Source organism: Pseudomonas sp. GP01-A4 (genome assembly GCF_058780865.1).
The window spans coordinates 168746-224165 of record NZ_JBYSWF010000001.1 but is presented as its reverse complement, the minus strand read 5'-3'; the positions used below and the strand labels follow the sequence as shown (position 1 = coordinate 224165).

Annotated in this window: 54 protein-coding genes and 1 other RNA gene (2 of these 55 cut by a window edge); 22 read left to right on the top strand and 33 right to left on the bottom strand. The window is 60.9% G+C overall.

Annotated elements, in window-relative coordinates:
- The 8 genes from AC3WKX_RS01050 to AC3WKX_RS01015 all read right to left on the bottom strand — a co-directional run.
- Window positions 1-522: the 5' portion of an ABC transporter permease subunit gene (locus tag AC3WKX_RS01050; RefSeq protein ID WP_008438909.1), read on the bottom strand. The gene continues 366 nt to the left of window position 1, outside the view; only the first 522 of its 888 coding nucleotides appear in the window; the start codon lies at window positions 520-522; its stop codon lies off the left edge, out of view.
- The gene (locus tag AC3WKX_RS01045; protein ID WP_003213882.1) at window positions 519-1439 is read right to left on the bottom strand and encodes an ABC transporter permease subunit; all 921 of its coding nucleotides are present in this window, start codon (window positions 1437-1439) and stop codon (window positions 519-521) included. Before AC3WKX_RS01045 ends, AC3WKX_RS01050 begins: the two co-directional genes overlap by 4 nt.
- Window positions 1436-2578, bottom strand: coding sequence for an ABC transporter ATP-binding protein (locus AC3WKX_RS01040; protein WP_003195240.1), 1143 nt, complete (start codon window positions 2576-2578; stop codon window positions 1436-1438). Before AC3WKX_RS01040 ends, AC3WKX_RS01045 begins: the two co-directional genes overlap by 4 nt.
- A 75-nt stretch (window positions 2579-2653) precedes the next feature.
- Entirely contained in the window at window positions 2654-3748 is a 1095-nt protein-coding gene (locus AC3WKX_RS01035; protein ID WP_102604092.1) for a polyamine ABC transporter substrate-binding protein, read from the bottom strand.
- Between the two features lie 165 nt (window positions 3749-3913).
- On the bottom strand, window positions 3914-5008 hold the full coding sequence (locus AC3WKX_RS01030; protein ID WP_003213887.1) for a polyamine ABC transporter substrate-binding protein: 1095 nt from the start codon (window positions 5006-5008) through the stop codon (window positions 3914-3916).
- A gap of 207 nt (window positions 5009-5215) precedes the next feature.
- Window positions 5216-6580, bottom strand: a complete 1365-nt coding sequence (locus AC3WKX_RS01025) for an aspartate aminotransferase family protein (protein ID WP_003213889.1) — start codon at window positions 6578-6580, stop codon at window positions 5216-5218.
- A 58-nt stretch (window positions 6581-6638) separates the two neighbouring features.
- The gene (locus tag AC3WKX_RS01020; protein WP_003213891.1) at window positions 6639-7997 is read right to left on the bottom strand and encodes a glutamine synthetase family protein; all 1359 of its coding nucleotides are present in this window, start codon (window positions 7995-7997) and stop codon (window positions 6639-6641) included.
- Between the two features lie 39 nt (window positions 7998-8036).
- On the bottom strand, window positions 8037-8816 hold the full coding sequence (locus AC3WKX_RS01015; RefSeq protein WP_003213893.1) for a gamma-glutamyl-gamma-aminobutyrate hydrolase family protein: 780 nt from the start codon (window positions 8814-8816) through the stop codon (window positions 8037-8039).
- A gap of 278 nt (window positions 8817-9094) precedes the next feature.
- Here AC3WKX_RS01015 and AC3WKX_RS01010 point away from each other — a divergent pair, with 278 nt between their 5' ends.
- Complete coding sequence (locus AC3WKX_RS01010) at window positions 9095-10471, top strand: glutamine synthetase family protein (protein ID WP_003213894.1); 1377 nt, start codon at window positions 9095-9097, stop codon at window positions 10469-10471.
- Window positions 10472-10723: 252 nt separating this feature from the next.
- Complete coding sequence (locus AC3WKX_RS01005) at window positions 10724-11362, top strand: TetR/AcrR family transcriptional regulator (RefSeq protein WP_003213896.1); 639 nt, start codon at window positions 10724-10726, stop codon at window positions 11360-11362.
- 171 nt (window positions 11363-11533) lie between these two features.
- On the opposite strand, the gene AC3WKX_RS01000 is transcribed toward AC3WKX_RS01005, so the two are convergent.
- From AC3WKX_RS01000 to argE, 10 genes are all read right to left on the bottom strand, one after another.
- The gene (locus AC3WKX_RS01000; RefSeq protein WP_003213899.1) at window positions 11534-11749 is read right to left on the bottom strand and encodes a TOBE domain-containing protein; all 216 of its coding nucleotides are present in this window, start codon (window positions 11747-11749) and stop codon (window positions 11534-11536) included.
- A 29-nt stretch (window positions 11750-11778) separates the two neighbouring features.
- Window positions 11779-12585, bottom strand: coding sequence for an aliphatic sulfonates ABC transporter ATP-binding protein (gene ssuB / locus AC3WKX_RS00995; protein WP_008438906.1), 807 nt, complete (start codon window positions 12583-12585; stop codon window positions 11779-11781).
- A complete protein-coding gene (ssuC, locus tag AC3WKX_RS00990) occupies window positions 12582-13370 on the bottom strand; it encodes an aliphatic sulfonate ABC transporter permease SsuC (RefSeq protein ID WP_008438905.1) in 789 nt (262 codons plus the stop codon). The genes ssuB and ssuC overlap by 4 nt, the downstream gene beginning before the upstream one ends.
- A 9-nt stretch (window positions 13371-13379) precedes the next feature.
- On the bottom strand, window positions 13380-14528 hold the full coding sequence (gene ssuD, locus AC3WKX_RS00985) for an FMNH2-dependent alkanesulfonate monooxygenase (protein ID WP_003213905.1): 1149 nt from the start codon (window positions 14526-14528) through the stop codon (window positions 13380-13382).
- A gap of 25 nt (window positions 14529-14553) precedes the next feature.
- Entirely contained in the window at window positions 14554-15522 is a 969-nt protein-coding gene (locus tag AC3WKX_RS00980; RefSeq protein WP_003213907.1) for a sulfonate ABC transporter substrate-binding protein, read from the bottom strand.
- Between the two features lie 108 nt (window positions 15523-15630).
- Window positions 15631-16224: an NADPH-dependent FMN reductase gene (gene ssuE, locus AC3WKX_RS00975; RefSeq protein ID WP_102604091.1), complete on the bottom strand. Its 594-nt coding sequence runs from the start codon at window positions 16222-16224 to the stop codon at window positions 15631-15633.
- A 317-nt stretch (window positions 16225-16541) separates the two neighbouring features.
- Entirely contained in the window at window positions 16542-17180 is a 639-nt protein-coding gene (locus AC3WKX_RS00970) for a peroxiredoxin (protein WP_003213910.1), read from the bottom strand.
- A gap of 273 nt (window positions 17181-17453) precedes the next feature.
- The gene (locus AC3WKX_RS00965; RefSeq protein WP_003213912.1) at window positions 17454-18812 is read right to left on the bottom strand and encodes an OprD family porin; all 1359 of its coding nucleotides are present in this window, start codon (window positions 18810-18812) and stop codon (window positions 17454-17456) included.
- 592 nt (window positions 18813-19404) lie between these two features.
- Window positions 19405-20703, bottom strand: a complete 1299-nt coding sequence (gene argA, locus AC3WKX_RS00960) for an amino-acid N-acetyltransferase (RefSeq protein ID WP_003213914.1) — start codon at window positions 20701-20703, stop codon at window positions 19405-19407.
- 136 nt (window positions 20704-20839) lie between these two features.
- A complete protein-coding gene (gene argE / locus AC3WKX_RS00955; protein ID WP_102604090.1) occupies window positions 20840-21988 on the bottom strand; it encodes an acetylornithine deacetylase in 1149 nt (382 codons plus the stop codon).
- 158 nt (window positions 21989-22146) lie between these two features.
- On the opposite strand from argE, the gene AC3WKX_RS00950 reads away from it, so the two are divergent.
- The gene (locus AC3WKX_RS00950; protein WP_102604089.1) at window positions 22147-23514 is read left to right on the top strand and encodes a CYTH domain-containing protein; all 1368 of its coding nucleotides are present in this window, start codon (window positions 22147-22149) and stop codon (window positions 23512-23514) included.
- 56 nt (window positions 23515-23570) lie between these two features.
- Here AC3WKX_RS00950 and AC3WKX_RS00945 read toward each other — a convergent pair whose 3' ends face one another.
- Window positions 23571-24041, bottom strand: a complete 471-nt coding sequence (locus tag AC3WKX_RS00945; RefSeq protein ID WP_087693276.1) for an Lrp/AsnC family transcriptional regulator — start codon at window positions 24039-24041, stop codon at window positions 23571-23573.
- A 127-nt stretch (window positions 24042-24168) separates the two neighbouring features.
- Between AC3WKX_RS00945 and AC3WKX_RS00940 the strand changes: the two genes are divergently transcribed.
- From AC3WKX_RS00940 to AC3WKX_RS00910, 7 genes are all read left to right on the top strand, one after another.
- Window positions 24169-24507, top strand: a complete 339-nt coding sequence (locus AC3WKX_RS00940) for an ACT-like domain-containing protein (protein ID WP_102604088.1) — start codon at window positions 24169-24171, stop codon at window positions 24505-24507.
- Between the two features lie 84 nt (window positions 24508-24591).
- The gene (locus tag AC3WKX_RS00935; RefSeq protein ID WP_102604087.1) at window positions 24592-26295 is read left to right on the top strand and encodes a GspE/PulE family protein; all 1704 of its coding nucleotides are present in this window, start codon (window positions 24592-24594) and stop codon (window positions 26293-26295) included.
- 56 nt (window positions 26296-26351) lie between these two features.
- Window positions 26352-27272, top strand: a complete 921-nt coding sequence (locus AC3WKX_RS00930; RefSeq protein ID WP_003213925.1) for an SPFH domain-containing protein — start codon at window positions 26352-26354, stop codon at window positions 27270-27272.
- 10 nt (window positions 27273-27282) lie between these two features.
- Window positions 27283-27729 carry an NfeD family protein gene (locus AC3WKX_RS00925; protein WP_008438897.1) on the top strand — a complete coding sequence of 149 codons (447 nt, stop codon included), beginning with the start codon at window positions 27283-27285 and terminating at the stop codon, window positions 27727-27729.
- A gap of 69 nt (window positions 27730-27798) precedes the next feature.
- Complete coding sequence (locus AC3WKX_RS00920) at window positions 27799-28116, top strand: DUF2388 domain-containing protein (protein WP_008438896.1); 318 nt, start codon at window positions 27799-27801, stop codon at window positions 28114-28116.
- A 160-nt stretch (window positions 28117-28276) separates the two neighbouring features.
- On the top strand, window positions 28277-28948 hold the full coding sequence (locus AC3WKX_RS00915; protein WP_008438895.1) for an outer membrane protein: 672 nt from the start codon (window positions 28277-28279) through the stop codon (window positions 28946-28948).
- A gap of 158 nt (window positions 28949-29106) precedes the next feature.
- Window positions 29107-30246 carry a DegT/DnrJ/EryC1/StrS family aminotransferase gene (locus AC3WKX_RS00910; protein ID WP_102604086.1) on the top strand — a complete coding sequence of 380 codons (1140 nt, stop codon included), beginning with the start codon at window positions 29107-29109 and terminating at the stop codon, window positions 30244-30246.
- A gap of 42 nt (window positions 30247-30288) precedes the next feature.
- On the opposite strand, the gene gcvH is transcribed toward AC3WKX_RS00910, so the two are convergent.
- The 9 genes from gcvH to AC3WKX_RS00865 form a co-directional block, all read right to left on the bottom strand.
- A complete protein-coding gene (gcvH, locus tag AC3WKX_RS00905) occupies window positions 30289-30672 on the bottom strand; it encodes a glycine cleavage system protein GcvH (RefSeq protein ID WP_087693282.1) in 384 nt (127 codons plus the stop codon).
- A 51-nt stretch (window positions 30673-30723) separates the two neighbouring features.
- Window positions 30724-31806, bottom strand: coding sequence for a glycine cleavage system aminomethyltransferase GcvT (gcvT, locus tag AC3WKX_RS00900; RefSeq protein WP_003213938.1), 1083 nt, complete (start codon window positions 31804-31806; stop codon window positions 30724-30726).
- A 156-nt stretch (window positions 31807-31962) separates the two neighbouring features.
- Entirely contained in the window at window positions 31963-33579 is a 1617-nt protein-coding gene (locus AC3WKX_RS00895; protein ID WP_003213940.1) for an ABC transporter permease, read from the bottom strand.
- A gap of 197 nt (window positions 33580-33776) precedes the next feature.
- Window positions 33777-34781, bottom strand: a complete 1005-nt coding sequence (locus AC3WKX_RS00890; protein ID WP_008438892.1) for an extracellular solute-binding protein — start codon at window positions 34779-34781, stop codon at window positions 33777-33779.
- Between the two features lie 95 nt (window positions 34782-34876).
- The gene (locus AC3WKX_RS00885) at window positions 34877-36094 is read right to left on the bottom strand and encodes a 2-octaprenyl-3-methyl-6-methoxy-1,4-benzoquinol hydroxylase (protein WP_162835188.1); all 1218 of its coding nucleotides are present in this window, start codon (window positions 36092-36094) and stop codon (window positions 34877-34879) included.
- A gap of 9 nt (window positions 36095-36103) precedes the next feature.
- Window positions 36104-36589: a DUF4442 domain-containing protein gene (locus AC3WKX_RS00880; protein WP_102604085.1), complete on the bottom strand. Its 486-nt coding sequence runs from the start codon at window positions 36587-36589 to the stop codon at window positions 36104-36106.
- Window positions 36582-37769 carry a 2-octaprenyl-6-methoxyphenyl hydroxylase gene (gene ubiH / locus AC3WKX_RS00875; protein WP_003213948.1) on the bottom strand — a complete coding sequence of 396 codons (1188 nt, stop codon included), beginning with the start codon at window positions 37767-37769 and terminating at the stop codon, window positions 36582-36584. The genes AC3WKX_RS00880 and ubiH overlap by 8 nt, the downstream gene beginning before the upstream one ends.
- Window positions 37766-39088: a Xaa-Pro aminopeptidase gene (gene pepP / locus AC3WKX_RS00870; RefSeq protein WP_102604084.1), complete on the bottom strand. Its 1323-nt coding sequence runs from the start codon at window positions 39086-39088 to the stop codon at window positions 37766-37768. The genes ubiH and pepP overlap by 4 nt, the downstream gene beginning before the upstream one ends.
- 20 nt (window positions 39089-39108) lie before the next feature.
- On the bottom strand, window positions 39109-39666 hold the full coding sequence (locus AC3WKX_RS00865; RefSeq protein ID WP_003213952.1) for a YecA/YgfB family protein: 558 nt from the start codon (window positions 39664-39666) through the stop codon (window positions 39109-39111).
- Window positions 39667-39805: 139 nt separating this feature from the next.
- Here AC3WKX_RS00865 and AC3WKX_RS00860 point away from each other — a divergent pair, with 139 nt between their 5' ends.
- The 4 genes from AC3WKX_RS00860 to AC3WKX_RS00845 all read left to right on the top strand — a co-directional run bounded on the left by AC3WKX_RS00860 (window position 39806) and on the right by AC3WKX_RS00845 (window position 41224).
- On the top strand, window positions 39806-40015 hold the full coding sequence (locus AC3WKX_RS00860) for a TIGR02449 family protein (protein WP_003213954.1): 210 nt from the start codon (window positions 39806-39808) through the stop codon (window positions 40013-40015).
- Window positions 40012-40329, top strand: a complete 318-nt coding sequence (locus AC3WKX_RS00855; protein WP_003213956.1) for a cell division protein ZapA — start codon at window positions 40012-40014, stop codon at window positions 40327-40329. The genes AC3WKX_RS00860 and AC3WKX_RS00855 overlap by 4 nt, the downstream gene beginning before the upstream one ends.
- A 30-nt stretch (window positions 40330-40359) precedes the next feature.
- Window positions 40360-40538: non-coding RNA, 6S RNA (gene ssrS / locus AC3WKX_RS00850), on the top strand.
- Between the two features lie 56 nt (window positions 40539-40594).
- Complete coding sequence (locus tag AC3WKX_RS00845; protein WP_102604083.1) at window positions 40595-41224, top strand: 5-formyltetrahydrofolate cyclo-ligase; 630 nt, start codon at window positions 40595-40597, stop codon at window positions 41222-41224.
- A gap of 7 nt (window positions 41225-41231) precedes the next feature.
- Here AC3WKX_RS00845 and AC3WKX_RS00840 read toward each other — a convergent pair whose 3' ends face one another.
- Window positions 41232-41381, bottom strand: a complete 150-nt coding sequence (locus AC3WKX_RS00840) for a hypothetical protein (protein ID WP_003213959.1) — start codon at window positions 41379-41381, stop codon at window positions 41232-41234.
- A gap of 196 nt (window positions 41382-41577) precedes the next feature.
- Here AC3WKX_RS00840 and AC3WKX_RS00835 point away from each other — a divergent pair, with 196 nt between their 5' ends.
- The 4 genes from AC3WKX_RS00835 (at window position 41578) to AC3WKX_RS00820 (ending at window position 46970) form a co-directional block, all read left to right on the top strand.
- Window positions 41578-42027, top strand: coding sequence for an EVE domain-containing protein (locus AC3WKX_RS00835; RefSeq protein ID WP_003213961.1), 450 nt, complete (start codon window positions 41578-41580; stop codon window positions 42025-42027).
- 140 nt (window positions 42028-42167) lie between these two features.
- Window positions 42168-43133 (top strand): HlyD family secretion protein, encoded by a 966-nt coding sequence (locus tag AC3WKX_RS00830; RefSeq protein ID WP_003213963.1) that lies wholly within the window; start codon window positions 42168-42170, stop codon window positions 43131-43133.
- Window positions 43130-45850, top strand: a complete 2721-nt coding sequence (rbbA, locus tag AC3WKX_RS00825; RefSeq protein WP_102604082.1) for a ribosome-associated ATPase/putative transporter RbbA — start codon at window positions 43130-43132, stop codon at window positions 45848-45850. The genes AC3WKX_RS00830 and rbbA overlap by 4 nt, the downstream gene beginning before the upstream one ends.
- A 1-nt stretch (window position 45851) precedes the next feature.
- Window positions 45852-46970, top strand: a complete 1119-nt coding sequence (locus AC3WKX_RS00820) for an ABC transporter permease (protein ID WP_003213965.1) — start codon at window positions 45852-45854, stop codon at window positions 46968-46970.
- 118 nt (window positions 46971-47088) lie between these two features.
- On the opposite strand, the gene AC3WKX_RS00815 is transcribed toward AC3WKX_RS00820, so the two are convergent.
- Window positions 47089-47496: a flagellar basal body-associated protein FliL gene (locus AC3WKX_RS00815; protein WP_003213967.1), complete on the bottom strand. Its 408-nt coding sequence runs from the start codon at window positions 47494-47496 to the stop codon at window positions 47089-47091.
- A 149-nt stretch (window positions 47497-47645) separates the two neighbouring features.
- On the opposite strand from AC3WKX_RS00815, the gene AC3WKX_RS00810 reads away from it, so the two are divergent.
- From AC3WKX_RS00810 to glpT, 3 genes are all read left to right on the top strand, one after another.
- Window positions 47646-48623 carry an NADPH:quinone oxidoreductase family protein gene (locus tag AC3WKX_RS00810; RefSeq protein ID WP_102604081.1) on the top strand — a complete coding sequence of 326 codons (978 nt, stop codon included), beginning with the start codon at window positions 47646-47648 and terminating at the stop codon, window positions 48621-48623.
- Between the two features lie 76 nt (window positions 48624-48699).
- A complete protein-coding gene (locus tag AC3WKX_RS00805; protein WP_102604080.1) occupies window positions 48700-49317 on the top strand; it encodes a flagellar basal body-associated protein FliL in 618 nt (205 codons plus the stop codon).
- A 220-nt stretch (window positions 49318-49537) separates the two neighbouring features.
- Entirely contained in the window at window positions 49538-50875 is a 1338-nt protein-coding gene (gene glpT / locus AC3WKX_RS00800) for a glycerol-3-phosphate transporter (RefSeq protein ID WP_003213972.1), read from the top strand.
- Here glpT and AC3WKX_RS00795 read toward each other — a convergent pair.
- Both AC3WKX_RS00795 and AC3WKX_RS00790 read right to left on the bottom strand, forming a co-directional pair.
- The gene (locus tag AC3WKX_RS00795) at window positions 50872-51525 is read right to left on the bottom strand and encodes a gamma-glutamylcyclotransferase (RefSeq protein ID WP_003213974.1); all 654 of its coding nucleotides are present in this window, start codon (window positions 51523-51525) and stop codon (window positions 50872-50874) included. The two genes, glpT and AC3WKX_RS00795, sit on opposite strands and share 4 nt — an antisense overlap.
- Before the next feature lie 40 nt (window positions 51526-51565).
- Window positions 51566-53959: a TonB-dependent receptor plug domain-containing protein gene (locus AC3WKX_RS00790; protein ID WP_003213976.1), complete on the bottom strand. Its 2394-nt coding sequence runs from the start codon at window positions 53957-53959 to the stop codon at window positions 51566-51568.
- A 329-nt stretch (window positions 53960-54288) separates the two neighbouring features.
- Here AC3WKX_RS00790 and AC3WKX_RS00785 point away from each other — a divergent pair, with 329 nt between their 5' ends.
- Window positions 54289-54765 carry a hypothetical protein gene (locus AC3WKX_RS00785; protein ID WP_003213979.1) on the top strand — a complete coding sequence of 159 codons (477 nt, stop codon included), beginning with the start codon at window positions 54289-54291 and terminating at the stop codon, window positions 54763-54765.
- 150 nt (window positions 54766-54915) lie between these two features.
- Here AC3WKX_RS00785 and AC3WKX_RS00780 read toward each other — a convergent pair whose 3' ends face one another.
- Window positions 54916-55420, bottom strand: partial view of a CDP-6-deoxy-delta-3,4-glucoseen reductase gene (locus AC3WKX_RS00780; protein ID WP_003213981.1) — the 3' portion only. Its footprint extends 464 nt past the window's final position; the window shows 505 of its 969 coding nt (coding positions 465-969); the start codon falls outside the window, past its right edge; its stop codon occupies window positions 54916-54918.

Here is a 55420-nt window from a genome sequence, read left to right as displayed (position 1 = left end):
CGCACCCAGGTCCATGGCTGCCTCTTCAATCGACAGGTCCAGCTCACGCAAGCGCGCCGACACCACCACCGCCACATACGCCGAACAGAACGTGGTGTGGGCGATCCAGATGGTCACCAGGCCACGTTCCTGCGGCCAGCCGATCATCTGCGCCATGGCCACGAACAGCAGCAACAGCGACAGGCCGGTGATCACTTCCGGCATCACCAGCGGCGCCGTCACCAGGCCGCCGAACAGCGTGCGGCCCTTGAACTGGCTGATGCGCGTCAGCACGAACGCCGCCAATGTACCGAGTGCCACCGCCGCAATCGCGGTGTAGCAGGCGATTTCCAGGGAACGACCGACCGAGCCCATCAACTGGGTGTTGTCCAACAGGCCGACGTACCACTTGATCGACCAACCGCCCCACACCGTCACCAGTTTGGATTCGTTGAACGAGTAGATCACCAGGATCAGCATCGGCAGGTAGATGAACAGCAACCCCGCCACCAGCATGAAGCTTGAGAAACTGACGCGCTTCATATCTTGCCCTCCATCTCTTTGGCTTGGCTGCGGTTGAACAGGATGATCGGCACGATCAGGATCGCCAGCATCACCACCGCCAGGGCAGACGCCACCGGCCAGTCACGGTTGTTGAAGAATTCTTGCCACAACACTTTACCGATCATCAGGGTTTCCGGACCGCCCAGCAGTTCCGGGATCACGAACTCGCCCACCACCGGGATAAACACCAGCATGCAGCCGGCGATGATGCCGTTCTTGGACAGCGGCACGGTGATTTTCCAGAAGCTGTTGAAGGTGCTCGAACCCAGGTCCGACGCGGCTTCCAGCAGGCTCTGGTCGTGCTTCACCAGGTTGGCGTACAGCGGCAGGATCATGAACGGCAGGTACGAATAGACCACGCCGATATACACCGCGATGTTGGTGTTGAGGATCTGCAGCGGTTCGTTGATCAACCCGATGGACATCAGGAAGCCGTTGAGCAAACCGTTGTTGCTGAGGATGCCCATCCACGCGTAGACCCGGATCAGGATCGCAGTCCAGGTCGGCATCATGATCAGCAGCACCAGCACGGTCTGGATTTCCTTGCGTGCGCTGGCAATGGCGTAGGCCATCGGGTAGCCGATCAGCAGGCAGAGGATGGTGCTGAAAAACGCCATCTTCAGCGAGCCCAGGTACGCCGCGATGTACAACTCGTCATCGCCCAGCATCCCGTAGTTGGCCAGGTTCAGCACCAACTGCAGTTTCTGTTCAACGAAGGTGTAGATCTCGGTGTAAGGCGGGATCGCTACGTCGGCTTCGGCAAAGCTGATCTTCAAGACGATGAAGAACGGCAGCATGAAGAACAGGAACAACCAGAGGAAAGGGATCCCGATGACCACATGCCGGCCACCGGGGGTTATTCGTTGCAGCTGGCGTTTGAACTTCTTCATGTTCATGAGCGAAGTACCACGCCGCTGTCGTCTTCCCACCACACGTACACCTGGTCGCCCCAGGTAGGGCGCTGGCCACGGCGTTCGGCGTTGGCCACGAAGGATTGCACCAGCTTGCCGCTCGGCAATTCGACGTAGAACACCGAATGGCCGCCGAGGTAGGCGATGTCGTGCACCTTGCCGCTGGACCAGTTGTGCTCGCAGGTCGGCATTTCGGTGGTCACCAGCAGCTTTTCAGGGCGGATGGCGTAGGTCACCGACTTGTCTTCCACCGAAGTGGCGATGCCGTAGCCGACGTAGATATCGCGGTCCAGGTCCGGGCACTTGAGTACCGCGTGGCCTTCGGCGTCGTCCACCACCTGGGTGTCGAAGATGTTGACGTTGCCGATGAACTCGCACACCAGGCGGCTGGTCGGCGTTTCATAGATGTCGATCGGGCTGCCGATCTGGGCGATCCAGCCCAGGTGCATGATCGCGATGCGCTCGGCCATGGTCATGGCTTCTTCCTGGTCGTGGGTCACCATCACGCAGGTCACGCCCACGCGCTCGATGATCTCCACCAGCTCCAGTTGCATCTGCGAACGCAGCTTCTTGTCGAGTGCGCCCATCGGCTCATCGAGCAGCAGCAGTTTCGGACGCTTGGCCAGGGAACGCGCCAGCGCCACCCGCTGACGCTGGCCGCCAGACAGCTGGTGCGGCTTGCGCTTGGCGTACTGGCTCATCTGCACCAGCTTGAGCATCTCGGCCACACGGGCGTCGACCTCGGCCTTGGGGATCTTGTCCTGCTGCAGGCCAAACGCGATGTTCTGGGCCACGGTCATGTGGGGGAACAAGGCGTAGGACTGGAACATCATGTTGATCGGCCGCTCGTACGGCGGCATGTCGGTGATGTCCACACCGTCGAGGTAAATGCGTCCTTCCGTTGGGCGCTCGAAGCCTGCGAGCATGCGCAGCAAGGTGGATTTGCCCGAACCCGATCCGCCGAGCAAGGCGAAGATTTCGCCTTTCTTGATTTCCAGGGACACATCGTCCACCGCAATCGTCTCGTCGAACTTCTTCGTGACCCGGTCGATTTTGACCAGCACCTTTTTCGGTGTCTGGTCGCCCTCGAGGGCTTTCTTATAGGCGCCGGAGGCAACTGCCATTTACGAAACTCCCAGAATAAAAAGAGTGCAGCTCGCCCAATACGGGCCAGCCTTGGATAGTTTGAGCGTTAAGCCTTACTTGCCCGTCTTGACCTTGGTCCAGCTACGGGTCATCAAACGTTGCACTTTCGGGGGTAGCTCGAAGTTGACAAAAGTCCGGTCGAGAACCGCCTGCGGTGGGTAAACCGCTTCGTCGGTGCGTATCGATTGCTCCATCAGTTTGTCCGCCCCTGGGTTAGGGTTGGCGTAACCGACGTAATCACTGACCTGAGCGATCACTTCAGGTTTCAGCAAATAGTTGATGAAGGCGAGGGCCTCTTTGACGTTGGTGGCATCCTTGGGGATGGCCAGCACGTCGAACCACAGGTTGCCGCCTTCTTTCGGAATCACGTAGGCGATGTTCACGCCCTTGCCCGCCTCGGCTGCACGAGCCTTGGCCTGGAACACATCACCGGAGAAGCCGGCCGCCACGCAGATGTTGCCGTTGGCCAGGTCCGAGATGTATTTGGAAGAATGGAAGTAGGTCACGTAGGGACGCACTTTCAGGAGTTTCTCTTCAGCCTTCTTGTAGTCTTCAGGGTTGGTGCTGTTGGGGTTGAGGCCCATGTAGTTGAGCACCGCCGGCAGCATTTCATCCGCCGAGTCCATGAACGACACACCGCACGTGGCCAGCTTCTTCATGTTTTCCGGCTCGAACAGCACGGCCCAGGAGTCGATCTTGTCGACGCCCAGCACTTCCTTGACCTTGTCGACGTTGTAGCCAATGCCGTTGGTGCCCCACAGATACGGCACGGCGTACTGGTTGCCCGGGTCGTTCTTTTCCAGGCGCGTGAGCAGCGCCGGGTCGAGGTTGGCGTAGTGGGTCAGTTGCGACTTGTCGAGCTTCTGGAACGCGCCGGCCTTGATCTGCTTGCCGAGGAAGTGGTTCGACGGCACGACCACGTCATACCCGGTACGCCCGGCGAGCAACTTGCCTTCCAGGGTTTCGTTGGAATCAAACACGTCGTATACCGGCTTGATGCCGGTGGCCTTTTCAAAGTTGGCCAGGGTGTCCGGGCCGATGTAGTCCGACCAGTTATAAATATGCACAGTCGGCGCGGCCTGCACGCTGACAGCCAGCGTGATACCTGCACCCACCAGCAAGGCTTTGCGAAATAAAGAAATTGGCAAGTGGAGGTCCTCTTAAATAGTTGGGCCCGAAGTTGTTGCCCGGCAACAAAACCGGCGCGCAACTTACCCTCGATAAACCGATCCGGCAAAACTTTCTGTCATTTAATTGTTTCGCTAACCGCCGCGCGCATCGCGGCAGTTAGCAAAACAGGTATCAACGCGGCTTTACTTGCCCGATTTGATTTTGGTCCAGCTGCGGGTCATTTCCCGCTGAGTAGCAGCCGGCAAGTCAGCAATGGCATACAGCTTGGCTTGCACGTCCGCTGGCGGATAAATGCCTGGGTCGCTGGTGATGTCTTTGTCGACCAACGCGGTAGCTTTCTCGTTACCGTTCGGGAAACGTACGCTGTTGGTAATGCCCGCCATGACTTCCGGCTTCAGCAGGTAGTTCATGAACTTGTAGGCAGCGTCGACGTTCTCGGCATCTTTAGGGATGGCGACCATGTCATAGAAGCTGCCGGCACCTTCTTTCGGAATGTCATAGGCAACCTTGACCTTGCCACCGGCTTCAGCCGCGCGGGACTTGGCCTGTTGCACGTCACCCGAATAACCCACGGCTACGCAGATGTTGCCGTTGGCCAGGTCGGAAATGTACTTGGACGAGTGGAAGTAGCCGATCGAAGGACGCAGCTTGAGGAACAGGGCCTCGGCTTGCTTGAGGTCTTCCTTCTTCTGGGTGTCGGTCGGCAGGCCCAGGTAATGCAGTGCCACTGGCAGCATTTCGGTTGGCGAATCGAGGAAGCTCACACCGCAGCCTTTGAGCTTGGCGAGGTTTTCCGGCTTGAGGATGGTGTCCCACGAGTCGATCTTGTCGATGCCCAGTGCGGCCTTGACCTTCTCCGGGTTGTAGCCGATGCCGATCGAGCCCCACATGTACGGGAAGGCGTGCTTGTTGTCCGGGTCGCTGATGGACACGGCTTTAAGCAGGGACTTGTTCAGGTTGTCGTAGTTCGACAGCTTGGACTTGTCCAGTTCCTGGTAAACACCGGCCTTGATCTGCTTGGCGAGGAAGTTGTTCGACGGCACGACAATGTCGTAGCCGGACTTGCCTGCCAACAACTTGGCTTCCAGGGTTTCGTTGGAGTCGAACACGTCATAGACCACCTTGATCCCGGACTCTTTTTCAAAGTTCGCGATGGTGTCCGGTGCGATGTAGTCGGACCAGTTATAAACGTGCAGCACTTTATCGTCGGCGTGCGCCGCGCCTGCCATGGCCCCCATCAGGGACAAGGCCAGGAGGGTCTTGCCAGCGTTCTTCAAACCTAATGCCTTCATTCGGTCATGCTCCAATTTTTTCTTTTTTGGGCCACGTTCGTTCTTTAATTACAACGTGTTTCGCAGCCCGTCTAAGGGCGACAAAACAGGGCGACAGTCTGGCAAGTTCAGGGGCCGGCTTTCAACCAATGCCCCGCTTTTCTAACACCCCAGAAGCAGCGCCCGACAGGCGCTGCGTTCTGAGCCTAGCATTTAGCCCTGCAATGCCGCCAAAGTCAGGTCCAGGCAGTGCCGCGCCTTGGTCACCAACTCGTCTATCTCGGCCTTGCTGATCACCAACGGTGGCGAAATGATCATGGTGTCGCCGACGGCGCGCATGATCAGGCCATTCTCGAAGCAGAACGTGCGGCAGATCATGCCAACACCACGGCCTTCATAACGCTTGCGCGTTGCCTTGTCCTGAACCAGTTCGATGGCACCGAGCATGCCCACACCGCGAACTTCACCCACCAGCGGGTGATCAGCCAGTTCCCTCAAACGCTTTTGCAAATAGGGTGCCGTTTCGTCGTGCACGTGCTTAACAATTTGTTCATCGCGCATGATGCGGATGTTTTCCAGGGCTACCGCTGCCGCCACCGGGTGACCGGAATAGGTGAAGCCGTGGTTGAAATCACCGCCTTCGTTCAGCACGGCGACCACTTCGTCGCGCACGATCAGGCCACCCATCGGGATGTAGCCGGAGGTCAGGCCCTTGGCGATGGTCATCATGTCGGGCTTGAGGCCGTAGAAATCGCTACCGAACCACTCACCGGTGCGGCCAAACCCACAGATCACTTCGTCAGCCACGAACAGAATGTCGTACTTGGCGAGGATTTCCTTGATGCGCGGCCAGTAGCTGTCTGGCGGCACGATCACCCCACCGGCACCCTGGATCGGCTCGGCAATAAAGGCACCGACGTTGTCCACGCCCAGTTCCAGGATCTTCTCTTCCAACTGGTTGGCCGCCCACACGCCGAATTCTTCCGGGCTCATGTCGCCGCCTTCGCCGAACCAGTAAGGCTGGGCGATGTGGACGATGCCCGGGATCGGCAAGTCGCCTTGTTCATGCATATAAGTCATGCCGCCGAGGCTGGCGCCGGCCACGGTTGAACCGTGGTAGCCATTCTTGCGGCTGATGATGGTTTTCTTGTTCGGCTGGCCTTTGATCGCCCAGTAGTGGCGGACCATACGCAGCATGGTGTCGTTGCCTTCGGAGCCGGAGCCGGTGAAGAACACGTGGTTCATGCCCTGCGGGGCGATATCGGAGATGGCTTTGGCCAGTTCCAGCACCGGCGGGTGGGCGGTCTGGAAGAACAGGTTGTAGTAAGGCAGTTCTTTCATCTGCTTGGCGGCCGCATCAGCCAGTTCATCGCGACCGTAACCGATCGCCACGCACCACAGGCCGGCCATGCCGTCGAGAATCTTGTTGCCTTCGCTGTCCCACAGGTAAACGCCGTGGGCTTTGGTGATGATCCGTGGGCCTTTCTCTTTCAATTGCTTGAAGTCGCTGAACGGCGCCAGGTGGTGATCGCTGCTCAAGGCTTGCCATTCACGGGTTTGCGGGTTGTTGCTGGACATACCAATCTCCTAGATGTTTCAGGTGAGGACGCGCCGTTTGAAGGGCGCGCCCGGCGCATCAGACGGCGAAGAGCAGGAATTCCCGCTCCCACGAACTGATCACGCGCTTGAAGTTTTCATGCTCGGCCCGCTTGACCGCGACGTAGCCTGTGATGAATTTGTGACCCAGGTATTTCTCGATGGTCTTGCTGTTTTCCATGCGTTCCAGGGCGTCTTCGATGGTCAGCGGCAGGCGCAGGTTGCGGCGCTCGTAACCACGGCCCACCACCGGTGCGCTTGGGCTGATGCCTTCGACCATGCCGATGTAGCCACACAGCAAGCTGGCGGCAATCGCCAGGTACGGGTTGGCGTCGGCACCGGGCAGGCGGTTTTCCACCCGACGGTTTTGTGGGCCGGCGTCCGGAACCCGCAGGCCAACGGTGCGGTTCTCTTCGCCCCACTCCACGTTGACCGGCGCCGAGGTGTCGGGCAGGAAGCGGCGGAACGAGTTGACGTTAGGGGCGAACAGCGGCAACAGCTCGGGGATGAATTTCTGCAGGCCGCCGATGTGGTGCAGGAACAGCTCGCTCTTGGTCCCGTCTTCATTGGAGAACACGTTCTTGCCGGTGGCGATATCAATGATGCTCTGGTGCAGGTGCATCGCGCTGCCGGGCTCGCCGGTCATGGGCTTGGCCATGAAGGTGGCCGCCACGTCGTGCTTGAGCGCCGCTTCGCGCATGGTGCGCTTGAACACCAGGATCTGGTCGGCCAGGGACAGTGCGTCGCCGTGACGGAAGTTGATTTCCATCTGCGCCGTGCCGTCTTCGTGGATCAACGTGTCGAGGTCCAGTTCCTGCAATTCGCACCAGTCGTAGACGTCTTCGAACAACGGGTCGAATTCGTTGGCCGCTTCTATAGAGAAGGACTGGCGGCCAGTCTCCGGGCGACCGGAGCGGCCAATCGGCGGTTGCAGCGGGAAGTCCGGGTCTTCGCAGCGTTTGGTCAGGTAGAACTCCATCTCCGGCGCCACGATGGGCTGCCAGCCCTTGTCGGCATAGAGCTTGAGGACTTTCTTGAGCACGTTGCGCGGCGACAGCTCGATCGGGTTGCCTTGCTTGTCGTAGGTGTCGTGGATCACCTGGGCCGTAGGCTCTATGGCCCAGGGCACGAGGTACACCGCGTTCTCGTCCGGGCGGCAGATCATGTCGATGTCGGCCGGGTCGAGCAATTCGTAATAGATGTCGTCTTCGACATAGTCGCCGGTCACGGTCTGCAACAGAACGCTTTCGGGCAGGCGCATGCCTTTTTCGGCGATGAACTTGTTGGTCGGCGAGATCTTGCCCCGGGTGATGCCGGTGAGGTCGCCAATCATGCATTCGACTTCTGTGATCTTGTGGTCTTTCAACCAATCGGTGAGCTGGTCGAGGTTGTTACTCATAAATGCCTCTGGGCTGTGTTTCCTGACATCCATTAAAGGTCAGGCGTAAGTTGACGCAGCATCCGCGTCGCGTTGCATCACCCGCTTTCGACAGGCATTGCCAAATGCCTGGAAGATTGCGAGGTAGTGCGGGTTAGAGCTTACCTGCCATTCGGGGTGCCATTGCACTCCTAAAGCAAAAGCCTTGCCCGCGGGCACTGAAAAGCCTTCGATCAGGCCATCCGGCGCGGTGGCCTCGACCTGGAAACCGGCCGCCAGGCGATCAATGCCCTGTGAATGGATCGAGTTGACCTGGATCGTCGACGGCAAGCCCAGGCTTGCCAATACCCCATTCGGGGAGATGGTTACCGGATGTGCCGGGCCGTACTGGATGTCCAGCGGCTGGGTGTCGTCTTCGCGGTGATCCATCATGCCCGGCACTTCATGAACCTTCTGGTGCAGGCTGCCGCCAAACGCCACGTTCATTTCCTGGAAGCCACGGCAAATCCCCAGTACCGGAACGCCGGCCGCTATGGCTGCACGCAGCAGCGGCAGGGTGGTTTGGTCCCGTGCAGAATCATGAGCAGTCCCGGGCGCGCTGGCCGGACCGTCGTAGTGAAAGGGTTCGATATTGGAAGGTGAGCCGGTAAATAGAATGCCGTCCAGGCCGTCAAGAATATTGGCCGGGTCGAGCAGATCCGCCAGGGACGGAATAATCAACGGCAAGCCCTTGGCAGCGGTGGCCACTGCACGGACGTATTTGTCGCCACTGATGTGATAAGCATGCAGACCGACCTGTTTGGAGCAGGCGGTGACGCCGATTAACGGCAGGCGAGACATGAAGCACCCCGGTATTATTGCTGTTATGGGTTTGAATCGAGCTTAGCCTTGTTCATTTTTTTACACAACACCCCCGTAAAAAATACAACACGGCCCGCTCAAACGTGCTGGTTCCAAGAGCCCCAATCCCAAAAAATTGCCCCAAAAAGCCCCAAAAAAGCCCTCACGGCGCTTTTTTAGAGCAAAAAAGGCCTCGCTTGACTTCGGCATGCCGTTCGGGTTGACTGAAACCCGAAGAGATCAATGATTGATATTTTTAACAACAAAGGTGTTGCATCATGTCGGTACCCCCGCGTGCCGTTCAGCTTAACGAAGCGAACGCGTTCCTTAAGGATCATCCTGAGGTTCTGTACGTAGACCTTCTAATTGCGGATATGAATGGTGTGGTGCGCGGCAAGCGCATCGAACGCACCAGCCTCCACAAGGTTTACGAGAAGGGCATTAACCTGCCTGCCTCTCTATTTGCCCTGGATATCAACGGCTCAACGGTGGAAAGCACCGGCCTGGGTCTGGACATCGGTGATGCTGACCGAATCTGTTATCCAATCCCCGACACCCTGTGCAATGAACCCTGGCAAAAGCGCCCAACCGCGCAACTGCTGATGACCATGCACGAACTCGAAGGTGAACCTTTCTTCGCCGATCCTCGCGAAGTACTCCGCCAAGTTGTAAGCAAATTTGACGACCTCGGTCTGACCATCTGCGCCGCATTCGAGCTGGAGTTCTATCTGATTGACCAGGAGAACGTGAATGGCCGGCCACAACCGCCCCGCTCGCCGATCTCCGGCAAACGCCCGCACTCGACACAGGTCTACCTGATCGACGACCTCGACGAATACGTCGACTGCCTCCAGGACATTCTGGAAGGTGCAAAAGAGCAAGGCATCCCTGCCGACGCCATCGTCAAGGAAAGTGCCCCGGCGCAGTTCGAAGTGAACCTGCACCACGTTGCCGACCCTATAAAGGCCTGCGACTACGCGGTACTGCTCAAGCGCTTGATCAAGAACATCGCCTACGACCATGAGATGGACACCACCTTCATGGCCAAGCCTTACCCGGGCCAGGCAGGCAACGGCCTACACGTGCACATTTCGATCCTGGACAAGGACGGCAAGAACATCTTTGCCAGCGAGGATCCCGAGCAGAACGCCGCATTGCGTCACGCGATCGGCGGTGTGCTGGAGACCCTACCCGCCCAAATGGCGTTCCTGTGCCCTAACGTCAACTCCTACCGTCGTTTCGGCGCACAGTTCTACGTGCCGAACTCGCCGTGCTGGGGCCTGGATAACCGCACCGTGGCGATTCGCGTACCGACCGGCTCGTCCGACGCTGTACGTATCGAACACCGTGTGGCCGGGGCTGATGCCAACCCTTACCTGCTGATGGCTTCGGTATTGGCGGGCGTGCATCACGGCCTGACCAACAAGATCGAGCCTGGCGCACCGGTGGAAGGCAACAGCTACGAGCAGAACGAACAGAGCCTGCCGAACAACCTGCGTGATGCCCTGCGCGAGTTGGACGACAGCGAGGTGATGGCCAAGTACATCGATCCTAAATACATCGATATCTTCGTCGCCTGTAAGGAAAGTGAGCTGGAGGAGTTCGAACACTCCATCTCCGACCTTGAGTACAACTGGTACCTGCATACCGTGTAAGCGGTTGCCGGGCTAAAAAAAACGCCGCAGGCCTTTGGCCTACGGCGTTTTTTTATGGCTGTGGTGGCGAGGGAGCTTGCTCCCACCGGGCTGCGAAGCGGCCCCAATAAGAACACCGGGTTCTTTCAGGCGGAACCGAGGTGCAGGTCTTGGGCCTGCTGCGCAGTCCAGCGGGAGCAAGCTCCCTCGCCACAGGGTATGGATCATCCAGTGGCTCTGCGTACAATGCCCGCTGCCCTGTAGGAGACTTCAATGAATCGCCCTGCCACTCCTCGCAAACCCCGCGCCCGCAGCCAGGCCCGGATCGACGCGATCCTTGATGCCGCCCGCACCTTGCTGGCCGCCGAAGGCGTGGCCAGCCTGTCGATCTACAGCGTGGCCGAGCGGGCGCAGATTCCACCGTCATCGGTGTATCACTTCTTCGCCAGCGTGCCGGCGTTGCTGGAGGCGCTGACCGCTGACGTTCATGCGGCCTTTCGCGCGGCCATTCAGGCGCCCATCGATCATGATTCACTCAAGCACTGGCGCGACCTGTCCTGCGTGGTGGAGCAGCGCATGCTCAGCATCTACAGCAACGACGCCGCCGCCCGCCAATTGATCCTGGCCCAGCACGGGTTGACCGAAGTGACACAGGCCGACCGCCAGCACGACCTGGAGCTGGGAAACCTGATGTTTGAGGTGTTCAACCGGCACTTTGAGGTGCCGAGCCTGCCCGCCGATGTCGACGTGTTTGCCCTGGCCCTGGAACTGAGCGACCGCGTCTACGCACGCTCGGTGCATCAGCATGGGCAAATCACCCCACGCATGGCCGAGGAAGGCATGCGGGTGTTTGATGCGTATGTGGGGCTTTATCTGCCGGCGTTCTTGCCCAAGCGGGTGGCTGCGCTCTGATTTTTTGTTGCCTGTCCGGGCCTCTTCGCGAGCAAGCCCGCTCCCACATTCGACCGTATTCCAAAGGTAGAACTCGGTCAAATGTGGGAGCGGGCTTGCTCGCGAAAGCAATCTTGAGAACGACAAAAACCCCGACAGGCTTTCACCTTCGGGGTTTGTGCGAACCATTGATCACAACTTGGCGATCGACACCTCGGTGGATTTCACGAAGGCAATCACTTCACTGCCAATCACAAGCTCCAGCTCTTTCACCGAGCGGGTGGTGATCACGGAAGTGACGATGCCGGACGCGGTCTGTACGTCGATTTCCGACAGCACGTCGCCTTCGACGATTTCCTTGATGGTGCCTTTGAACTGGTTACGCACGTTGATGGCTTTGATAGTCATGGTCGTTCTTCCTGTGTAAGACAAGTGAGTTATTGAGCCCAACGCAATTGCGTAGGCAGCGGTGAAACAGGTTCGGGTTCCGGCGGGGTGCCGGGCAGCGACAACACACGGTTAAGCACTTCGGTTTCCAGCGCCGCCAGGCGGTGGGAGCCACGCACCCGCGGACGTGGGAGTTCCACGTGCAGGTCGAGGCCGATTTCGCCGTCTTCGATCAAAATCACCCGGTCGGCAATGGCCACGGCTTCGCTGACGTCGTGGGTCACCAGCAACACGGTGAAGCCGTGCTTCTGCCAGAGGTTCTCGATCAGTTGCTGCATCTCGATCCGGGTCAGGGCATCCAGCGCCCCCAGCGGTTCGTCCAGCAGCAACAGGCGCGGTTGGTGGATCAGGGCGCGGGCCAGGGCCACGCGCTGCTTCTGGCCACCGGACAACGCCGCCGGCCACTCATTGGCGCGCTCGGCCAGGCCGACCGCTTCCAGCGCTTCCAGTGCCTGCGGGCGCCAGTTGCCCTTGAGGCCAAGACCCACGTTGTCGATGATCTTTTTCCACGGCAGCAGGCGCGCTTCCTGGAACATCAACCGCGTGTCTTCAATCGCTTCGCTCAGCGGCGCGGAGCCGGCGAGCAGTTCGCCGCCGCTGGCTTTGTCCAGCCCGGCCAGCAGGCGCAGCAAGGTACTTTTGCCGCAGCCACTGCGGCCCACGACTGCCACGAATTGACCGGCAGGAATATGCAGGTCGATTTCCTTCAGCACTTCCCGCGCGCCGAAAGCCTTGCGCAACTTGCGCACTGCCAGGGGAATGCCCCGCAGCAGGCGTGGAGGTTGTTGAGCGGTCATGCCGCACCTCCTTTATTCACTTGATAAGCCGGGTGCCAGCGCAGCCAGACTCGCTCCAGGCCCCGCGCCGCCAGGTCTGCCAGCTTGCCGAGGACCGCGTAAAGCACGATCGCCAGAACCACCACGTCGGTCTGCAGGAATTCCCGGGCGTTCATCGCCAGGTAGCCGATACCGGAACTGGCCGAGATGGTTTCCGCGACGATCAACGTCAGCCACATAAAGCCCAGCGCGAAGCGCACGCCCACCAGAATCGAAGGCAAGGCGCCCGGCAAAATCACTTGGCGAAACAGGCTGAAACCGGACAGGCCATAACTGCGGGCCATTTCCACCAGCGCCGGGTCGACGTTGCGGATGCCGTGGTAAGTATTGAGATAGATCGGGAACAGCGTGCCGAGGGCGACCAGGAATATCTTCGCCGTCTCGTCGATGCCGAACCACAGGATCACCAGCGGGATCAGCGCCAGGTGCGGCACGTTGCGGATCATCTGCACCGAGCTGTCCAGCAGGCGTTCACCCCAGGTCGACAGGCCGGTAATAAAACCCAGGGTCAGGCCGATGCTGCCGCCGATCACAAAGCCCAGGCCCGCACGCCAGCCGCTGATGGCCAGGTGGGTCCAGATTTCGCCGCTGCGCACCAGGCTGACACCTGCTTCGATCACCGCGCTGGGTGCCGGCAGAATGCGCGTCGACAACCAGCCGGCCGAGACGGACAGCTGCCATACCGCCAGCAACAGGATCGGCAGCGCCCAGGGCGCCAATCGATGACTTAACTTTTCAAGGTTCATGGCGGCGCCTCAGCTCTGGGACGCAGCTTTGGGAAGAATGTCGTTGGCGACCATTTCGCCGAACGGGCTGACGTAGCCGGCGCCTTTCGGCAACTCGGGACGCTCGATGTCGAGATGCGGGAACAGCAACTCCGCTACGCGATACGACTCTTCCAGGTGTGGGTAGCCGGAGAAGATAAAGGTGTCGATACCGAGGTCCGCGTATTCCTTCACCCGCGCGGCCACGGTCGGGCCATCGCCCACCAGTGCCGTGCCGGCGCCACCGCGTACCAGGCCTACGCCCGCCCACAGGTTGGGGCTGACTTCCAGGTTGTCGCGACTGCCGCCGTGCAAGGCGGCCATGCGTTGCTGGCCTACGGAATCAAAGCGCGACAACGACGCCTGGGCGCGGGCGATGGTTTCATCGTCCACGTGGGAGATCAGTTTGTCGGCGGCCTGCCAGGCTTCGGCGTTGGTTTCACGCACGATCACATGCAGGCGAATGCCGAAGCGCAGGGTACGTCCGAGCTTGGCGGCCTTGGCGCGAACCTGTGCAATCTTTTCCGCCACCGCGGCCGGTGGCTCGCCCCAGGTCAGGACCATTTCCACTTGTTCGGCTGCCAGGTCCTGGGCCGCTTCGGAAGAGCCACCGAAATACAGCGGCGGACGCGGTTGCTGGATCGGCGGATAGAGCAACTTGGCGCCTTTGACGCTGATGTGCTGGCCGTCGTAATCGACGGTCTCGCCTTCCAGTACGCGGCGCCAGATGCGGGTGAACTCCACCGACGCCTGGTAACGCTCTTCATGGCTCAGGAACAAACCGTCGCCGGCCAATTCATCCGGGTCTCCACCGGTCACCAGGTTGAACAACGCGCGGCCGCCGGACAGACGATCCAGGGTCGCGGCCTGACGCGCAGCCACCGTCGGGGAAATGATCCCGGGGCGCAGCGCGACAAGGAATTTCAAGCGTTGGGTCACCGGGATCAGCGACGCCGCCACCAGCCACGAATCCTCGCAGGAGCGGCCGGTGGGGATCAGTACCCCGCCGAAGCCAAGGCGGTCGGCCGCCTGGGCCACTTGCTGCAGATAACCGTGGTCTACGGCGCGAGCGCCTTCGGCGGTGCCAAGGTAATGGCCGTCGCCGTGGGTAGGCAGAAACCAGAAAATATTGAGGCTCATGGAGTTGTCTCCTGAAGAAGTCGGATTACGGCGCTTTGGCAACGGCGGCAGGTGGTGTCCAGATCACGTCCTTGATGCTCAAGGGTTTGGGGATCAATTTGAGTTGGTAGAAGCTGTCGGCGATTTTCTGCTGCGCCGCGATCACTTCAGGCGTCAGGAACTGCGCACCGTAGCCCTGGCGTTTTACCGAGGTCAGGGTGATGTCAGCCGGCAGGCCCAGCAGCGGAGCAACTTGTTCGGTGACTTGTTCCGGGTTGGCCTTGGACCATTCGCCCACGGCGCGGACTTCTTCCACCAGCGTCTTGATCACTTCAGGGTGTTTTTCGGCGTACGGCTTGGTGGCCAGGTAGAACTGATGGTTGTCGGCAATGCCGGTGCCGTCACGCAGGGTGCGGGCTTGCAGTTGCTTCTCGGCGGCTGCCTGGTACGGGTCCCAGATCACCCAGGCATCGACGCTGCCACGCTCGAACGCGGCGCGGGCATCGGCGGGCGGCAGGAACACGGTCTGCACGTCGGTGTATTTCAGGCCGGCATCTTCCAGGGCACGTACCAGCAGGTAATGCACGTTGGAGCCTTTATTGAGGACGACTTTCTTGCCCTTGAGGTCTTGCACCGATTTGATCGGCGAGTCTTTCGGTACCAGGATCGCTTCGCTGGTAGGCGCCGGCGGTTCATAGGCGACGTAGAGCAGATCGGCACCGGCAGCCTGGGCGAACACTGGCGGGGTTTCACCCGTCACGCCGAAGTCGATGGAGCCTACGTTCAATCCTTCCAGCAGCTGCGGGCCGCCGGGAAACTCGGTCCACTGCACTTGCACGCCCTGCTCGGCCAGGCGCTTTTCCAGCGAACCCTTGGCCTTGAGCAGCACCAGGGTGCCGTATTTCTGATAGCCGATCCGCAAGGTTTCGGCGGCCTGGGCTTGAACAATGGCACCGAAGGACACAGCCGCAGCAAACAGTGCGACCAGACCACGACGCAAGATGACAGTGCGCATGGCGCTCTCTCCAAATATACGATTAGGGGGTTGGCTGCACCTGCTTGGCCGTTGGCGGCTGAGTAAGGTGAGTAGTACTTGTCGAATTCAGGTAAAGCTGGGTAAGGCTTAAATGCTCCAGCGAGCACTCAACAAACGTTCATTCAACACACTGGGGTCAAGGGGTTTCGGGCGGCGGGCCATGGCGCTGTAGAACGTCTCCAAAGCCTCGCTCAAGCGTTGTTCCAGCACCGGCACCAGTTGCGCCTGGGCGCTGCCTTCGCCGTAGGCGATCTGGCTGTCTTCGGCGAAAATCCCGTGGAGCAATTCCTGGGCTTTCAATGCCGACAGCACCGGCTTCAGCGCGTAGTCCACCGCGAGCATGTGGGCGATGCTGCCGCCGGTGGCCATCGGCAACACTATTTTGTGGGCCAGGGCGCGTTCAGGCAGCAGGTCGAGGATGGTTTTCAGCGCGCCGGAAAACGAAGCCTTGTACACCGGCGTGGCAATCACCAGGCCATCGGCGTTCGCCACTTGCTGCAACAGGTCGATGATTTTCGGGCTATCGAACCGCGCGTGCAGCAAGTCTTCGGCCGGGAAGTCCCGTATCTGATAACTCACCACTTCCACGCCTTGTTGCTGCAACCAGTTGCGGGTGTGATCCAGCAAGACCCCGGACCGGGAACGTTGGCTGGGGCTACCACCAAGTGTTACGACCAGCATGTAGGAAATTCCTTTGGAAAGTGTCGGCGGTTCGCTATGTGGCGATGGCGCCAAGATGGGACAGACCATATCAGCCAATTTATATATCTATAAATCTTATTTTTTCATTTGTTTATTCTTTAAATGCATATGCTGCCGACTAAATCGCAGGCATAAAAAAAGGCCGTCGAAACGGCCTTAAAACCCCTGCTATGTGAGACTTGAAATGCGCGCAAGTGTGGGAGCGGGCTTGCTCGCGAAAGCGGTGTGTCATTCAAAGATGCATCAACTGACAGTGCGCATTCGCGAGCAAGCCCGCTCCCACATGTGGTTGTGTGTCAGCGATTCGGTTGAGGGGTGAGCCGCAGGTACGGCTTCACCGCCCGGTAACCCTTCGGAAAGCGTTTCTTGATCTCTTCCTCGTCCTTGAGCGACGGCACTATCACCACTTCGTCACCGTCCTGCCAGTTGGCCGGGGTCGCGACTTTGTGGTTGTCGGTCAGTTGCAGCGAGTCGATCACCCGCAGGATTTCGTGGAAGTTGCGACCGGTGCTGGCCGGGTAGGTGATGGTCAGGCGAATCTTTTTGTTCGGATCAATCACGAACAGCGAACGCACGGTAAGGGTGTCACTGGCATTCGGGTGGATCAGGTCGTACAGGTCGGAGACCTTGCGGTCAGCGTCGGCCAGGATCGGGAAGTTGACGATGGTGTTCTGGGTTTCGTTGATGTCTTCGATCCACTTGTGGTGGGAGTCCACCGGGTCCACCGACAGCGCAATGGCCTTGACGCCCCGCTTGGCGAATTCATCCTTGAGCTTGGCGGTGAAACCCAGCTCGGTGGTGCACACCGGGGTGAAGTCCGCCGGGTGGGAAAACAGCACGCCCCAGCTATCGCCCAGCCACTCGTGGAAGCGAATCTTGCCGGCGCTGGAATCCTGTTCAAAGTCGGGGGCGATGTCGCCCAGTCTGAGGCTCATGGTGTGGCTCCTGATGAGTGCTTATGGAGCCCACTGTGCCTGTGTCGCGGATTATTTAAAAAGAATAAATATCGATTTATCTAGACGATAAAGGAATATTAAAAATCTGTTCATTGGACTTGGCAACGGGCGTGGATCAACATCTGCTTCAAGGTTCGAGAAGGCCTTGAGACGCTGTACAAAGAGGGGTTCAGGACGGGCTTGCGGGGGTTGAGCCCGGCTTGAAAAGTAAAGCACCCTGCCCGGCATTGCGCCGGGCAAGGTTTTACGCTCTTACTTGAACGCGTAGGTGTAGCTGAGGATTACGCGGTTTTCGTCCTGGGAACGGGTGTTCGCCAGGTCGGTACGCCACATCGCGTTTTTCCAGGCAACGCCCAGGTTTTTCAGCGGACCTTCTGGAACAACGTAAGCCAGGGTCAGGTCGCGTTCCCACTCGTTACGCTCGCCGACGGTGGTGTCGATGTTGCTACCTTTGAGGTAAACCACACCGGCAGTCAGGCCAGGTACGCCGATCTTGGCGAAGTCATAGGCGTAGCGAGCTTGCCAGGTACGTTCGCCAGCACGGGCAAACTTCTGGATTTGCATGTCGGTGATGGTGCTGTTAGACGAGCCGTCACCTTGGTTCAGCCAAGGGAAGTCGCTGTCGCCCTTGGTGTACTGGTAGCCAGCACCGAAGGTGTGACCGGCAACCGAGTACAGCGCCAGGTAGCTGTACAGGTCGTTGTCGACCTTACCTTTGACCTTGGTGGCGTTGGTCGGATGATCCGAGTAGTAGCCGGAGGTGTAGTAACCGGCAGTATCACCGTTGGCACCGTTGTCACGGCTGCGGTAGTAGCGCAGGTCACTTTTCAGGACGCCAGGACCGATCGCCCAGTTGTGGACCAGGCCCAGGAAGTTCTGAGAGTAGAAATCCTTCAGCTCGCCGAAGTAGTACGAAGCGGTCAGGTCTTTGTTGATTTTGTAGTCAGCACCGGCGTAGTAGAACTTGTTGACGAAGTTACCAGCGTCGTAGTTCGAGCTGCCGTTGGCACCGGCCAGGGACAGACCTTCATTGTTGCTGGAGTTACGGCCTTTGGAGTGCTCGATCTGACCAGCAGTCAGGGTCAGGTCCTTGAACTCGTTCGAAGAGATCTCGCCGCCCTGGAAGGTTTGTGGCAACAGACGACCGTCGTTGGTCTTGATCACCGGGTTGTTCGGCTGCAAGGTACCGATCTTCAGCACGGTTTGGGAGATCTTGACCTTACCGGTCACGCCCAGGCTGGCGAAATCGTGAACGGCCTTGTTGCCATCACTTGGGAACACGGTGCCGCCGGAAGCAGTACCAGTGTAGTTACCGTGATCAGCGCGGCTGGAATCCAGACGCACGCCGTACAGGCCGATGGCGTCAAGACCGAAGCCCACAGTACCTTGGGTAAAACCCGAGATGAAACGCAGGTCGAAACCCTGACCCCATTCAGCGTTTTTGCTGCGGGTGTTCGAGGTAGCCGATGGCTTCAGATCGCGGTTGTCGGTGTTGATGTAAAAGTTACGTACGCCCAGCGTGATCTTGCTGTCATCGATAAAACCAGCGGCGCCTGCTTGTTGGGCGATTGCCCCCAAAGCTACGGCCAACGCCAATGTTGACTTCTTCATGTACCGCTCCTCTCATTTCTAATTTTTGTATTTCTTAGGTCTCGGGTCTGACGCCCTCGATCCACAGATGCGCGATTAGCACCGGATAGTGACTGACAAGTCAATCGTAACCTTGTGTGTCTACTACTTTCGTCTAACCGCAGTTAATTTGGTCCTTGCAGGGTAATGAGTTTTTCATACACCCAAAAAGAATTGTTTCGTCCTTTTTCATACCATTCAGGAATAACGCTTTCCATGGGACGGTCAAGCCGACAGGCGATGCCGCTCCATAAGCGTTTTCCGAAAGAGTATGTCTTTGCGCTTTTTTAGATCGTTTTGTGTTGACCAAACGGGGTCATACGTCACTCACGATCAAAAACGCGACGCCATCATGGCCAAACGCACATCATTCCGTCAATTTGTTACAGTTTTTGTATCGATGAAACTTTTCTGCCGTCCCAGCAATCCACCTCACCGTACCCGGTGATAATGTCACTTTGATGTCAGTTATATGTATAAATTGGCAAACCCTGTGTTCAGGGCCGATGCGTCCGCCGAGGAGCACGACTCGCCAAAGTGACAGGCGAGAGGATTGCCCCCTCGCCCCTTAGCCTTACAACGCCTTTTCGAAAATCTTCGAATTACGCTGATAGTTGTATAACGACGCCCGCGCCGACGGCAGGCGATCCACCGTGCTCGGCACAAAACCACGTTCGCGGAACCAGTGGGCGGTACGGGTCGTCAGCACGAAGAGCGTCTTCAAACCCTGGGCCCGGGCACGGGTCTCGATGCGCTCCAGCAGTTCGTCACCGCGACCGCCATGGCGGTACTCCGGGTTCACGGCCAGGCACGCCAGCTCGCCTGCGTCGGAGTCGGCGATCTGATACAGCGCCGCACAGGCGATGATCATGCCTTCACGTTCCACCACGCTGAACTGCTCGATTTCCCGCTCCAGCACTTCCCGGGAACGACGCACCAGAATCCCCTGCTCTTCCAGCGGGCTGATCAGGTCCAGCAACCCGCCGACGTCTTCAATCGCCGCTTCGCGCACCAGTTCGAACTGTTCCTGGGCCACCAGCGTACCGCCGCCGTCCCGGGTGAACAGCTCGGTCAGCAAGGCACCATCTTCGGCATAACTGACAATGTGGCTGCGCCCTACGCCGCCACGGCAAGCCTCGGCGGCCGCGTCCAGCAATTCGGCCTGGTAGTTGTTGCCCAGGCGTTGCAGGTGCGCGGGCACCTGTTGCGGCCGCAATTCACGCACCAGGCGGCCGTGCTCATCGATCAGGCCGAGATCGGCACCGAACAGCAGCAACTTGTCCGCGCCCAGGTCGATGGCCGCGCGGGTGGCGACGTCTTCACAGGCGAGGTTGAAGATTTCGCCGGTAGGCGAGTAGCCCAGCGGCGACAGCAGCACGATGGAGCGCTCGTCCAGCAGGCGGTTGATGCCCTTGCGGTCGACCCGGCGCACTTCGCCGGTGTGGTGATAGTCGACGCCTTCAAGTACACCGATCGGGCGCGCCGTCACCAGGTTGCCGCTGGCCACCCGCAGGCGCGAGCCCTGCATCGGCGAAGAGGCCATGTCCATCGACAACCGCGCTTCGATGGCGATACGCAGATGGCCGACCGCATCGATCACGCACTCCAGGGTTGCGGCATCGGTGATGCGCAAGCCTTCGTGGTAAGCCGGGGTCAGGCCGCGGGCGGCGAGGCGGGTTTCAATTTGCGGGCGCGAACCGTGGACCAGCACCAGTCGCACGCCCAGGCTGTGGAGCAGCACCAGGTCGTGGACGATATTGCCGAAGTTCGGGTGCTCTACACCATCGCCCGGCAGCATGACGACAAAGGTGCAATCCCGGTGGGCATTGATGTAAGGCGAAGCGTGACGAAGCCAATTGACGTATTCGGGCATAAAAACCTGGGCCTGTAATAAAAAGCAGCCAAAAATGGATGAATCGCAAAAACGCACAGCGGGCTGTTGGTTATCGTCGGAACAGGCTTGGCGACACGCTCGCTCTCCTTCTATGTACGGATGGGCAGGGGTTAATTTATGCAGGTGTCAGGCAGTAATGTTGAATCAGTTCACGCAATAGACGCACTGTAGGCGTCAAGCGTGACATTTCAAGGTACTCGCCTGGCTGGTGGGCGCAGGCGATATCGCCAGGGCCAAGCACCAGGGTCTCGCAACCAAGGCGCTGAAGATAAGGCGCTTCGGTGCCGAACGCCACTGCTTCGGCGCGATGACCGGTAAGTCGTTCAGCTACCCGCACCAACTCTGCATCCTCGGCCTGCTCGAACGGCGGCACTTCGGGGAACAGCGGCGCATAGTCGATCTTCACCTGATGGCGCTCGGCCAAGGGTTCAAGCTTCTGCCGGATGGCAGCGCGCAGCACCTGGGGATCCATGCCCGGCAGGGGCCGCAGGTCGAATTCCAGGGAGCATTGGCCGCAGATGCGGTTGGGGTTGTCGCCACCGTGGATGCAGCCGAAGTTCATGGTCGGCTGCGGCACGCTGAACTGCGGATTGCGGTATTCGCGCTGCCAGGCCAGGCGCAGGCCACGCAGTTCGCCAATGGCGTCGTGCATGGCTTCAAGGGCACTGTGGCCCAGGCTTGGGTCCGACGAATGGCCGCTGCGCCCGAGGATATCGATGCGCTCCATCATTACGCCCTTGTGCAAGCGGATGGGTTTGAGGCCGGTGGGTTCACCGATCACCGCCGCACGGCCCAAGGGACGACCCGCCTCGGCCAGTGCACGAGCACCGGCCATGGAGCTTTCTTCATCGCAGGTAGCAAGAATCAGCAGCGGCTGCTTGAAAGGCTGGTCGAGCAACGGCTGGACGGCTTCGATCACCAGGGCGAAAAAGCCCTTCATGTCACAGCTGCCCAGTCCTACCCAGCGGCCGTCGACTTCCGTCAGCTTGAGCGGATCGGTCTGCCATAGGGCGCCGTCGTACGGCACGGTGTCACTGTGGCCCGCCAGCACCAGGCCGCCAGGGCCGGTGCCGAAACTGGCCAGCAGGTTGAATTTACCGGGGCTGACCTGCTGGATGTCGCAGGCAAAGCCCAGGTCTGCCAGCCAGGTGGCGAGCAAATCGATGACCGGGCGGTTGGATTGGTCGAGAGAGGCCTGGGTACAACTGACCGAAGGCGCGGCAATCAGCGCGGCGAATTGATCTTTCATGGACGGTAAAGGCATGCGCTGTCTCTCAACTTCCCGGACGAACCCCATCATAGAGCTATCTGAGTGACACAATAAACCGTTGCGGCACGTTGCCGGGCTCAGTCCTGTACACTGCACGACCTTGGCAGCCACTCTTTTCCCCGGCTGCGCTCCCGATCCTGGATTTTCCGGCCATGCAGAAAGAAACCGAAATCAAGCTCCGTGTCAGCCGCGAAACCCTCGCCGCGCTGCGTGAGCACCCGTTACTGAAAAAACGCAACAAAAGTGGCTGGGAACGCCGTGAGCTGATGAACCAGTACTTCGACACCCCGGAACGCGACCTGGCCCAGGCCAAAGTGGCCCTGCGCCTGCGCAAAGACGGCGACGACGTGATCCAGACCCTCAAGACCCGTGGCCAGAGCGTCGCCGGCTTGTCGGAACGCAATGAGTACAACTGGGACCTGGCCAAAGCCAAGCTCGACGTGAAGAAACTCGACGGCGAATGCTGGCCCGAGCAACTGGCCGAGCTGGACAAAAAGACCCTCAAGCCGATCTTCACCACCGATTTCGTCCGCGAACGCGCTGAAATCGCCTGGGGCCGCGGCAAGGCCAAGGTGGTGATCGAAGCCGCCCTGGACCTGGGCCACGTGGTTGCCGGCAAGCAGAAAGAAGAAATCTGCGAGCTGGAACTGGAACTGCGCGAAGGCGACCCGGCCGCCCTGCTGGAGCTGGCCGCTGAACTGGCCGCGACCCTGGCACTGATGCCGTGCGATATCAGCAAGGCCGAGCGTGGCTATCGCCTGTTCGACGCCAACAGCTACTCCCTGAGCCTGCCGGCACCGCTGCTGCACGCCGAAATGCCGCTGGACGACGCATTTGCTGCCGTCATGTGGCATCTGTTGGGCAGCAGCCAGCGCCTGGCCGAGCAATACCGTTTCAACGGCCACTGGCGCCTGCTGCAGGACTGGGTGGAAAACCTCGGCGAACTGCGGGCCCTGCTCGGCAGCCTCGGCCAGGCCGCACCGCGTCAGTCCACCAGCGAATTGCGCGCCGCTCTGGACGCCTTGCTGGAAGACTGGCGTCCGCTGGTCCAGGCCGGTGACGACGATGAAGACATCCGCAAGGCCGCGCCGGAGCAGTTCGCCGAAGAACTGGAAGACGTGCGCTGGGGTTTGTTCTCCCTGACCACTTCCCGCTGGCTGCTGGCCCGCACCTGGGCCGCGGATCGCAACGTGCGTGGCAATCGCCAGGGCGCTGCACAGCTGGCCAACTGGCTGCCGCGCCTGCTGGCCGATGACGCTGTTGCCCTGCAACTGCCGCGCTACCAGCAACAGCCGGAAGACCTGGCCGAGCAACTGCCGCGTATCGAACGCATCCTGGCCTGGCTGCACCATGCACGCCAGGTGCTGGATATCGCCGAGCTGGACCGTTTGTATGGCGAGCTGAACAAGCTGGCGCACCTGGCCAACCAGCCGATCACCGATGAGTCGCTGGATGCGCGGATGCATCAGGCGATTGCGGTGTATCAGAATCGCGCCTGGAAAACCCTGCTGCGCCTGTAAAACCTTGTGGCGAGGGAGCTTGCTCCCTCTTCACTAAAATCAGGCCAAGACAACTATCAGCGCAACACCGGCAAACTCGTGGTGGACTTGATCTCCGACAAGGCCACTATCGAGTTGACCTCCTGAATCCCCGGTACCATCGACAGCTTCTCAAAGAAAAACCGCTCATACGCCTCGATGTCCGACGTGACGATCCGCAGTAAAAAGTCCACCGCCCCCATCAGCACATAACATTCCAACACTTCCGGAAAACCGCGAATCGCCTCGGTGAATTCAGTGAAGTTGGAACGGCCGTGGGCGTTGAGTTTCACCTCGGCAAAAATCTGCGTATTAAGGCCGATTTTCTTGCGATCCAGCAGGGTGACCTGGCCGCGAATCACACCCTCCTCTTTCAGCCGCTGAATCCGGCGCCAGCACGGCGACTGCGACAGGCCGACCTGTTCGGCGATCTGCGCGCTGGAGAGCGAAGCGTCTTCCTGCAACAGCGCGAGAATGCGCCGGTCGTACACGTCCAATTCAGCGTGCATAAAAATACCCATTAATCATTATTTAAAGAATTACATGATTCTCTTATAAGCCAATACAGGCTGTTTTAGATAAGAAATCTCCCGCGACGAATGCAAAAATTTCTCCAGTCGAATCCGGAGAATCATCATGCACGTCGTCGAAGCCTCCCACCCCGCCCAACGCGTTGACGCCTGGGCCGTCAGCAATGCCCACTGCCAGGCGCACTATCAAATCCTCGCCGAGGCTGAACCCGACGTGTTGTGCCGGGTGCTCAACTATTTTGCCCTGCAGTTCCTGGTGCCACGTCAGGTGAGCGTGCAGCGTGAAGACGACCTGCTGGCGATCGATATCGTGATGGATGGCCTGAGCTGGCACCGGGCCCAGGTGATCGGCGAAAAACTTCGTAACCTGATCAGTGTGTGCTCGCTGGAGCTGCGCCCGGCAGATGCTGCGCGGCCTCTGGCGGTCCAGGCGGCAGCTCAGTAAATGCCTGCAATAAACTCCGGAGGCCGAAGCGCAAAGGGTGACTAGCCTGAGGACTACGCCTAATCGTTGCCCAGGAACGTCACCATGTCCGTTGCGCCAAATCCCCAGGATCGCTGGCTGGAAACCCATCAGTTGTTGCCTGCCCTGATCGACCAGGGCCTGGTGCCCGCCGACCTGGCTCTACCGGCGAACAGTGGGCTGCATCCCCTGGAATGCATTGCCAGCCATGGGCCGTCTCTGGAAATGCTGACCGAATGGCTCGCCCGCCACTGCGGCCAGCCCTACCTGCGTATCGACCCGTTGAAAATCGACGTCGCGGCGGTGGTGCCGCTGATGTCCTATGCCTTTGCCCAGCGCCACAAGATCCTGGCCGTTGCGGTCGACGCCCACAGCGTTACCGTCGCCAGTGCCCAGCCTTACGTGTGCAGTTGGGAAGCCGGCCTGGCTCAGGTGTTGAAGCGCTCCATCAAGCGGGTGCTGGCCAATCCCCAGGAGATCCAGCGCTGCACCGTGGAGTTTTACCGACTGGCGAAATCGGTCAGCGGCGCCATTGATCAAAAAACCTCCGGCGCGCCGAATATCGAACAACTGCTCAATCTCGGCGCCAGCGACCAGGAACCCGACGCCGACGACGCGCACATCGTCAACATCGTCGACTGGCTGTTGCAGTACGCCTTTGGCCAGCGGGCCAGTGATATCCATATCGAACCCGGACGCGATCAGGGGCGCGTGCGTTTTCGCATCGACGGGCTGCTGCATGACGTCTATCAATTCCCATCCCAGGTGACGATGGCGATGGTCAGCCGCCTGAAAAGCCTGGGCCGGATGAACGTGGCGGAAAAACGCAAACCCCAGGACGGCCGGGTGAAGACCAAAAGCCCCACGGGCGGGGAAGTGGAGCTGCGCCTGTCGACCTTGCCCATAGCCTTCGGCGAAAAGCTGGTGATGCGAATTTTTGACCCGCAGGTGCTGCACAAGGATTTCCAGCAACTGGGACTTTCCAGCGACGACCTGCAACGCTGGCAATCCATGACCGGCCAGGCCAACGGCATCATCCTGGTCACCGGCCCTACCGGTTCCGGCAAGACCAGCACGCTGTACACCACGCTCAAGCAACTGGCCACTCGCGAGGTCAACCTGTGCACCGTCGAAGACCCGATCGAGATGGTGGAGCCGGCCTTTAACCAGATGCAGGTGCAGCACAACATCGACCTGTCCTTCGCCAGCGGCATCCGCGCCCTGATGCGCCAGGACCCGGACATCATCATGATCGGCGAGATTCGCGACCTGGAAACCGCAGAAATGGCGATCCAGGCCGCCCTGACCGGGCATCTGGTGCTGTCGACGCTGCACACCAACGATGCGCCCGGCGCCATCAGCCGCTTGCTGGAACTGGGCATTCCCCATTACCTGATCAATGCCACGCTGCTGGGGGTGATGGCCCAGCGCCTGGTCAGGCTGTTGTGCCCGCACTGCAAGCGGCAAGCCGGGCAGGTCCATCAGGCAGTGGGTTGCGGCGAGTGCCGGGAAAGTGGCTATCGGGGTCGAGCCGGGGTCTACGAGATCATGCTGATGAACGATCGCCTCAAGGCCCTGGTCAGCCCGGGCACCGACCTCCAGGCCCTGCGTCTGGCGGCCCTTGACCAGGGAATGTGCAGCTTGCGGTCCGCCGGTATGCGCAAGGTAATGGCAGGACTGACAACACTTGAAGAGGTACTGCGAGTGACGCCTGGGGATTCAGAAACAAATCCTTTGATCGATGGCGCGGTAATCCGTCCTTATCCGTGACAACACCGTTACAATCGGAAAAACCTCGCTTCACCGTCACCAGACAAGGAATCGTTATGCAGATCGGAACCGTACTGCTTCTTTTTGTAGGCTTGGCCGTCGCCATCCTTTTCATGGGTTTCAAGGTGGTCCCGCAGGGTTACCAGTGGACAGTCGAGCGCTTCGGCCGCTACACCAACACCCTCAAGCCCGGCCTGAACATCATCATTCCGGTCATGGACCGCATCGGTCGCAAGATCAACGTGATGGAAAGCGTGCTGGATATCCCACCCCAGGAAGTCATCACCGCTGACAACGCCACGGTGCAGATCGACGCCGTGTGCTTCTTCCAGGTGGTCAATACCGCCCAGGCTGCCTACGAGGTGAACAACCTCGAACACGCCATCCGCAACCTGTTGCAAACCAACATCCGTACCGTGCTCGGCTCCATGGAGCTGGATGCGATGCTCAGCCAGCGTGACGGCATCAACGAAAAACTGCTGCGCACCGTCGACGAAGCCACCGCACCGTGGGGCATCAAGATCACCCGGATCGAGATCAAGGACATCAGCCCGCCTGCCGACCTGATGGCCGCCATGTCCGGCCAGATGAAGGCCGAGCGGATCAAGCGTGCGCAGATCCTCGAGGCCGAAGGCCTGCGAGCCTCCGCGATCCTGACCGCCGAAGGCAAGAAGCAGGCGCAGATCCTGGAGGCCGAAGGTGGTCGTCAGGCCGCCTTCCTGGAATCCGAAGCACGCGAACGTCAGGCCGAGGCCGAAGCCCGCGCCACTCAAGTGGTATCGGAAGCCATCGCCACCGGTAACGTGCAGGCCATCAACTACTTCGTCGCCCAGAAATACATCGACGCACTGGGCAAGCTGGCCTCGGCCAACAACAGCAAGGTGATCCTGATGCCGCTGGAAGCCAGCCAGGTGATTGGCGCAGTCGGCGGCATCGGCGAAATCGTCAAGGCAACCTTCGACAACAAGAAAGCCTGAGGCACGCACCATGTGGGAATTCCTGCAGCACCTGTCGTTTTGGGACTGGCTGGCACTGGGCACGGTGCTGTTGATCCTTGAAGTGTTCGGTGCCGGTGGTTATCTGCTGTGGATGGGCATCGCCGCGGCAGCCGTGGGCGTGATCAAGTTCCTGGTGCCGAGCCTGGGGCTGGAGTGGCAACTGCTGCTGTTCGCCGTGCTGTCGATCCTCACGGCGGTGTACTGGTGGCGACGCCAGCGCAGCAGCGCCAAGGTCAGCGACCAGCCGGGGCTGAACATGCGCGGCTCCGAGTTGATTGGTCGCACCTTTGTGGTGCATCAGGCCATCGTCGAGGGCCGTGGCAAGATCAAGGTGGGTGACGGTGTGTGGATGGCATCCGGGCCGGACGCGCCGGCTGGGGCACACGTACGTGTCATTGGTCAGGAAGGCGTGATTTTGCAGGTTGAAACTGTTTAGTCATCCATGGAACTCGGCTGGGCTATCTACAATCAAACTGTTCAGATAACCCAGTCGGAGTCACCCATCATGCGTCTAAAATATGCTGTCGCAACCCTCGCTGTGCTTTCCCTTCCCGTCGGTTCAGCCATGGCCGACAGCTTCTGGCGTAATGTCATCTCATCGGGTGCCACGACCGGCTCGACGTACCTGACCTTCAAGGACCACAAAATGGTAGTCGCCGCCCAGGACGACGCCGGTAGCTTCGTCGCCAGTGACGGCAACATCCGTGGCCCATACCTGGAAGCTGCGATGCAGAAAGTCCGCGCCGATAACCCTGGCCTCAAGGCCACGGATATGGACCTGGCGAACGCTATCCTGGCAAAAAACGCCATTGCTTCCGAGTAATACCGCCGCATAAAAAATGCCGTTCCTCGAGAGCGGCATTTTTTTGCCCTGATTTCCTACGCCAGACGCTGGCGATTCCGCATCTGAACAGGAAAAGTCCTGTCGAGTTGCAGGCGCGCCCGGCAACAAGCTATCGATTCCCTTCAGACTGAGTGAATCGATGACCATGCAAAAACTCTCCTACGCCCTGCTGCTCGCCGCGGTTGCCACGCCTTATGCCCAGGCAGAAAGCTGGTACGGGTCGGCAAAGCTCAACAGCGCCCGGCAGAATCTCTCAAGCTCACTGCTGACCAGCCCACGCGTAACCCACCGGGTAGAAGCCCCCGACAGCAGCAAGACGTTCACCGGCTCATTCGCCGTGGGCTATGCCTTTGCCGATGGCTGGCGCCTGGAGGGGGAATACACGATGCCCAGCCACTCGACCTTCAAATCCCATTGGGCACCGTTCAATGCCAACGTCAACAGCCTGCGCACCGACAGCCAGCGCCTGATGCTCAACGGTTATAAAAACATCCCGATCAATGAATGGCTGTCGTTCTACGGTATGGCGGGAGTCGGCGTGGCCCAGGTTGACGCCGAGGGTTACCAGACCAACGACACCCGCCGTTTCGCCAGCAATCGCCAATACAACTTCGCCTACAGCGTTGGCCTGGGGCTGGATGCCAAGGTCAGCGAAACCCTGACCCTGGGTACCGGCTGGCGTTACGTGGACATGGGCGGGATCGAGACCGGCTACAACACGTTCGCCAATCGGATAAACGCCCGGGACGAACAGCTCAAAGGCAAGCTCAAAGAGCAGAACGTGTTTCTTGAGGCACGCGTTGCCTTCTGACACCGATGCTGAAATGCCGCTCCCGAGGCGGCATTTTTTGTTTCAGGCGGGACGATTCATTCACAGACGACAGGCTATATTCAGTCGAGCCGTGCAACCATGCCCGGCATTGATATGCTTTTTTCTCATCGCCTTCTGAAACGGATGCCTTCAACGTCATGAGCCAACTGCCCTTTCTGCCGTTCTCCAAGCCCACCATTGATGAAGCCACCATCTCGGCGGTAGGCGACGTACTGCGCTCCGGCTGGATCACCAGCGGGCCGAAAGTGCAGGCGTTCGAGGCGCAGTTGTCGGAATATTTTGGGGGGCGCCCGGTGCGTACCTTCAACTCGGGCACCTGCACCATGGAGATTGCCTTGCGCATCGCCGGTATCGGGCCTGGTGACGAAGTCATCACCACCCCGATTTCGTGGGTAGCCACGGCCAACGTGATTCTGGAAGTCGGTGCCACGCCGGTGTTCGCCGACATCGACCCGGTGACCCGCAATATCGACCTGGCGCAGGTAGAAGCCGCGATCACACCGCGCACCAAGGCAATCATCCCGGTATACCTGGCGGGCCTGCCGTTGGACATGCCATTGCTCTACGCGCTGGCCAACAAGTACAACCTGCGCATCGTCGAAGATGCAGCCCAGGCCCTGGGTTCCAGCTGGGATGGCCAACGCATTGGCGCTACCGGCGATTTCGTATCGTTCAGCTTCCAGGCGAACAAGAACATCACCTCGTCCGAAGGCGGCTGCCTGGTATTGAACAACGCTGAAGAAGCGCGCCTTGCGGAAAAATATCGCCTGCAGGGCGTGACCCGCACCGGCTTCGATGGCCTGGACGTGGATGTACTCGGCGGCAAGTTCAACATGACCGACATCGCAGCAGCCATCGGCCTGGGCCAGTTTGCCCATATCGAGAAGATCACTGCCCACCGCCAGGAACTGGCGCGTCACTATTTCGAATGCTTCGGCAGTGATTTTGAAGCGCAGTACGGTGCGCAATTGCCACCGGCAGACTTCGAAAACAGCAACTGGCACCTGTTCCAGCTGGTACTGCCGGAGCGTCAGGACGGCCTGCCCGCACGCGCCACGTTCATGGAGCAGATGCAGGCCCATGGCGTCGGCATTGGCTATCACTACCCACCGATCCACCTGCTGAGCTTGTACAAGGCACAGGGATTCAAGGAAGGCATGTTCCCGGTAGCGGAAAAAGTGGGGCGTTTGATTGTGTCGTTGCCGATGTTCACGGCGATGACGAAAGCGGACGTAGAGCGTTCGGTAGCGGCGGTAAAAGCGGTGTTGAAGCGCTGACAAAACCTTTGCGGGAGCCGGTTGCCGGCTCCCGCAGCGGGATCACTCGCCGATGGCAGCCTTGTAGCCGGCAGCGTCCAGCAATTTTTTCAGTTCATCCGGGTTGCTTGGCTTGAGCTTGAAGATCCAGGCGCCGTAAGGGTCGGAGTTCAACAGCTCTGGCTCACCGCTCAAGGCGTCGTTCACCGCGATCACTTCGCCAGCAATTGGCGAGTAGATATCCGAAGCGGCCTTCACCGATTCAACCACGCCGGCCTGGTCAGCCGCCTTGAACACGTTGCCGACTTCGGTCAACTCAACGAACACTACATCCCCCAATGCTTCCTGGGCATGGTCCGAGATCCCGACGGTCACGGTGCCGTCAGCTTCCAGACGGGCCCATTCGTGACTTTCGGCAAAACGCAGGTCGGCAGGGATATCGCTCATAGTCTGTGTCCTCAAGGAAAAATGTCAGCGGCCATTGGCCCGCCGGAAAAGTTAGATCAATGTTTTGCCATGGCGCACGAACGTCGGTTTGACCACCCGAACCGGGTACCACTTGCCGCGGATTTCCACCTCGGCCCGGTCAGCAGTCGCCGACGGCACACGCGCCAGGGCAATGGATTTGCTTAGCGTAGGAGAGAAACTACCACTGGTGATCTCTCCTTCGCCAACATTGGCGATACGAACCACCTGGTGAGCGCGTAAAACCCCGCGCTCTTCCAGCACCAGGCCGACCAGCTTGGACTTCACACCCGCAGCCTTTTCGGCTTCCAGGGCGGCGCGGCCGATGAAATCCCGCTCGGCCGGCTCCCAGGCGATGCTCCAGGCCATGTTGGCTGCCAGGGGCGAGACGTCCTGGTGAATATCCTGACCGTAAAGGTTCATGCCGGCCTCGAGGCGCAGCGTGTCGCGGGCGCCGAGGCCGATGGGCGAAATGCCTGCGCCTACCAGGTCGTTGAAGAACGCCGGGGCCTGATCGGCCGGCAGGACAATTTCAAGACCGTCTTCGCCGGTGTAACCGGTGCGCGCGATAAACCAGTCGCCGTCAGCCAGGCCTTCAAAGGGCTTGAGCTGATGGATCAGGGTGGCGCGGGACTGGGTCACCAGTTCAGCGATCTTTTGCCGGGCATGGGGGCCTTGAATGGCGAGCATGGCCAATTCGGGCCGCTCGCGGAGCTGGGCCTGATAGCTGCCGAGCCGAGCCTGCATCCAGGCCATGTCCTGGTCACGGGTGGCGGCGTTGACCACCAGCCGGTAACCGCCCTCGGTACGGTAGACGATCATGTCGTCCACCACGCCGCCCTGCTCGTTGAGCATGGCGCTGTATAACGCGCGGCCGCAGCCGTGCAATCGGTCAACATCATTGGCCAGCAAATGCTGGAGCCATTCCTTGGCCTGGGGGCCTGTGATATCGATCACGGTCATATGGGATACATCAAACACCCCGCAGTCGCGTCGCACCTGATGGTGCTCCTCAACCTGCGAGCCGTAGTGCAAAGGCATATCCCAACCGCCAAAATCGACCATTTTCGCGCCAAGGGCGAGATGCAGGTCATACAGAGGCGTGCGCTGTCCCATGGGTTTCTCCTTCCGGGCGTGGCGAAGGTGCGGACGGTCGCCGTTCGGGCCGCACGCCTTGAAATACAAGGCCTGTAGCCGCGTTCAGCAACCCGATCTGAAAGATCGACCGCACCGAATGCCGCGCATTGTAGCCTCAAGCCGTAGGACTGGCACCTAACCGATTCGTCGCGCCGAACGTCGGATCAACCCGATGACCGGTAACAGCCCCACCAATACCAGGGTCAGGGCCGGCAGCGAAGCCCGCGCCCACTCCCCTTCGCTGGTCATCTCGAAAATCCGCACCGCCAGCGTGTCCCAGCCGAACGGGCGCATCAGCAGGGTCGCCGGCATTTCCTTGAGCACATCGACAAACACCAGCAGCGCCGCGCTCAGGGTGCCCGGCAGCAAAAGTGGCAGATACACTTTGCAAAACAGTCGCGGCCCGCTGACCCCAAGACTGCGGGCGGCTTCCGGCAAGGATGGACGGATTCGCGCCAGGCTGTTTTCCAGCGGCCCGTAGGCCACCGCAATGAAGCGCACCAGATACGCCAGCAGCAAGGCCGACAAACTGCCCAGTAACAGCGGTTTGCCGGCGCCCCCCAGCCAGCCGGAGACCGGGATCACCAGTTCACGATCCAGGTAGCTGAACGCCAGCATGATCGACACCGCCAGTACCGAGCCGGGCAGCGCGTAGCCTACGTTGGCCAGGCTGATGCCGGAGCGGATGGCCCGGGTGGGCGCCAGGCGATGGGCGAACGCCAGCACCAGGGCCACGCTGACGGTGATCAGGGCAGCCATACCGCCCAGGTACAGGGTATGGACGATCAAACCGGCGTAGCGCTCGTCCAGGTCGAAACGGCCACGCTGCCAGAACCAGGCCACCAGTTGCAGCATCGGGATCACGAACGCGCAGGCGAACACCAATCCGCACCAACCGCTGGCCAACGCCGCCTTGAACCCGCGCAGATGGTAAAGCGCCTTGCCGCGAGGTCGCTCGTTGCTCGGCCGGCTGGCGCCCCGGGCACGGCGTTCGCCGTACAGCACCAGCATCACCACCAACAGCAACAGGCTGGCCAGTTGCGCGGCACTGGAGAGGCTGAAAAAGCCGTACCAGGTCTTGTAGATCGCGGTGGTAAAGGTGTCGAAGTTGAACACCGAGACGGCACCGAAATCCGCCAGGGTTTCCATCAGCGCGAGGGCCACGCCCGCACCGATGGCGGGACGCGCCATGGGCAGGGCCACCCGCCAGAACGCTTGCCACGGCGACTGCCCCAAGACACGCGCCGCTTCCATCAGGCCTTTGCCCTGGGCGAGGAACGCGGTGCGTGCCAGCAGATAAACGTAGGGGTAGAACACCAGCACCAGCACGATGATCACACCGCTGGTCGAGCGCACACGCGGCAGGCGCAAGCCTGTACCAAACCATTCGCGCAGCAGGGTTTGCACCGGGCCGGAGAAGTCCAGCAGGCCGACGAAGACGAAGGCGAGCACATAGGCGGGAATCGCGAAGGGCAGCATCAACGCCCAGTCCAGCCAGCGCCGGCCGGGGAATTCGCAGAGGCTGGTCAGCCAGGCCAGGCTGACGCCCAGCAGCGTAACGCCCACACCGACGCCCAGCACCAGGGTCAAGGTGTTGCCCAGCAGACGTGGCATCTGGGTTTCCCACAGGTGGGACCAGATCTGGTGGTCGATGGTCTGCCACGACAGCAACAGCACGCTCAACGGCAGCAGCACCAGGGCGGCGACGGTGAAGACCGGCAGGTACCAGCGGCGTTGGGCGGGATGGGCCAAAGGTTAATTCTCAGAGAATGAATAGCTTGAAGCCAGCGCTAACCAATGTGGGAGCGGGCTTGTGTGGGAGCGGGCTTGCTCGCGAAAGCGGCGTGTCAGTCAACGCCTATGTGACTGATACACCCTCTTCGCGAGCAAGCCCGCTCCCACACAAGCCCGCCCCCACATTTAGATCGGCGGCGCCTTGCAAATTGTATCTAGTTCCAGCCAGCGCGATCCATCAAGCGAATCGCCTCAGCCTGACGCTTGCCCGCCACTTCCACCGGCAATGTGTCAGCTACAAACTTGCCCCAGGTCGCCACTTCCGCCGACGGCGGCACCGCCGGGTTGGCCGGGAATTCCTGGTTCACATCCGCAAAGATCTTCTGCGCTTCCGGCGTGGTCATCCACTCCACCAGCGCCTTGGCTGCTTCCGGGTGCGGTGCATGCTTGGTCAGGCCGATGCCCGACAGGTTGACGTGCACCCCGCGGTCGCCCTGGTTCGGCCAGAACAACTTCACCGCCAGGTCCGGCTTCTGCTTGTGCAGGCGGCCGTAGTAGTAGGTGTTCACGATGCCCACGTCACACTGCCCGGCGTTGATCGCTTCCAGCACGGCAATGTCATCGGAGAACACGTCGGTGGACAGGTTGTTGACCCAGCCCTTGACGATTTCCTCGGTCTTGGCCGCGCCGTGGGTTTCGATCAGGGTGGCGGTCAGCGACTGGTTGTAGACCTTCTTCGCGGTGCGCAGGCACAGGCGGCCTTCCCACTGTTTGTCGGCCAGGGCTTCGTAGGTGGTCAGGTCGCCCGGTTTCACGCGATCGGTGGAGTAGGCGATGGTCCGCGCTCGCAGGCTCAGGCCGGTCCAGGCATGGGCCGAAGAACGGTATTGAAGGGGAATATTCTTGTCGATCACCGCAGAGGTGAACGGCTGCAGGATGCCCATCTGCTCGGCCTGCCAGAGGTTGCCGGCGTCGACGGTGAGCAGCAGGTCGGCGGTGGCGTTTTCACCTTCGGCCTTGATGCGCTGCATCAGCGGCGCTTCCTTGTCGGTGATGAACTTCACCTGCACGCCGGTCTTCTTGGTGTAGGCGTCGAACACCGGCTTGATCAGTTCGTCGATGCGCGAGGAGTAGACCACGACCTCATCGGCCGCCTGCACGGTGGTGCTGCCGATAAGAGTGAGTGCCAGGGCAGTCAGGAGGCGCTTGGGTGCCAGCATGGGTGCGGTCTCTCATTTGCAAAAAGAGCGCAAATGATAAGGACTCACATTTGGTAACGCTCAACGGAGCCGTTACCAGATGTTGCACAGCGTACTCAGGCCTTGGCCAGCTCCGGCAAATCCCCGGTCAAACCCAATGCCTGACGCACAAACAACGCCTTGGCCTCCGGCATCTGCTCAACCACCTTCAGCCCTGCATTACGCAGCCAGCGCAACGGCAGTTGATCGGCCTGGAACAACCGCTCAAAGCCTTCCATCGCCGCCATCAGCGCCAGGTTGTGGGGCATGCGCCGACGCTCGTAACGGCTGAGCACCTTCACATCCGCCAGGCGCTCGCCGCGCTCGTTGGCCGCCAGCAGGACCTCGGCCAGCACGGCCGCATCGAGGAAGCCCAGGTTCACCCCCTGCCCCGCCAGCGGATGAATGACGTGGGCCGCGTCGCCAATCAATGCCAGGCCTTCGGCCACGTAACGTTTGGCGTGGCGCTGACGCAAGGGCACGCACAGCCGTGGATCGGCGCTTATCACGCTGCCCAGGCGGCCTTCGAAGGCATTTTCCAGTTCACGGCAGAAGCTTTCATCGTCCAGCGCCATCAAGCGCTCGGACTCACTCGGGGTGGTCGACCAGACAATCGAACACCAGTCTTCCTGCCCGTCCCGCACCAGCGGCAGGAATGCCAGCGGGCCATTGTCGGTAAAACGCTGCCAGGCCGTCTTTTGATGCACCTGGCTGCTGCGCACACTGGTGACGATGGCGTTGTGCAAATAATCCCACTCACGGGTAGCGGTGCCGGTCAGGCGACGTACTGCCGAGTTGGCACCGTCCGCCGCGACCACCAGTGGCGCGCGCAAGGTGCGGCCATCGGCGAGGGTCAGCAGCCAGTCATCGCCGGAGCGGCGCATCTGTTCCAGGCGAGCATTGGCCAGCAGGCCGAGGTCGCAGTCGTGCAGGCGGTCGAGCAAGGCGTCCTGGACCACACGGTTTTCGACGATATGCCCCAGCACCTCGGCATGCACGCTGGCCGCCGAGAAGTGGATCTGCCCGGTGCCGCTGCCGTCCCACACCTGCATCTCGCCGTACGGGCTGGCACGTCGCTCGACAATCCCGTCCCACACGCCAAGGCGCTCGAGGATGCGCTGGCTGGCGGCCGACAAGGCGCTCACCCGCGGTTCGAACGCAGCATGAGGGTCGAACGGCTTGACGCTCAGGGGGCTGCCGTCGAGCAGCAGCACCTGCAGGCCACTGCCCTGCAACGCCAGCGCCAGGGCGCTTCCGACCATTCCGGCCCCGACAATCAGCACATCTGCGCGCATGTCCATGCTTTAAGCCTGTCTCGATTGCAGCTTGCGCCGCACGTAAAGGGTTTTGTCGACCCGCGCCACCAGGGTGGCGGAGCCGTCATGAATCTGTACCTTGAGCTGCGGTAAATACTTGTCGCCGCTGGCGGTGTGCTGGCGAATCTCGTCCAGCAACGCTTGGTCGATGGAAAATTCGGCGAACACCGGGCCTTTGCCCGGCGAGATAAAGTCGATAGCGGCAGCCTTGTCCCAGACAATGTAGTCGCGGCCCAGGTTCTCCATCAGCATCAGCATGTAGAACGGGTCGACCATCGAATACAGGCTGCCGCCAAACTGCGTGCCGACGTAGTTGCGGTTGTACCAGCCCAGGCCCATGCGCACCTTGACCTCGCGGAAATCGCTGCCGATGTGCAACACCCGAACTCCGGCCCCGAGGTACGGCGGGTACAGGGTCATGATCCAGCGCAACAGCCGCGCCTTGCCCAGGCGTCGGGTCAGCCACTCACGCATCGGGACGGGTGCCCAGGCCCATGGCCTGGCGCGCGAACCAGCGCTTGGCCGGCGGCAGCAAGTCGAGGCCCAGCAAGCCCATGTTGCGGCCCAGCGCGACCAACGGTTGCGCACTGCCAAACAGGCGGGTGACCTGATCGGAGAAGCCGACGGTGAGCTTCTGGTCCATGCGCTGACGCTCGCGGTACGCCTGCAGTGTCGCCAGGTCGCCCGGAATCGCCGGCCCGGCCAGCAGCGCCTCGGCCAACGCGTAGGCATCCCGCAGGGACAGGTTGAAGCCCTGACCGGCAATCGGGTGCAGGCTGTGGGCGGCATTGCCAAGTACGGCCAGATGAGAGCGCACTTGTTCTTCCGCTTCCACGAGCGTCAGCGGGTACAGGTGGCGCGCACCGACTTGCTTGAGGGTGCCCAGGCGGTAGCCGAACACGCCCTGCAGTTCACTCAGGAAGCTGCGTTCGTCCAACTCGGCCAGGCGCTTGGCGTCCATGCCGATGCGGGTCCAGACCAGCGCGCAACGGTTGTCCGGCAACGGCAGCAAGGCCATCGGGCCTTCGTCGGTGAACCGCTCGAACGCCTCGCCGTTGTGGGCCTCGCTTGGGGTGATGTTGGCGATCAGCGCGCTCTGGTTGTACGGCCGCTTTTTAACGCCGATGCCCAGTTGCTCGCGCAAACCTGAGCGACCGCCATCGGCCAGCACCGCGAGGTCGCACTCCAGCACGGTTTCGTCATTGAGGGTCAGGCGGTAGCCATCGGCAAGCGGCTCCATGCGCGTAACTTCCGCCGGGCAACGCCAACTGACCACGTCCTTGTCCAGCCCTTGCCACAGGCATTGGCCCAGCCAGGCGTTTTCCACCACGTAGCCAAGCGCCGGCACGCCCTCTTCCATGGCCGACAGGCGCGCGGTAGAGAAGCGGCCACGGTCCGACACATGAATCTGTTTGATCGGCTCGGCGCGGCGAGAGATTTCCTGCCACACGCCCAATCGTTGATAAATCTGCCGCGCGCCAAAGGACAGCGCTGAAGAACGCGCGTCATAGCTCGGCTGGTAGCTGTCGCCGGGGGCAAACGGCTCGATCAGCACGATCTTCCAGCCCCGGGCCTTGGCCCCGGCCTGCAAGGCCAATGCGAGGCTGGCACCCACCAGGCCGCCGCCGATAATCGCCAGGTTGACCCGGCTCATCGGGCGCTCGCCATCAATGCTTCGATCTCGGCGACGGACTTGGGCACGCCACCGGTCAGAATTTCACAGCCTTGCTTGGTCACCACCACGTCGTCCTCGATGCGTACGCCAATGCCACGCCATTTCTTCGCCACGTTCTGGTTGTCCGGCGAGATGTAAATCCCCGGCTCCACGGTCAGTGCCATGCCGACTTCCAGCACCCGCCACTCGCCGCCGACCTTGTATTCGCCCACATCGTGCACATCCATCCCCAGCCAGTGGCCGGCGCGGTGCATATAGAAGGCTTTATAAGCTTCACTGGCGATCAGTTCGTCGACATCACCCTGCAACAATCCCAGCCTCACCAGCCCGGCAGTGATCACTTGCACCGTCGCCTCGTGGGCCTGGTTCCAATGCTTGTTCGGGGCGATTTCGGCAAAGGCGGCTTCCTGGGAAGCCAGCACGATTTCATAAATCGCCTTCTGCTCGGCGGAAAACTTGCCGCTCACCGGCCAGGTGCGGGTGATGTCGCTGGCGTAGCAGTCGATCTCGCAGCCGGCGTCGATCAGCACCAGGTCGCCATCCTTGAGCACCGCGTCATTCTGCTGGTAGTGCAGGATGCAGCTGTTGCGCCCCGAGGCGACGATGGAACCATAGGCCGGCATCTTCGCCCCGCCCTTGCGAAACTCGTAGTCGAGCTCCGCTTCCAGGCTGAACTCATGCAACCCGGCGCGGCTGGCCTGCATCGCCCGTACATGGGCCGCGCAGGAAATCCGTGCCGCCTCGCGCATCACCTTCACTTCTGCCGCCGATTTATACAGGCGCATGTCGTGAAGCAGATGATCCAGGGCAACAAATTCGTTCGGTGGCTGGGCGCCGAGGTGCGCTTTGGAGCGGATCACGTTGATCCACTCCATCAGGTGCCGGTCGAATTCGGCATTGCTGCCCATGGCCGAATACACCCGGTCGCGGCCTTCGATCAGGCCGGGCAGGATGTCGTCGATATCGGTAATCGGGAAGGCGTCATCGGCGCCAAAATCGCGGATCGCGCCTTCGGTGCCCGCTCGCAGGCCGTCCCACAGTTCGCGCTCGGCGTTGCGTTCGCGGCAGAACAGCACGTACTCGCCGTGTTGGCGGCCAGGCATCAGCACGATCACCGCTTCCGGTTCCGGGAAGCCGCTCAGGTACTGGAAGTCGCTGTCCTGGCGGTAGACGTGCTCGACGTCACGGTTGCGGATGGCCACCGCAGCCGCCGGCAGGATGGCGATGCTGTTGGGTTCCATCTGCGCCATGAGCGCCTTGCGGCGCCGGGTGTATTCCGCTTTGGGGATATGGATCATGGGCAGATGGGCTTCCTTTCTTAGTGCAGCGACGGCTTGGGTGCAGCGGGCTCAGCCGATTTACGGGTCTCGGTGAACAGCAGCAGCGGCGCGACGCGCAGGTATTCCATGACTTCCATGTAGTCGCTTTCGCCGTCTTCGGACTCTTCCAGGGCGTCTTGCACCTGGGAGATGGCGGCCAGGTCCTGCAGCACTTCCTGGGCATCGGTGCTCAGGTCGAGGCCGCCGGCGTTCACGCCGAAACCGTGGAGGAAGCCTTGGCACCATTGGCCCAACGCGGCGGCGCGCTCGGTGAGCGGCGCGTCATCGGTAGGCAGCAGCAAGACGACGGTGACGTCATCACCGGTCAGCTCGCCTTTAACCATCTCTTGCAGGCCGATGAGCGCATTGCGCACGTTTTCGGTAGGCTCGGTTTCCAGCAGCTCGGCGACGTCGGCCAGCCAGTTGTCGGCATCAAAGCCGACACCGGTGCAGCTGCGGCCCAGCAGCACGCCGTGCAGTTCGGCAGGCGAGCAAGGATGACCGCTGGAACTCAGCAGTTTGGAAAAAGCATCGTACGGGGAGTTCTGAATGGGCATGGTGAGCTAGGCGCCAGACGGCGCAATGTCTAGAATGAAGCGCTGTATCCTAGCATCGGCAGACGTACCAAGACTATCGAGGGCGTCAGATCGTTTATCCAGCAGTTGCCATTCATCAGACAAAATCCAGTGGAACCCAATGGAAGACACCGACCTGCAAGCGCTGATGGCCAGACTCGAGCTGCTAATTAACCGGGTCGAGCAACTTAAGAGCCAAAACGGACTCCTATTAGCTCAGGAAAAGACCTGGCGCGAGGAACGCGCTCACCTCATTGAAAAAAACGAAATCGCCCGGCGTAAGGTCGAATCGATGATTTCGCGCCTGAAGGCCCTGGAGCAAGACTCATGAGTTCAAGCAATAGCGTCACCGTGCAGATTCTCGACAAAGAATATTCGATCATCTGCCCCCAGGAAGAACGCAGCAACCTGGTGAGCGCTGCCCGCTACCTGGACGGCAAGATGCGCGAAATCCGCAGCAGCGGCAAAGTCATCGGCGCCGATCGCATCGCCGTGATGGCCGCCCTGAACATTACCCACGATCTGCTGCATAAGCAGGAACGGCCTGACGTGCAGGCCAGCGGCTCGACGCGCGAGCAGGTGCGCGACCTGCTGGAGCGGGTCGATCTGGTACTTTCTACCGATCCAGAGCCACCCAAGGGCTGATTGCGGCGTCGGTTTCGGGTATACTCGCCCCACTCCCTGGCGTGCTTGCCAGTCGGCGATGTCCCTGAGCCGATTCGCACTACCCTGGAAGTTACACGTTGGGCTGGTGTGCATGTCCGCTAGACGGAAAGCCTTAAAGCCTACTGTTTCTTCCACCTTGAACTTTCGGGTTCAAGGGCTAAGTCGACAGCGGTTCTGTCGGGGAGCCTGATTCCCAAATCCAATGCCAGTCCCAGGACTGGCATTGTTTTATGAGCCGAAAACCATGACCGAACCTGCGCCGCTTTCCCGCCCGCAACTTCGACGCATGCTGCGCAAAGCCCGCCGCGCCCTGACGCCAAGCGAGCAACGCCAGGCCGCCCTGGGCCTGTATCGGCAACTGGCACAGCACCCGCTGTTTCGCCGGGCCAAACACCTATCCTTATATCTACCGACGGACGGTGAAATCGATCCGCGCCTGCTGCTGCGCGCTGCACAGCGCCGGGGCAAGGCGACGTACCTGCCGGTGCTCAGTGCATGGCCGCGAACCAAGATGGTGTTCCAGCGAGTGCGCCCCGGCGAAAAGCTGAGGCCCAACCGTTTTCGCATCCTCGAGCCCCAGGTAAATGCCAGCCGGCAACGCAAGGTCTGGGCGCTGGACCTGGTGCTGCTGCCACTGGTTGGCTTTGATGATGTGGGCGGACGGTTGGGCATGGGCGGCGGGTTTTATGACCGCAGCCTGGCCTACATGGCCCGCCGGAAATCCTGGCGCAAGCCGACGCTGTTGGGCCTGGCCCATGAATGCCAGAAGGTCGAACGATTGGCACAGGCAAGCTGGGATGTACCGCTTGAGGGCACAGTCACCGATAAGGATTGGTATATAGCAGAGACGCTACTGGAATCAGCAGCGCCTTGAAGACGGGTCAGCGTTTGAACGGTTGCGGCTGTTGCTGTGCGAGTTCAATCGGTGCGTCAGTCTTGTTCGACCACAAGCTCTGCGCATAGCCGGTGGTCACAACGCCCAGGCCGAACAAAATAACCAAAATCCATAGTAAATCCGGTTTGCGTTTCATCGATTGCCCCCCTTCAGGCATCTTGCACACGATGACAGCAACGTTCCATTAGTAGTCCGTGCCAGCTGCGTCAAGCTCAAAACCCCGGCATTCTGCGTTAACGTGAACCAACACGCAAACCTTGACGCCAACCGACTGTCGGTTTGTCATAAAATTGCAGGACAACTTTCCCAATCGACTTTTGAGGAGCGAAAACATGGCCTATTGGCTGATGAAATCCGAGCCCGATGAACTGTCCATCAAGGGCCTGGAAAAGCTCGGCGAGGCCCGGTGGGACGGGGTGCGCAACTACCAGGCGCGGAACTTCCTGCGGGCGATGGCGGTGGGTGACCAGTTCTTCTTCTACCACTCCAGCTGCCCGGAACCGGGGATTGCCGGCATCGGTAAAATCGTCGAGGCAGCCTACCCGGACCCGACCGCGCTGGAGCCCGACAGTCATTATTTCGACGCCAAGGCCAGCCCTGAAAAAAATCCGTGGAGCGCGATCAATGTTGCCCACGTCGAGACCTTTGCGAAGGTCCTGGGGCTGGGCTATCTGAAACAGCAAACCGCCCTCGCCGAGTTGCCCCTGGTGCAAAAAGGCAGCCGCCTTTCGGTGATGCCGGTCACCGCCGAGCAATGGGCCGCCGTACTCGGCCTGCGCTGAAACAGCAGAACCCTGCGGTCACGCCCATGGCGCATGCATCTGCGCGCCAACCGGGTTAGGCTGGCGCTTCATTTGACCCGCATCAAGGGCCTCCGGGCAGGATCGGTCAAACTAGGACGCTAACGCCGCAGGATGCACCCATGTCGACGAACCACCGTACCTCCCATCTTTTCGCCATTCCATTGATTGTCTTGCTGCTGGCCGCCGGCGGCTTCGGCTATTGGCAATCCACCCAGGACCGCCTGCCCGAAGGCTTGAGCATGGGCAATGGCCGGCTGGAATCGACTGAAGTGCAGATCGCCGCCAAGATCCCCGGGCGCCTCGCCGAAGTGCGGGTGGACGAAGGCGACAAGGTGCTCAAGGGCCAACTGCTGGCGCGCATGGACACCCGCACCCTGGAAGCCCAGCGCGCCCAGGCCGAAGCCGAAGTGCTGCGGGCCAGGGAGAATTTCGCTGCTGCCGAAGCCAATGTGCAACTGCGCCGGAGCGAACAACTGCTGGCCAGCCAGGAACTCAAGCGCACCCAGGAGCTGTACAAGCGCGGCTTCGCCAGCGGCCAGCTGATCGACCAGCAGCAGGCCCGGCAAAACACCGGCAACGCTGCCGTGGTCGCCGCCCAGGCCCAGGTCAATTCGGTAAAGGCCGCCATCGGCGCCGCCCAGGCCCAGGTCGCCCAGCTCACCAGCGAAATCGAAGACAGCAGCCTGCGGGCGCCTATCGACGGCATCATCCAGCTGCGCCTGGCCGAACCCGGCGAAGTGCTCGGCGCGGGTGGCCGCGTGTTACTGCTGATCGACCCCAACGACCAATACATGAACCTGTATCTGCCCGCTTCGGTAACCGGCGCCCTGACCGTCGGCAGTGAGGCGCGGATCGTCCTCGACGCCCTGCCGAAGCAACCGCTGCCGGCGAAAATCAGCTTCGTCGCCGCCAAGTCGCAGTTCACCCCCAAGGAAGTGGAAACCCGCGACGAACGCCAGAAGCTGGTGTTCCGGGTCAAGCTGCGCCTGACCCAACCAAGCGCCGTGCCCCAAGCCAAACCGGGCATGCCCGGCGCCGGCTATGTGCGCACCGCTGACCTGGACTGGCCGGCCAACCTGCAATGAACGGCCTGGCGCTGCACGCCACGGGGATCAACCATCGCTACGGCAAGCAACAGGCGCTGATCGACATCGCCTTCAGCCTGCCCGCCGGCACACGCTGCGGGTTGATCGGCCCGGACGGCGCCGGCAAGTCGAGCCTGCTGGGCTTGATCGCCGGGGTCAAAAAGCTTCAACAGGGCGAGCTGGAAGTACTCGGCGGCTCCATCGAAGACCGCCGCCACCGCAACAGCCTGTACCCGCGTATCGCCTTCATGCCTCAAGGCCTGGGCGGTAACCTTTACCCCGAGCTGTCCATCAGCGAAAACATCCGGTTCTTTGCCACGCTGTTCGGCCTGTCAAAAGCCGATTGCGACCAGCGCATGCACAACCTGCTGCTGGCCACCGACCTCGCACGCTTCGCCGAGCGACCTGCCGGCAAGCTCTCCGGCGGCATGAAGCAGAAACTCGGCCTGTGCTGTGCACTGATCCACGACCCGGACCTGTTGATCCTCGACGAACCCACCACCGGCGTCGACCCGCTGTCCCGTCGACGCTTCTGGGAACTGGTGGAAACCGTACGCAGCGAACGCCCGCAGCTCACACTGCTGGTGGCCACCGCCTACATGGAAGAAGCCGAGCAGTTTGAACACTGCCTGATGCTCGACCGCGGCAAGCTGATCGCCGACGGCCTGAGCAGCGAACTGGCCGCCGCGACGCCCAGCGGTAAACTGGACGAAGCCTTCACCCATTTCCAGGGCGACAGTGCCCATAACAACGAACCCCTGGTGATTCCGCCCCGGCAAAGCGACAACACCGACATCGCCATCGAAGCCCACGACCTGACCCTGCGATTCGGCGACTTCACGGCAGTCAACAAGGTCAGCTTCGCGATTGGCCGGGGCGAGATCTTTGGTTTCCTCGGCTCCAACGGCTGCGGCAAGACCACCACCATGAAAGTCCTCACCGGGTTGATGCCCGCCACCGAGGGCACCGCCACGCTGCTGGGCAACCCGGTAAACGCCAAGGACCTGGCCACCCGCAAGCGCGTGGGTTTCATGTCGCAAAGCTTCTCGCTGTACGGCGAACTCAGCGTGCGCCAGAACCTTGTGCTGCATGCGCAGTTGTTCGACCTGCCCAAGGCCGAGAGCGGCCAGCGCATCGACGAGTTGATCAAGCGTTTTGACCTGGGCGACGTTGCCGAGCAGCCGTCCGGCGAGTTGCCGCTGGGCCTGCGCCAGCGCTTGTCCCTGGCGGTGGCGGTGCTGCACCGCCCGGAAGTGCTGATCCTCGATGAGCCGACCTCGGGCGTCGACCCGGCCGCGCGGGATGACTTCTGGCGGCTGCTGATCGAACTGTCCCGGGAACAGGGCGTGACGATCTTCCTGTCCACCCACTTCATGAACGAAGCCCAGCGCTGCGACCGCATCTCGCTGATGCACGCGGGCAAGGTGCTGGCCTGCGACACGCCGGACGCGCTGCAACAGCAGTTCCACGGCGAAACCCTGGAAGCGGCGTTCGTCACCTGCCTCGAACAGGCCCAAGGCGCGCCCGAAGCGACCACCGCGCCCACCGAAACCGTCAGCGAACCCATGGCCCCCCCCGTCAGCAAACGCGGGTTCAGCGTCGCCCGCCTGTTGGCCGTGGCCAGCCGCGAAGGCAAGGAACTGCTGCGGGACAAAGTGCGCATGGCCTTCGCCCTGTTGGGGGCGATTTTCATGATGGTGATCTTCGGCTACGGCATATCCCTGGACGTGGAGAAGCTCGCCTTCGCCGTCTACGACCAGGATCAGACGCCGCAAAGCCGGGCCTACTTGGAAGCCTTTCGCAGTTCGCGCTATTTCGCCGAACAGTCGCCGATCACTGACTCCAACGAACTGCACAAACGCCTGCAACGCTCGGAAATCAAACTGGCGCTGGAGATTCCGCCAGGGTTCGGCCGCGATCTCTACGCCGGCCGCCAACCCGCCGTGGCCGCCTGGCTCGATGGCGGCATGCCGTTCCGTGCGGAAACCAGCCGCAATTATGTCGAGGCCGTGCACCAGGCCAACCTCCAACAACTGGCCGAACTGAACAGCACACCATTGAATCAGCAAGCCGCCGCCAAACTGGAAACCCGCTTTCGCTACAACCAGGACGTGGTCAGCGTGAACGCTATCGGCCCCGGCGTGATGGCGCTGATCCTCGCGTTTATCCCGGCGATGCTCACGGCCCTGGGGATCGTGCGCGAGAAGGAACTGGGCTCCATCACCAACTTCTACGCCACACCCCTGACCCGCCTGGAATTCCTGTTGGGCAAGCAGGCGCCGTACCTGGCCGTGAGCCTGATCAACCTGGGCCTGCTGGTGGCGATGAACCGCTGGCTGTTCGGCGTGCCGTTCAAGGGCAGCGGCGTGACCCTGGCTTTCGGCGGCCTGCTGTATGTGCTGGCCACCACCAGCATGGGCCTGCTGATTTCCGCGTTCACCCGCACCCAGATCGCAGCGATCCTCGGCACCATGATCATCACCAGCCTGCCGACCATCCAGTTCTCCGGGCTGATCGTGCCGCGCTCGTCCCTGGAAGGCGCCGCCGCGTTGATGGGCATGTTGTTCCCGGCGGGCTACTTCCTCGACATTGCGGTGGGCACCTTTACCAAGGCCCTGGACCTGCATCAGCTATGGCCACAGTGCCTGGCGCTGTTCGGGTTTTTCCTGGGGTTCACCGGGCTTAGCCTGATCATGCTCAAGAAGCAGGAGGCCTGAGATGCACAAGTTCGCCCATATCCTGCGCCTCGGCATCAAGGAACTGACCAGCCTGCGCCACGACAGCGTGTTGCTGCTGTTCCTGTTCTACGCCTTTACCGTCGCCATCTATATGCCCGCCGCCGGCTCGGTGATCGGCGTGCACAACGCCAGCGTGGCCTTTGTGGATGAAGACCACAGCGCGCTTTCCCGGCAACTGGCCGAAGCGCTGCAACCGCCGGAATTCCAGGCGGCGGTGCCGTTGCCGTACGACCAACTGGACAAGGTGATGGACAGCGGCCAGTACACCTTCGTGATCAACGTACCGGCGAATTTCCAGGCCGACCTGTTGGCCGGGCGCCAGCCGGGGGTGCAGGTCAACGTCGATGCCACGGCCATGAGCCAGGCATTCATGGGTGCCGGGTATATCGGACGGATTTTCCAGCGGGAATTGCTGACCTATGGCAACCAGGCCGATGCCGCCCAAAAGGCGCCGGCGCTGCTGACCACCCGGGCGCTGTTCAATACCAACCTGGAAGGCGGCTGGTTTCTGGCGGTGATCCAGATCGTCAACAACATCACCATCCTCGCCATCGTGCTGACCGGCACCGCGCTGCTGCGTGAGCGCGAACACGGCACCCTCGACCATTTGCTGGTGCTGCCGCTGACTGCGCTGGAAATCATGCTGGCGAAAATCTGGAGCAACATGCTGGTGGTGGTGCTGTGCACCTGGCTGTCGCTGGAAGTGGTGGTGAAAGGCTTGCTCGGCGTGCCGCTGGCCGGGTCGCTGACTTTGTTTTTGCTGGTGACGGCGCTGTACCTGTTTGCCAGTACTGCCCTCGGCATCTTCCTCGCCACCCTCGCCCGCTCGACGCCGCAGTTTGGCCTGCTGGCGATCCCGGTGATTATCCCGATGCTGCTGTTGTCCGGCGGCAGCACGCCGCTGGACAGCATGCCGCAGTGGTTGCAATGGGTGATGCAGGGCTCGCCGTCGACGCACTTTGTGAGCCTGAGTGCGGCGATTCTGTTCCGGGATGCGGGTGTGAATGTGGTGTGGCCGGACTTGCTGGCGCTGGCGGGGATTGGGTTGCTGTTCTTTGCGGTGGCGTTGGCGCGGTTCAGGAAGAGCCTGGCTTCCTGAGGTGCCTGTCAGGACCTCTTCGCGAGCAAGCCCGCTCCCACACTTGACCGAGTTCTAACATGAGAATGCGGTTAAATGTGGGAGCGGGCTTGCTCGCGAAGGGCGCGAAGCGACCGGCTTACTGGATGATCAGGTTGTTGAACAACAGATCCTCAACCTGCGGCTTGCCGGTTTCGTCGTTCATCACTTGCTGGGTCTGCTTCAGGGCTTCCTGGCGCAGTTTTTCCTTCCCATCAACGCTGCTCATGGTGTCGTTGGTCTGCTGGGTAAACAGCGCCACCAACTGGTTGCGAATCAGCGCGTCGTTGGCTTTCACGGCAGCGGCTGCCTCGGGACCGGTGACCCGCAGGGCGATATCCGCCTTGAACACCCGCAGCTTCGCGGTGCCATCCAGGCCGTAGTTACCGACAAACGGCGGGCTCAGGCTGATATAGCTGACCTTCGGCGCTTCGCCTTCTTTGGCTTCTTCGGCCAGGGCTGCCGTCGGCAGTGTCAGGGCCAGCATCAACAGGATCCACGCTTTCACAGTTCATTCCTCAATTCGGTTGCCCAGTAGCATAACGCTAGCAGCCCTGAGCACAAGCTTATGGCGACTTATCAGGCCGGGGCATGCTCGTTGACCCGTCGCCCTGCCCACCTACACTTATCGGCCAACACGCCAAAAGGAATAGTCCGATGAAAGCTGTGCTGTGCAAAGCCTTCGGCCCCGCCGAAACCCTGGTGCTGGAAGACGTCGAAAGCCCGGCGATCAAGAAGAACGAAATCCTGTTGGACGTGCATGCGGCCGGGGTCAATTTCCCGGACACCCTGATCATCGAAGGCAAGTACCAGTTCAAGCCGCCCTTCCCGTTTTCGCCGGGCGGTGAAGCGGCAGGCGTGATCAGCCAAGTCGGTGAGAACGTCAGCCACCTGAAGGTCGGTGACCGGGTGATGGCCCTGACCGGCTGGGGCAGCTTCGCCGAGCAGGTCGCGGTGCCGGCCTACAACGTGCTGCCGATCCCGCCGAGCATGGACTTCAACACCGCCGCCGCCTTCAGCATGACCTACGGCACGTCGATGCACGCCCTGAGGCAACGGGCCAACCTGCAACCCGGGGAAACCCTGCTGGTGCTCGGTGCCTCCGGCGGCGTCGGCCTGGCTGCGGTGGAAATCGGCAAGGCCATGGGCGCCCGAGTGATCGCCGCGGCCAGCAGCGCCGACAAGCTGGCGGTGGCCAAGGCTGCCGGTGCCGATGAGTTGATCAACTACAGCGAAGCCAGCCTCAAGGACGAGATCAAACGCCTTACCGGCGGCAACGGCGTGGATGTGATCTACGACCCGGTGGGCGGCGACCTGTTTGACCAGGCCATTCGCGGCATCGCCTGGAATGGCCGGCTGCTGGTGGTGGGCTTTGCCAGCGGGCGCATTCCTGAGTTGCCGGTGAACCTGGCGCTGCTCAAGGGCGCGGCGGTGGTCGGGGTGTTCTGGGGGTCGTTCGCCCAGCGCCAGCCGCAGGACAATGCCGCCAACTTCCAGCAACTGTTCGGCTGGTTCGCCGAGGGCAAGTTGAAGCCGCTGGTGTCCCAGGTGTACCCGCTGGAGCAGGCGGCGCAGGCGATCAACGACCTCGGCCAGCGCAAGGCTGTGGGCAAGGTCGTGGTGCAGCTACGCTGACTATTGTTTCATTTTGTCCGCGGAGTGCCTGGGCCCATGATCGGCCGAGGCACTCACTCACTGGCAGGAATGAATAATGGTCACACCGCTGCGCGCGCTGTTTCTGGGGTTGTTGATGATGGTGTCGGCTCACGCCTTTGCCCATAAAGAGGGCAAGGATGTACGCGGGCTGAACAACGTGACGGTGCTGATCGTGCGCCATGCGGAAAAACCCGATGAAGGTCCGTTGCTGAGCCCCAAGGGCGAACAGCGGGCGGCGGCCTACGCCAGCTATTTCGACCCGCTGCTGTTGAACGGCATCTCCGTGGTGCCCCAGCGGCTGATCGCCACCAGCGACAGCAAGGAAAGCTCCCGCCCGCGCCTGACCCTGACACCCCTGGCCCAGCGCCTGCAGCTCCCGCTTGAAACACCCTACTCAGACGATCAAGTCGGCAAGCTGGTGAAGTCCCTGCGCAAGTCCAGCCAGGCGCAGACCGTGTTGATCGCCTGGCATCACGGGCATATCGACAAGTTGATCGAGGCCTTCGGCGGTGACGGCGCGGCGCTGACCGGGATGAAGAAATGGCCGGAAAATGTGTATGACTGGCTGATCGTGTTGCGCTTCGACGACCAGGGTCAACTGGTGGAATCCCGCAGCCAGAAGATCCAGGAACACCTGCTTCCAGGTGATATCGCAGCCGCCAACGGCAACTGAACCGAATCACTGCCTGTGGTGAGGGAGCTTGCTCCCTCACCACAGCTTCTTGGCATCCCCTCCTGAAAACGTCCCTCACTTGCCTCTAAGCGACATGTTCGTAAAAGAACATGCAATTGCACTAAATTCCTATGCCCGCAGATAAGAGGCGGTGCTATTTTCGGTAACGAAACTGTAACATTCGCATCCGCAGTCAAAACAAGAAATCTGGAGCTCTTGAATGTTTGCTTTCTTCCGTCCTGCCGCACATCAGGCGCCCCTGCCTGAAGAAAAAATAGACAGCACGTACCGACGCCTGCGCTGGCAGATCTTCGCCGGTATTTTCTTCGGTTACGCCGGGTACTACCTGCTGCGCAAGAACTTCTCCCTGGCCATGCCGTACCTGATCGACGAGGGTTACACCCGTGGCCAGCTGGGCCTGGCAATGTCGGCGATCGCAATTGCCTACGGCCTGTCCAAGTTCCTCATGGGCCTGGTGTCCGATCGCTCCAACCCGCGCTACTTCCTGCCTTTCGGCCTGTTGGTGTCCGCCGGGGTGATGTTCATTTTCGGTTTCGCACCTTGGGCTACCTCCAGCGTGACCATGATGTTCATTCTGCTGTTCATCAACGGTTGGGCCCAGGGCATGGGCTGGCCGCCAAGTGGGCGGACCATGGTGCACTGGTGGTCGCAGAAAGAACGTGGCGGTGTGGTTTCCGTATGGAACGTGGCGCATAACGTCGGCGGCGGCTTGATCGGCCCGCTGTTCCTGCTGGGCATGGCCTGGTTCAACGACTGGCACGCGGCGTTCTACGTCCCGGCTACCGTGGCCCTGCTGGTGGCGGCATTTGCCTTCATCACCATGCGCGACACCCCGCAATCGGTGGGCCTGCCGCCCATCGAGCAATACAAGAACGATTACCCGGAAGGCTACGACGCCAGCCACGAGGACGAATTCAGCGCCAAGGAAATCTTCGTCAAGTACGTGCTGCGCAACAAAATGCTCTGGTACATCGCCTTCGCCAACGTCTTCGTCTACCTGCTGCGCTACGGCGTGCTGGACTGGGCACCGACGTACCTCAAGGAAGCCAAGCACTTCGACGTGGATAAAACCTCGTGGGCGTACTTCTTCTACGAGTGGGCGGGCATTCCGGGCACGCTGCTGTGCGGCTGGATGTCAGACAAGATCTTCCGTGGCAACCGTGGCCTGACCGGCATTGTGTTCATGGGCCTGGTCACCGTGGCGACCCTGGTTTACTGGCTCAACCCGCCGGGCAACCCGATGATCGACATGATCGCGCTGTTCTCCATCGGCTTCCTGATCTACGGCCCGGTGATGCTGATCGGCCTGCAGGCGCTGGAACTGGCACCGAAAAAAGCCGCCGGTACCGCAGCGGGCTTTACGGGCTTGTTCGGTTACCTGGGTGGTTCAGTGGCAGCGAGTGCGGCCATGGGCTACACCGTTGACCATTTCGGCTGGGACGGTGGTTTCGTATTGCTGATCGGCGCGTGCCTGCTGGCCATCGCGTTCCTGATCCCCACCTTGTGGCACACCAATAGCGTCAGTGCCGCACGTTAATCGTCGGAACAGCCTTTGGAACACCGCTTGAGCCGCGCCTCCAGATTCTTGTCTGGCATGGCGTGGCTACGCAGGGCGTTGACGGTCTGCTCGACATAATCGCGCGTAGTGCCGTAACGCCCGCAAGCGCTTTGCAACACGTGATTCAGCACGATGTCGGGCAAATTGCCAGCATAACTGGGCAGGTGCCGCTCCAGGACAAATCCCAATGCCTGCACCTGGCTGCCATCTTCCAGACGACAGCTGAGCCAGTGCGGCCGGTACGAGGGGTACGGCATCTCGCGCTGCCACAGGGCATAGAGCGAGGCCTCCAGTTGATCTTCCGGCAAGCGGTAGGCAAACCCGCTGCACGAGCCGCCGCGATCCAGGCCAAACACCAACCCCGGTATTTCCGGCGTGCCCCGGTGCTCATGAGACCACAGGTACAAGCCCCGGTGATAACCGTGGACCCGCGCCCGCATCCGCTGTGTCGACGAACATTCAGGCCGCCAGATCAGCGAACCGTAAGCGAATAGCCAGACCGGCCCACCCTTGTGCAGCGCCATGGTGGCTTGCATCGAGCTCATCAACTGTTCGTGAGTGAGTTGCGGCCCCAGATCGAGCCGCGGAGGGTAAGCCAATTGCAAAAGATCAGATTCAATGGCGGTCATGGCAGATCGCTTAGGTCTCCTTTGTTGTTACGAGAAGCTGTTACCAGTTGTAAGCAACTTTACCGTAATAGAACGCGCCGCTGTAACCGTACGGCGAAAAAGTGCTATAGGCCAAATTGCCACCACTGCTGGCGTAGGCATTGAGTTTTTCCGGGTATTTGTCGGTGACGTTGTCGCCGCCAACGGTGAAGGTCCAGTTTTTCAGCTTGTAGTCGGCTGACAGATCCAACAGCCAGGCGGCCTTGAAGCGCTGGTCGTTGGTCGGGTCGGCCTGGTAGCTGGTGAATGAACCATAGCGCACCAAATTACTGTGCAGCGCCCAGTTGCCGAAACTCAGGTCGTTGCCCAGGCTCAGCTTGTGCTGTGGCGTGGTATCGCCCAGCAGGCCGATGCGCTCGCGACGGTCCACTCGAACCAGGCTCGCGCCCAGGCTATCCAGTACGGACGGGTTGGCTTTTACGTCGGTGACCTTGGTGTGGTTGTAGTTGTAGCCCACGGTGCTGTTCCAGCGCACACCGTTGTCCAGTTGGTAGCGATAGTTGGCCACCAGGTCGACGCCATTGGTGGTCGTGTCGGTGGCGTTGGTGAAGTAGCGCACGGTGGTGTAGTTGATGTTGCCGACGCCATTGGCCTGCAGATACGCGAGCGCAGCCGGGTTCTTGCTCAGGTCCAGGTTGGAGGACAGGCTGATGCGGTCGCTGATGTCGATACGGTAGACATCGGCGGTCACGGTCAGGTTGTCGGTCGGCTCCAGCACCAGGCCGAGACTGTAGTTGCGGGACTTCTCGGCTTTCAGGTCTTCAGCGCCGAGCAGGCGCGCCACCTGGCTGTTGGCCGGGAAGGTGCCGGCTTCCTGGATGGTGTTGCCGATCAGTTGCGACGAGGTGTAGGCGAAGTTCTGCTGGGCCAGGGACGGCGCACGGAAACCGTTGGAAACACTGCCGCGCAAGGCCACTTGCGGGGTGAAGTCGTAGCGCGCCGAGAGCGAGCCGCTGACGTTGGAGCCAAAATCACTGTAGTCCTCGTGGCGCACGGCGGCGGAGGCACTGAGTTTTTCGGTGAAGTTGGTTTCCAGGTCCAGGTACTGCGCCCAGTTGTGGCGCGTGCTGGTGCCGGCGTCGGAATCACGGAAGCCGCCCAGGCCCGAGCTGCCGGTCTGGTAGTAGGACGCCGGGTCGCCCGCCTTGATCTGGTAACCCTGGTCCAGGTATTCGCCGCCAAACGCCACCGACACCGGATACGGCAACCAGCCCAGGCTGAATTCCCGCGACAGGTCCAGGCTGAGTTGCTTCTGGTCATTGACCAACGTGCCGTTGTCGAACTTGCGCGGCGTGGCCAGGCCCAGCGAGGTGTTGATGGTTTCGGTACCGATCTGGTACTGGTTCTTGCCGTAGTTGACCGACACATCGTAGTGCCAGTCATAGGCCAACAAGCCGCGCAGGCCGACCGCCAGGGACGTGTCTTCCACGTCACCGCGAATCAACGGCAGGTAACCATTGGGGTTGAGCGCAGGAATGTTGTTGCTCGCGTTGCTGGCCCGGTAGAACGCCGCCGTCTCGCCGCGGGTCTTGCTGTAGCCGCCAAACGCATAGAACTCGGCCGCATCGCTGAAGGAATATTCCGAGTTGAGAAACAGCTTGCCCTGGTCAGTGGCCGGCTCGCCCTGGCGGAACACCCGCTGGCCGTAGGTCGTCGAACCAACGCTGCCCGGACGCAGGTCCTTGCCGGCGCGGTTGGTGTAATCGTTGTCGGCGCCTTCGGCAGAGATGTTGATAAACCCGTTGTCGCCCAGCGCCACACCGGTGTTGCCGCTGAGGTTGCGCTGGATACCGTCGCCCTTCTTGTACTCACCAAACTTGCTGGTGATCGAGCCGCCGTGGTCGTCATGCTTGAGGATCACGTTGATCACCCCGGCAATCGCATCGGAGCCGTAGCGGGCCGATGCGCCGTCACGCAGCACCTCGATATGGTCGACCGCCGACAACGGGATCGCATTCAAATCCGCCGGCGCCGAGCCACGCCCAACCGCACCGCCGAGATTGACGAAGGCACTGGTGTGGCGGCGCTTGCCGTTGACCAGCACCAACACCTGGTCCGGTGACAGGCCACGCAGCTGCGCCGGGCGCACCAGTTCGGCACCGTCTACCAGGCTCGGGCGTGGAAAGTTGATGGAAGGAATCAATCGGGCCAACACCGCGCCCAACTCATCAGAGCCGGTGCTGCGCAAGGTGTCGCCGGAAATCACATCGATAGGTGACAACGAGGCACTGGCGGTGCGCTCTTGGGCGCGGGTGCCGGTAACAATGACTGTATCGAGTTTGGGTACATCGGCAGTGGCCGTTTCGGCGGATGCCACTGGACTGAATCCCACAGCGGTCAGCAAATTAGCCGACAAAATCGCCGTGTACAGCAGGTGCTGCTTGTTGCTCCCCATACCGCTCCCCTTGGAATCAAAAGCCAGAACGTCAATGCTCTGAGCTCGTACGATCGATCCGTGTGGCGGACGGTGGCGGTCATTTATTGGTTATTGGCAGAAAGTCGGTAGTCCGTTGGCATATAGCTTAATGATATTTATGTAACAAATTAAATACCTTTAAAGAATAAGCGAATGCATAAGCCCAGGTCGCTCCGCTCATCAGGATTGGCTGCCTCAATCCCTGTAGTTTCAGCGCAGGTTCAGCCTGGGGGCACGCTGAGCCTTCAAAATAGGCGCCTGTCACGACCCACCTGGCCGCCAACCGAATCGACTACCGAGGTCACTCCATGAAATACCGACTGCCCAGCCTGTTGTTCCTGGCACAGGCCACCACCGCCCTGGCGGCGGAAGTGCCGACCCAGGACGAAAAAGGCTTCTGGTATGCCCAGACGAGCGTCTACACCCGGCATTTTGCGCCGGACAAGGACCACAACAACAACCAGGACCTGATCGGCCTGGAGCGCAATGAAGCGTCAGGCCTGGTGTATGGCGGGGCGACGTTTCGCAACTCGTTCAGCCAGCGTTCGTACTACGCCTATGCCGGCAAACGCTATGACATGCCCGATTACCCGGTGTACTTGAAGCTGACAGGGGGTGTGATCCAGGGCTATCGCGGCAAGTACCGCGACAAGATTCCGCTGAATGGACTGGGGGTAGCGCCGGTGATCATCCCCTCGGTGGGCACCCACTACGGGCCGGTCGCCGCCGAGCTGGTGTTGCTCGGGTTCAATGCGGCGATGGTGACCACGGGCGTTCGTTTCTGATCAAGCCACTGAAGGGCTTCTGTGGCGAGGGAGCTTGCTCCCGCTGGGTCGCGAAGCGGCCCCTGAAGTTCTGCGGTCTTACAGATAGAACACAGCGACTGTCTTGGGGCTGCTGCGCAGCCCAGCGGGAGCAAGCTCCCTCGCCACACGTTACGGGCGGGGTGCGTAGGCAAATACGTCAGCACGCATCTGGTGTGCATCCATGCCGGCCTCGACAAGCGCATCCAGGGTGCCGTAGATCATCGCCGGTGAACCGCTGGCGTAGACATGCACGGCCTTGAGGTCGCTGATGTCTTCGCACACCGCTTCATGCAACAGCCCGCAGCGCCCTTCCCAGCCACACAGGTCGCTGACCACTTTGTGCAGGAACAGGTTGGGCAGTTGCAGCCACTGGTCCCAGTGCTCGATGTCGTAGAAGTCTTCCGGTCGACGTACACCCCAATACAGATGCACCGGGTGCTTGAAGCCACTGGCGCGACAGTGTTCGATCAGGCTATGCATCTGGGCCATGCCGGTGCCGGCGGCGATCAGCACCAGCGGCCCGTCGGGCAGTTCCGCCAGGTGGGTGTCGCCAAACGGCATTTCGATGCGGGCCATCTGGTTGCGCTGCAACTGCTCCAGCAGGCTGCGGGCGCTGTCTTCCCGGGCCAGCACG

What these genes read in the sequence shown, in the direction of transcription:
- AC3WKX_RS01045 (WP_003213882.1), bottom strand. Translation starts at nt 1,439, where the DNA reads ATGAACATGAAGAAGTTCAAACGCCAGCTGCAACGAATAACCCCCGGT.
- AC3WKX_RS01040 (WP_003195240.1), bottom strand. Translation starts at nt 2,578, where the DNA reads ATGGCAGTTGCCTCCGGCGCCTATAAGAAAGCCCTCGAGGGCGACCAG.
- AC3WKX_RS01025 (WP_003213889.1), bottom strand. Translation starts at nt 6,580, where the DNA reads ATGTCCAGCAACAACCCGCAAACCCGTGAATGGCAAGCCTTGAGCAGC.
- AC3WKX_RS01020 (WP_003213891.1), bottom strand. Translation starts at nt 7,997, where the DNA reads ATGAGTAACAACCTCGACCAGCTCACCGATTGGTTGAAAGACCACAAG.
- AC3WKX_RS01015 (WP_003213893.1), bottom strand. Translation starts at nt 8,816, where the DNA reads ATGTCTCGCCTGCCGTTAATCGGCGTCACCGCCTGCTCCAAACAGGTC.
- AC3WKX_RS01010 (WP_003213894.1), top strand. Translation starts at nt 9,095, where the DNA reads ATGTCGGTACCCCCGCGTGCCGTTCAGCTTAACGAAGCGAACGCGTTC.
- AC3WKX_RS01005 (WP_003213896.1), top strand. Translation starts at nt 10,724, where the DNA reads ATGAATCGCCCTGCCACTCCTCGCAAACCCCGCGCCCGCAGCCAGGCC.
- AC3WKX_RS01000 (WP_003213899.1), bottom strand. Translation starts at nt 11,749, where the DNA reads ATGACTATCAAAGCCATCAACGTGCGTAACCAGTTCAAAGGCACCATC.
- ssuB (WP_008438906.1), bottom strand. Translation starts at nt 12,585, where the DNA reads ATGACCGCTCAACAACCTCCACGCCTGCTGCGGGGCATTCCCCTGGCA.
- ssuC (WP_008438905.1), bottom strand. Translation starts at nt 13,370, where the DNA reads ATGAACCTTGAAAAGTTAAGTCATCGATTGGCGCCCTGGGCGCTGCCG.
- ssuD (WP_003213905.1), bottom strand. Translation starts at nt 14,528, where the DNA reads ATGAGCCTCAATATTTTCTGGTTTCTGCCTACCCACGGCGACGGCCAT.
- AC3WKX_RS00980 (WP_003213907.1), bottom strand. Translation starts at nt 15,522, where the DNA reads ATGCGCACTGTCATCTTGCGTCGTGGTCTGGTCGCACTGTTTGCTGCG.
- ssuE (WP_102604091.1), bottom strand. Translation starts at nt 16,224, where the DNA reads ATGCTGGTCGTAACACTTGGTGGTAGCCCCAGCCAACGTTCCCGGTCC.
- AC3WKX_RS00970 (WP_003213910.1), bottom strand. Translation starts at nt 17,180, where the DNA reads ATGAGCCTCAGACTGGGCGACATCGCCCCCGACTTTGAACAGGATTCC.
- AC3WKX_RS00965 (WP_003213912.1), bottom strand. Translation starts at nt 18,812, where the DNA reads ATGAAGAAGTCAACATTGGCGTTGGCCGTAGCTTTGGGGGCAATCGCC.
- argA (WP_003213914.1), bottom strand. Translation starts at nt 20,703, where the DNA reads ATGCCCGAATACGTCAATTGGCTTCGTCACGCTTCGCCTTACATCAAT.
- argE (WP_102604090.1), bottom strand. Translation starts at nt 21,988, where the DNA reads ATGCCTTTACCGTCCATGAAAGATCAATTCGCCGCGCTGATTGCCGCG.
- AC3WKX_RS00950 (WP_102604089.1), top strand. Translation starts at nt 22,147, where the DNA reads ATGCAGAAAGAAACCGAAATCAAGCTCCGTGTCAGCCGCGAAACCCTC.
- AC3WKX_RS00945 (WP_087693276.1), bottom strand. Translation starts at nt 24,041, where the DNA reads ATGCACGCTGAATTGGACGTGTACGACCGGCGCATTCTCGCGCTGTTG.
- AC3WKX_RS00940 (WP_102604088.1), top strand. Translation starts at nt 24,169, where the DNA reads ATGCACGTCGTCGAAGCCTCCCACCCCGCCCAACGCGTTGACGCCTGG.
- AC3WKX_RS00935 (WP_102604087.1), top strand. Translation starts at nt 24,592, where the DNA reads ATGTCCGTTGCGCCAAATCCCCAGGATCGCTGGCTGGAAACCCATCAG.
- AC3WKX_RS00930 (WP_003213925.1), top strand. Translation starts at nt 26,352, where the DNA reads ATGCAGATCGGAACCGTACTGCTTCTTTTTGTAGGCTTGGCCGTCGCC.
- AC3WKX_RS00925 (WP_008438897.1), top strand. Translation starts at nt 27,283, where the DNA reads ATGTGGGAATTCCTGCAGCACCTGTCGTTTTGGGACTGGCTGGCACTG.
- AC3WKX_RS00920 (WP_008438896.1), top strand. Translation starts at nt 27,799, where the DNA reads ATGCGTCTAAAATATGCTGTCGCAACCCTCGCTGTGCTTTCCCTTCCC.
- AC3WKX_RS00915 (WP_008438895.1), top strand. Translation starts at nt 28,277, where the DNA reads ATGACCATGCAAAAACTCTCCTACGCCCTGCTGCTCGCCGCGGTTGCC.
- AC3WKX_RS00910 (WP_102604086.1), top strand. Translation starts at nt 29,107, where the DNA reads ATGAGCCAACTGCCCTTTCTGCCGTTCTCCAAGCCCACCATTGATGAA.
- gcvH (WP_087693282.1), bottom strand. Translation starts at nt 30,672, where the DNA reads ATGAGCGATATCCCTGCCGACCTGCGTTTTGCCGAAAGTCACGAATGG.
- gcvT (WP_003213938.1), bottom strand. Translation starts at nt 31,806, where the DNA reads ATGGGACAGCGCACGCCTCTGTATGACCTGCATCTCGCCCTTGGCGCG.
- AC3WKX_RS00890 (WP_008438892.1), bottom strand. Translation starts at nt 34,781, where the DNA reads ATGCTGGCACCCAAGCGCCTCCTGACTGCCCTGGCACTCACTCTTATC.
- AC3WKX_RS00885 (WP_162835188.1), bottom strand. Translation starts at nt 36,094, where the DNA reads ATGCGCGCAGATGTGCTGATTGTCGGGGCCGGAATGGTCGGAAGCGCC.
- AC3WKX_RS00880 (WP_102604085.1), bottom strand. Translation starts at nt 36,589, where the DNA reads ATGCGTGAGTGGCTGACCCGACGCCTGGGCAAGGCGCGGCTGTTGCGC.
- ubiH (WP_003213948.1), bottom strand. Translation starts at nt 37,769, where the DNA reads ATGAGCCGGGTCAACCTGGCGATTATCGGCGGCGGCCTGGTGGGTGCC.
- pepP (WP_102604084.1), bottom strand. Translation starts at nt 39,088, where the DNA reads ATGATCCATATCCCCAAAGCGGAATACACCCGGCGCCGCAAGGCGCTC.
- AC3WKX_RS00865 (WP_003213952.1), bottom strand. Translation starts at nt 39,666, where the DNA reads ATGCCCATTCAGAACTCCCCGTACGATGCTTTTTCCAAACTGCTGAGT.
- AC3WKX_RS00860 (WP_003213954.1), top strand. Translation starts at nt 39,806, where the DNA reads ATGGAAGACACCGACCTGCAAGCGCTGATGGCCAGACTCGAGCTGCTA.
- AC3WKX_RS00855 (WP_003213956.1), top strand. Translation starts at nt 40,012, where the DNA reads ATGAGTTCAAGCAATAGCGTCACCGTGCAGATTCTCGACAAAGAATAT.
- AC3WKX_RS00845 (WP_102604083.1), top strand. Translation starts at nt 40,595, where the DNA reads ATGACCGAACCTGCGCCGCTTTCCCGCCCGCAACTTCGACGCATGCTG.
- AC3WKX_RS00840 (WP_003213959.1), bottom strand. Translation starts at nt 41,381, where the DNA reads ATGAAACGCAAACCGGATTTACTATGGATTTTGGTTATTTTGTTCGGC.
- AC3WKX_RS00835 (WP_003213961.1), top strand. Translation starts at nt 41,578, where the DNA reads ATGGCCTATTGGCTGATGAAATCCGAGCCCGATGAACTGTCCATCAAG.
- AC3WKX_RS00830 (WP_003213963.1), top strand. Translation starts at nt 42,168, where the DNA reads ATGTCGACGAACCACCGTACCTCCCATCTTTTCGCCATTCCATTGATT.
- rbbA (WP_102604082.1), top strand. Translation starts at nt 43,130, where the DNA reads ATGAACGGCCTGGCGCTGCACGCCACGGGGATCAACCATCGCTACGGC.
- AC3WKX_RS00820 (WP_003213965.1), top strand. Translation starts at nt 45,852, where the DNA reads ATGCACAAGTTCGCCCATATCCTGCGCCTCGGCATCAAGGAACTGACC.
- AC3WKX_RS00810 (WP_102604081.1), top strand. Translation starts at nt 47,646, where the DNA reads ATGAAAGCTGTGCTGTGCAAAGCCTTCGGCCCCGCCGAAACCCTGGTG.
- AC3WKX_RS00805 (WP_102604080.1), top strand. Translation starts at nt 48,700, where the DNA reads ATGGTCACACCGCTGCGCGCGCTGTTTCTGGGGTTGTTGATGATGGTG.
- glpT (WP_003213972.1), top strand. Translation starts at nt 49,538, where the DNA reads ATGTTTGCTTTCTTCCGTCCTGCCGCACATCAGGCGCCCCTGCCTGAA.
- AC3WKX_RS00795 (WP_003213974.1), bottom strand. Translation starts at nt 51,525, where the DNA reads ATGACCGCCATTGAATCTGATCTTTTGCAATTGGCTTACCCTCCGCGG.
- AC3WKX_RS00790 (WP_003213976.1), bottom strand. Translation starts at nt 53,959, where the DNA reads ATGGGGAGCAACAAGCAGCACCTGCTGTACACGGCGATTTTGTCGGCT.
- AC3WKX_RS00785 (WP_003213979.1), top strand. Translation starts at nt 54,289, where the DNA reads ATGAAATACCGACTGCCCAGCCTGTTGTTCCTGGCACAGGCCACCACC.